Origin of the sequence: Gallibacterium trehalosifermentans, assembly GCF_042433055.1 — a bacterium.
Taxonomy (GTDB): Bacteria; Pseudomonadota; Gammaproteobacteria; order Enterobacterales; family Pasteurellaceae; genus Gallibacterium; species Gallibacterium trehalosifermentans.
This window is the reverse complement of the sequence record NZ_JBHLWB010000001.1, coordinates 332,619-390,289: the sequence shown is the minus strand read 5'-3', so window position 1 is coordinate 390,289 and position 57,671 is coordinate 332,619. Positions and strand designations below refer to the sequence as shown.

The window sequence follows — 57,671 nt, the reverse complement described above, 5'->3', positions numbered from 1 at the left end:
ACTCTCCGCAAGATGATTAGCGAAATGTTTCCATTCTGGATTTTGCACCATATTATTTAGATGCCCACGATCGTGAAATGGAATAAAAATTGCTGCATTTGCATTTATTCCCGATAACGGACATAACGATATTAAAGCGATATTTAATAATGTTTTGAGTTTTTTCATGGGTTAAATTTCCATAATTTGTTTTTATGCAGAGGGAATTTCACCTAATAAACCATTCTTAACGTATTGAGAAACTTGTGCAATATTACTACTTGCATCTTTTAATAAGTTGCCTTGTTCATCAATAATTGGGGTATCAATGAGAGTTTTCATTGCTTGAACAACCTTAATATTTTTCATTACAACTTCTTTGGCATTATCATCATACATAGCATAATCACAACCTTGTGTTTCAAACACTTTTTGTAATTCTGCCAACTGACACTGACTTTGTGCATTTAATGTTGATAAAAGATCAATCATAGATTTCGCCACATTATCAATACCTTTCAATATAGAAATACCAGTATTAATGTCCTCACAATATTTACGTGCTTTAGCCAGATTACTGCGTGCATTTTCTAAATTCTGCTTAGCTTTATTGTCTATATAAAATCCAGCTATCACTAGACCTGTTCCTAGCGTTAAAGTACCTAAAACTAGGGTTCCTGCTGCAATACCACCACCGCCAGCCGCGATAGGACCTCCACCTAACCATGCAAGCGTTGCATTAGTCGCAGCAGCTCCATGAAGTGTACCAATCGCTGTACCTGTAGATGCTTTACCTAATAACATTACACCACTATACGCGCCATATGCAGTAAGCACTCCACCTGTCGCTCCACCAGCAACCCCCAATCCTGCAGATGTTATAAAATTAATTTGTTTTTGCAGCTCTTCTATCACAACATGACTAAACTCATTTACTGTCAACGCTGAATGTACTGGAGAAGATAAGTCAATATTTTTGATTTTTTGAAATTCTTGAATAAAAGGTTCAATATGATGCCGTAAACTATCCGCTTTTTTCTCTCCTAGTCCTGAAAGTGCTTGTTGTACAATCAATCTATTCTGTTCTAAATTATGTTCAGCAGCAGGAACGATATCTTTTATATACTTTTCTATCTCTTTCGCTTCTTTATTATTATTAAACGCTTTTACACCTTTATATACCCCTGTTGCTGCCATAATAGCTGGTCCAATTAAGCGACTGAGAACTTTTGAATTGATTACCATAATATTTACTTCTCCTTAAATGATAATTGGTTTATCTGATTGCATGGCTTCATCAAGTTCCGCCATATTATTAATAGTAAGTTTTTTGCCAAAAACTAACGCAAAATGATTCATTCCTGCACAATAATCATCTGCAGAAATCTCTTTTTGAGAAAAAAGATTTTGTAATATTGCTCGTTCTTCCTCTAATTGAGTTAATTTACTTGCAAATAAAGATTCAAGTGCAATACGGTATTGACGAGAAAGTTCTTTCGCTGCTTCACATTGCATTTCAATGATAATGCGATCTTCTTTTGCAGTGTTCGCATCGTTAAGGGCTTGCAGAAAACCATCATAAAATGTATTCACAATTATTCCGCCAACCATACTACCAATAACGCCACCTAAAACAGGAATTGGTATTAGACCTTGACCAACCACGGTAAATAATGAAGTAGATACTGCACCAACAGCGATATTCCCCACCTCCTGTATCAGTTCCAACTCATCAATTTCACCTTTGGTATAACAATAAATGGATTTACTACTCGCCATGCAGACATTCATAATCGCCCCAGGTAAACCTGTTTTAGCTACAACGCGCAAGGTAGCAGATGGCGATTGTTGCATTAATGATTTAACAGTTGAACCAACAAAAGCAGTACCATACCCCACACCAGCTGCTTTGAGTGTATCGGTTACACTATCTATCATCGCTTCTGAAAACGCTTTATCTCCTGAATGTACCGCAATCAAATTGGTAACGACAGAAATTGAGCCTCCAATAGCTGCACCAAGCTTTGCCCCCTCAATACCTGCTCGGTGAGCGACACTTATCATATCTTTAACTGTTTCTCTAGTAGGGTGAAGACGATACTGAATAGCTTGTTCGATTGTTAAACCTGAATCAGTGATTTTGTCATGCAACTTATCGTAATTATCTGCTTGTTTAAGAAGCTTATTTGCCTCCTCTTTATTTTTTTCAGCTAACCTTTTAGCCTGTTTCCGTAGTTTATCGGCTTGTTCGCGACAAATTTTTTTTGCTAACGCCACTTGTTCTGTTGGAACTTCTAATTTATCTACCTCCATATAACGCGATAGATCATTTTTGTTTCCAGAACCATCACCTCGTGCTATTTTTTTTAACAAATCTCCTAATTTATTTTCTCCAATAAATTTCATTTGTGAGGTGGATAATTCTTTGCCGTCTAAAAGTTCAATAATATCAACAGTATTATTATTAGAACCATAACCAGCTACATCTTCGCTACGTGCATAACGTTTGTGAGACTTTTTAATTATTTCTTCTGCATTTTTTTTCGCAACACTAACCACTTCAGCAGCAAACCCAGCTTGTTGCTTAATATTATTTTCGGCATACTCTGGATTAATTTTATATTCTGAAATTTGTATTAATCCTCGATTAAATACTTGTCCAGTCTGATTATCTACCCCTCTTAAGCCTTTAAGAAATTCTGCACCTGCATCACCATAGCGAGAGTTAACCTCGAATAATCCTCCAGCAATCGCTGTATTAATCACCGAAAGTTTATGTTTTTTCCCCATTTTGGCTTACTCCTTTTTCATCGTTTTATGACAATCCAGACATTCCTTTATACCAAAAGCTTCAATCCAATTATGATCTTCTCTACCTATTTTTTGACCACCACATCTAAAACAGCGCTCAACAATTCTACAGTTGCTATCTTTTCTTACTATTACATAATTATGGCGCTCTTCCTGTTCAACTTTTCCACAATACTCACAAAATCTTACTGCATTACATGAATCATACTTCGTATATTCCCATTCCGTATAAAAGTGTTTATATATAACAACATGTTCCCCACAATCTGGGCAATCCTTTTCTAATTTACATTCTGGTCCAGCGATAGCTGGTTTAAATTGTCCTGCATGCCAACCAGCACTACATTTTGCAGCAGTAGCAATCTCTTTAGCTGCCTTTCCGATAAATTTTGCTGATGTTGCCGTAGCTTCTACTGCTTTCATAGCTACTAATGTAGAATCTGGAAGAAGGGCATTCATTGTTACTTCCTTTCGTAATGTATCTAACTTTTTTTGTTCTTTATCTGTTAATTGATCTTCTTTTGCTTTTTTTGATAGTTTTGCAATTTTTTTTAATCGTGATCCCTGTGTTAACAATTTAAACATTTCCTGCTCCTTATTTTTCTTTAATCACTAGCTAATCTTAGCTAGTGATTAATATTATTTTTACTGATTGTTAGATTGATTCATTTGATATTGAAGTCGTAAAGCTGCAATACAAATAACTGCTGGCACAGTAACACGATAAGCAGGGCTAGCAATATCAAATAAAGTCCAAATGCCTGTCGCTACCCAACCAACTGGTCCAGTTGCAACAGCAAGCATTCGTGCTAATGTAGCATTCCCTCCAATAGTTAAGCCTCTTCCAATTAGCGCTTTCATTATTGTATTCACTAGCCATAATGATATTTGATAGGATTTAAAACCACCTGTTCTAAAAATAGTAATAAAAGTCGTTGTCATTACTTCAGGCGTTAAAGTTGCCGAATTTGGCACATCTAATTCCTTTAATAATGCTCTTAATTCTTCAGATGTCATTTTAGCTGTCATATCCTCAAATAATTTCATAAATAAATTTTGCTCAATTCGTTCAACAGAACTATCTTTATTAAAATTTACTTTTAGTTTATTTGCGACATCAATTAAAATTTCCCGATATAAAACACCTTTGCCTCCTCTAAATAATGAGACAATAGTATTCCCACCAAATAATTGAACTTCTTCCGCAATTTCTTGCCAATATTTACTATGTTGCGGATAATAATGTTTATATACATCAGATGTCGTTAATGTTTCTGTCCAACGAGAATCACCATCTTTATCCTTAGTAATAATATCCACTAATGGCTCTAATTCTGCATCAGTTAATTGACTTAAAAACTCCAAGTCTGTATCAAAGCGATATGCCATGTTTTACTCCTTATTTAATTGTTTAGGTTAATAATTAACTATTTATATTTTTTGCACGTTGCAGACGCAATGAAGCAATATAAATAACAGCTGGAATGATGACCCTATATGCAGGGGACGCTAAACTATTAGCCAGCCAACCTGCAGTAATTGCCCAACCCAATGGACCTAATATTGGATTAGCTGTTGGTACAGGTGGCATAAGAGCATATATAGGTGGGTAAGGGCGATAAATTGATGACATCAAAATCATTCTACTTACCTGATAACAAAGCGTTGCACTTGCCATTGTCTTCAAATAAGGTAATGATAAATCTAACTCAGGTAATAAAGCTTGTAACCCATTTGGAGATTTCTCATAAAAATCTTCAAAAAGTTTTATTAATAAATTCTGCTCAATTCTTTCCACAGAACTTTTTGGATTAAAATTTACTTTTAGTTTATTTGCCACATCAATTAAAAACTCCCGATATAAAACACCTTTGCCCCCTCTAAATAATGAAGCAATAGTATTCCCACCAAATAATTGAAGCTCGGCAGCAATTTCTTTCCAATATTTACTATGTTGCGGGTGATAATGTTTATAAACATCAGAGGAAGTTAACTCTTCTGTCAACCGAGAATCACCATCTTTATCCTTAGTGATAATCTCTACTAATGGACTTAATTCTTCATCAGTTAATTGCCCTAAGAATTCCAAGTCTTTATCAAAGCGATATGCCATATTTTTTCCTTATGTTTAATAAAAAATTAACCTTTATAAACCACTTCCACGCGTCCATTTGCTAAATCTCTAGCGATTTCATAATCTGGATTGCGGGTAATAAAATTATGGGCTGCAATAGAGGCTATCGATAACACGCCCCAAGCAGGATTTAATAAATACGATAACCCTAATACCATTCTATTTTTGGTATAAACGCGGCAGGTTAAATGGTGTTTTTCAATATAGTCTTCCAACCAATCGCTCACCTCCAACATTTCACTTATACCAACATCACAAACCACAAAGCTGCTTTTTAATGGAATAAGTTCTATTGCTGCGTTTTTATAATTATGAATACTCGTTAATATCATCTTCCCTCTCCGCTTTGGTTAATTAAGTAATCATTTAATTTTTCTAACATTCTTTTTTGTAATTCATTTGGGCTAACAATCGTTAAATGCGGAATCCAATATTGCACAATCGGTAAAATATCTAATTCATTCACCTCTTTGCAGGAGAGTAATAATTCCCCTGACTCTAATTTGTGTAATAATGTTTGATTCGGTAATAAATTACGGCGTAAAAAGAAATTGGCAGCAAAGTCTGATACTCGAATCACCACTTCAGGAAGTTGATTGCCATAAGAGAGGGAGTCATTCTGTTTTATTTCGTCAATAAATTTTTGGTTTGGAATATAGGTTTCTGTTAATACACGTAAATGACTGATTTGCGAGAAACAGAATGTTTTTTGTTTATGATTATCGAGTTGGTCGGTTGCAATTAAATACCAAATGCCATTTTTATTTGTTAGGGAATAAGGTGATACTTGATAAAATTTGGGGTGTGCTGAATGCACTTTTTTATATTTAAATGAAATATTTCTTCGTTGGTTAATCGCTTCTTTTAATTGCTCAAATTGTTCCGTTAGACCACTAATATTTTCATATTGTATGCCTTTAACTTGTACCGATTGGGTGAGTTTTTCTTGATAAAACGCTTTATCGACTGATGGGAATAAATCAGAAATGCTGGCAAAAAGTGCAAAACGTTGAATATCTTCTTCAGTTAAAACATCTATTTTGTTTTGGCTTAATTTATAAAAGCGAGGACCTTTTTCTTCCCAAGGAAGAAAGGCTAAGCGTTGGTTAATATCTCGTTGGATAGTTCTGCTGGAAACGCCGAACTCTTCTGCCAACTGGACAGAATCAATTCTCCCCCCCCCCCCTCATGGTTCAGGAGAGATAAAATAGCACTTAAGCGTTGTGCGAGCGGAATATGTTTTTTCATGGTATTTGTCGCTGTTGAATTAAAAATGTAGCGTTAGTTTACTCTAATTCATCAAAAACTGTGCGACAGGTTGTGTCGCCTAGCAAAAAAATTTTAATTTTTTATTAATCATCACTTTTTGCGACTAATGTGCTGATATTTTGCTTATTTCGCTTGATAAATCAATCGTTTTTTGCGCTCTGGGGGGGGGGATTTTTTTAAATTTTATGTAAAGCGTGAGGATTTCACGCTTTTTTTAGCAGAAAAATTTACTTCTCAGCAATAATCACTGCTCGTTTCGGGGCTGGATAGCCTTCAATGGTTTTGCTTAAATCTTGTGGGTCGAGAAAATCAATTAAACTTTCATTCTCTAACCACTCAGTTTTACGCTGTTCGGCTAATGAGGTTACTGCTACATCAACACAACGGATATTATTAAACCCTGTTTTACCAAGCCAATTTATTAACGCTGCAACAGAAGGAATAAAATAGACGTTTTTCATTTTTGCATAACGTTCACCTGGGACAAGAACAGTGTGTTCATCGCCATCAACAACTAAGGTTTCTAACACTAATTCACCGCCCTTTTTGAGCTGAACCTTCAGTTGTGAGAGATGATCCAATGGCGATTTGCGATGATATAACACGCCCATCGAAAACACCGTATCAAACGCGGCTAATGGCTGCATTTGCTCTATTCCTAATGGAATTAAATTCGCACGACGATCATTATTGAGCAATTTACGGACCGCCTCAAACTGGCAGAGGAATAATTCTGTTGGATCAATTCCTACCACCATTTTTGCACCCTCGCCAACCATGCGCCACATATGATAACCACTGCCACAGCCCACATCTAACACAAGGCGATCTTGTAATGGGGAAATATGCGGTAGCAGGCGATCCCATTTGAAATCAGAACGCCATTCACAATCAATATGCACGCCAAAGAGATGATAAGGTCCTTTGCGCCATGGCATGAGCTGTTTGAGGTGATGTACCATTCGCTGACGCTCACCATCAGTTAATGGTGTATGTAAACTTGCGGTAACACTATGTTGTAAATCAATCTGATCAGCAACACGTTCAGGGAGAAAATCCACCACCTTTGCCCATTTGGCATATTCACCATGGGCATTGGTTTGCCAGTATTTGAGCTGTGCTGGCAAGGTCTCTAGCCAGTCTGACAGCTCAGTAGTAGCAATTTGTTGAAAGAATGGTCGAAAATCAAACATAGCTTCGTACAATATTGCTTAGCAAATGACGTCTAATCCATTCATATATGGACGCAAGACGTCTGGAATAACAATCGTTCCATCGGCTTGTTGATAATTTTCCAATACAGCTACTAAGGTGCGCCCAACCGCTAAACCAGAACCGTTTAAGGTATGCACTAAACGAGGTTTTTTATCCCCTTTCACACGATAACGTGCCATCATGCGACGCGCTTGGAAATCCCACATATTTGAACAAGAAGAGATTTCACGATAGGTATTTTGTGCTGGTACCCACACCTCTAAATCATAGGTTTTGCATGAACCAAATCCCATATCCCCTGTACACAACAACACTTTACGATATGGTAAGCCTAGCAGTTGTAATACTTTTTCGGCGTGTCCAGTCAACTCTTCTAACGCTGCCATCGATTTTTCTGGTTCAACAATTTGCACTAATTCCACTTTATCAAATTGGTGCATACGGATAAGTCCGCGTGTATCACGTCCATAAGACCCTGCTTCAGAACGGAAACATGGGGTATGCGCAGTCATTTTTAATGGTAAATCGTCTGCCTCTAAAATTTCACCACGCACCATATTGGTTACAGGCACCTCCGCCGTTGGAATTAATGCGTAAGATTGCTCCCCCTCTAATGGCTTGGTATGGAATAGATCTTCGCCAAATTTTGGTAATTGCCCTGTCCCATAAAGGCTTTCATGATTGACTAAATAAGGTACATATGTTTCTAAATAGCCGTGTTGTTCGGTATGCAAATCCAACATAAATTGCGCTAAAGCACGGTGTAAACGCGCGATTTTGCCTTTTAACACCACAAATCTTGAGCCAGTTAATTTCACCGCTGTTGGGAAATCAATGCCGCCACTGAGTTCGCCTAAATCAACGTGATCTTTGATTGGGAAATCGTATTGTTTCGGTTCGCCCCAACGGAAAACTTCAAGGTTTTCACTATCATCTTTCCCGTGTGGTACTTCATCGGCAGGAATATTTGGAATGGTTAAGGCAATTTGTCTTAATTCTTCTTGAACCTGATCTAAAGCTACTTTCGCCTGTTCTAATTCAGATCCCATATTATCCACTTCAGCTAATAAGGGTTGAATATCTTCACCACGTGCTTTTGCTGCACCAATTAATTTTGAACGTGCATTGCGCTCTGCTTGTAAACTTTCGGTTTTAACTTGTAATACTTTACGTTGTTCTTCTAATTGCTCAATTTTTTGTACATCTAAGACAAAATTTCTTTTTTCTAGTAATTTTGCAGCCGTACCCGCTAAATCATTGCGTAATAGATTAGGATCAATCATCTTGGTTTCCTTTTTTGATTCTATGATTTATTGAAAGAAAAAAACGGCGTTATTCTAACACGGAAAAGCATTCTACTCGTGGAAAATTTATAGATTAAATGCATATTTCATCATCTCTTGCTCTTGCCTAGAAATACCCAAATTTGTTGCAAACTTTTGCCATTTATTTACAACAACCATCACTTCATCATAAATTTATTTGGCTTGGTTAGGCGTTAATTGAAAAAATTCAGCCACTTCAAAAGCTAATTGGAAATCTAGACTATTATTACTATCTGTAATATTGAGATGTAACCCTTGAGATAAGGGGCTGGGATTGAGATCATAAGCTGGTGATAACGCCCAACCTGAATTTTGATAGATAAATCCATGATTGCGTAAATGGTCGTCAGTATTTGATACCGCTATATTAAAAACAATTCTTCGCCATAATTGCATAAGATCTGCTTTAGCTTGAGAACCATTTTCTGTTATAAATTGCGCCATTTCTAAATAACTCGCTTCGTAATCGCCATCATAGTAACCTAATTGAGTTAAGGCTGACGTAAAATGGCGACGTTGTTCACCTACTCGATCAAACCTTTTCGTCAAAAAAGTATGATACGCCTGATTAAATTTTTCTATTCGACACGTTGCCATTTCAATGCCCGCCTGAATGGCTAAGCAATATACTAAATATTCCCATAACCCAACATTATACTCATCATATTTGCTAGGAAATTTCGCTATCCATAACTGTTTATTTTCATCAATTACGGAGGCTTTAGGTCTTGCGCCCCCTAAAGATGAACCAGGGGAAATTAACATATAAAGCCATTTTAAATAATCAGGATCATCAATATTGCTATTTTCTAGCTGAAAGGCGGCAAACTCTAATTCTTTTAAAGAGGAAATTGGTGGGGCGGCTAAATAATCGTTATTATCTAAAAATTCGCCATTCAGATCAGTTTTAAATCTTAATGCTCCCATACGATTCATATCATGCACACCTAACAGATAATCACTTTCTAACAACATTTTAGGTTTACGATTTTGTTGATTCGCTAACGCAATCTCTCGCCGTTTCATCAATAAACGTCCCCAACGATCAGGACAAGAATCAAGAAAAATTCGAAAATTTTGTGCATTTAAACTATATTGTTCGCCTGAATAAAGCTGAAGATCTGGATCAATCTGCTGTACAAAAGGTGATTTTAGCCAGTTATTATCATAACGAAAACGAAATGTTTCTTTTCCTCTCACCACATCAGAAGATAACATGCCAATTAATTCTGGCTTGCTAAAAGCTTCCCAGTCAGCAAATACATAAATATCTTTACTCATTTGATTTCCTTAATAGTGCAATATCTTGTAATTTGCGTCCTAGTTCATCATCTTTACCAACCTTGCTAAAATCTTGTTCTAATCCTAATACTCCTAGCACCATGACATAATAGCCAATAGCAACATTGGGATTACCTTGGATTATTTTACGGATTGTCATTCGACTCAGCCCCGTTCGTTCTGCAAGCAATGTTTGGGTAAATTTTCTACGTTTAATAGCAAGTTTGATATTTTCTCCAAGTTGAATCAAAACATTTTCATACTTAGGAAATAATTTAGGTGATTTTGTTTTGTTGAACATTATAACAACCATTTTTCATTTATTTTGGTCATTATAATGTTCAAAATAACTCTTTTCAACTCCCCGAAATTTTGGCAATCAGATCCATGACAAAGCCTAATCGCTGTTGGGTATCGCTAAAATCTTGGGTAAATCTAAATTTTAATGGACCATCAAAACGATAAACGTTTGGTTGTTGTTGAATCAGTCTTAAAAATAGCATTGGATCTAATTCTGTTTGTGGTGAAAATTCAATAAATCCCCCTGTTGCCATAGCTTCAATTTTTTGAATACCTAATGGTTTCGCTTGTAAACGTAACAAGGCAATCTCAAACAGATTTTTTGTTGCTTGTGGCAATAAACCGAAGCGATCGATTAACTCTACTTTTAACTCCGATAACTCTTCTTCATTTTTTGCCCCTGCAATCCGTTTATAGAAAGACAAACGTAAATTGACATCGCCCAAATAATCTTCTGGTAACAAGGCTGGAATACGTAAATCAATTTCCACTTGTGCCTGTGTCAACTCATCTAACGTTGGCTCTTTGCCTTCTTTTAAGGCTTGCATTGCATTCTCTAATAGTTCCATATACAACGAGAAACCAATGCTTTCAATTTGTCCGCTCTGTTCATCACCTAGCAACTCACCTGCTCCACGAATTTCTAAATCGTGCGTAGCTAACACAAATCCAGCCCCTAAATTATCCAAACTACTCAAAGCTTCTAACCGTTTACGTGCATCTTTGGTCATTAATTTTTCTGGTGGCGCTAAAAGATACGCATAGGCTTGATGGTGCGAACGTCCAACTCGTCCACGCAGTTGGTGTAATTGTGCTAAGCCGAAGTGATCGGCGCGCTCAATAATAATGGTATTAGCACTCGGAATATCGATACCAGTTTCAATAATGGTAGTACAAACCAGTACATTAAAACGTTGATGATAAAAATCGCTCATCACCCGTTCAAGCTCCCGCTCTCGCATTTGTCCATGTCCAATCCCAATGCGGGCTTCTGGCACAAATTCCGCTAATTTCTCGGCACAATTTTGAATGGTCTCTACATCGTTGTGCAAATAATAGACTTGCCCACCACGCAAAATTTCTCGCAAAATGGCTTCACGAATAATACGTTCATCGTGTTGGCGCACAAAAGTCTTAATCACCAAGCGGCGAGCTGGTGGTGTTGAAATAATGGAGAGATCACGAATACCATTCATCGCCATATTTAAAGTACGAGGGATTGGCGTGGCAGTTAACGTTAAAATATCAATATTGCTCCGCAGTTGTTTAATTTTCTCTTTTTGGCGCACGCCAAAGCGATGTTCTTCATCAATGATTAATAAACCAAGATCATGGAAATCAACATCACCCTGTAACAATTTGTGTGTACCAATTAAAATATCGACTTTTCCCTCTTGCACTAAGGTCAAAATATTTTTCTGTTCTTTCGTGGTTTTAAAACGGGATAACACTTCCACATTCACGGGTAAATTAGCAAACCGATCACGGAAATTATCATAATGTTGCTGTGCTAAAAGCGTGGTAGGAACTAATACCGCCACCTGCTTTTGGTTCATTACCGCTAAAAAAGCAGCGCGCATAGCGACTTCAGTTTTTCCAAATCCAACATCACCACAAACTAAACGATCCATTGGTTTAGCTTGGCACATATCGCTAATTACTGCATTAATTGCCATTTGCTGATCATAGGTTTCCTCAAATGGGAACGTGGCAACAAATTGTTGAAACTCTTCTCGATCATATTGAAAGGCAAAACCAGGGCGAGATTCACGTTTCGCATAGACATCTAATAATTCTGCCGCTACATCACGAATTTTTTCGGCTGCTTTTTGCCGTGATTTAATCCACGCCTCACTGCCTAATTTATGTAATGGAGCATTCTCTTCCCCACCACCCACATAGCGGCTAATTAAATGTAATGAGGAAACAGGCACATATAATTTGGCATCATCGGCATAACGTAATACCAAATATTCCGCGATCATGCCGCCTGTTTCTAATGTAGTTAACCCATCATAACGCCCCACACCGTGCTCTAAATGCACCACAGGCTGCCCGATTTTTAACTCGGCTAAATTACGAATTAACGCATCTGGGTTTACATTTTTCTGTTGCTGGCGTTGACGTGTTTGCACTTTCTCGCCGAGAAGATCCGTTTCGCAAATAAAGGCAAATTGCGCTTCGGCAATAAACCCTTTTTCCATTGATCCAATCATTAAACTAAAGCGTTGTTGCTTCGCTTCTGCCAATGCAGTAATTGCTGTTGGTTTAATTTTTAATGGTTTTAAGAGTGAAAGTAAGGTTTCTCGTCTTCCCTCACTTTCAACGGAAAACACGATTGGCTCGTTTATGCTTTCAATAAATTGACGTAATAGTTTTAATGGCTCTTTTTGTTGCGCATTAATGGTTAATTCTGGTAAGGCACGCACCGCTAAATTTTGATTGCGAGCTTGCTCTGCTAATGATTTTTCGCACAGCGTAATACGAGGATAATCTTTTAGATATTGGTTCAAATTTTCGATACGCAACCATAATGCACTTGGCGGTAATAGTGGGCGCATTGGATCGACTTTTTGATTTTCATAGCGTAATGTCGCATCACGGAAAAAGTTTTCACCACTTTGCTGAATATTTTCATCAGTAATAAATAAGGTATTAATTGGCACATAATCAAAGAATGTTGCCATTTGACTAAAAAAGAGTGGCTGCCAATATTCAATCCCCGCAAATAAAGTCCCTTTACTGATTTGTTGATAAATATGTTCTGGATCACGACGAATCTCGCCAAAGGTTTCACGAAAATTACTTCGAAAAAATTCAATCCCTTTTTCATCAATCGGAAATTCGTGTGCTGGTAATAAATTGATCTGCTGAATCTGTTCGATTGTCCGTTGAGTATCGACATCAAAAGTGCGGATAGAATCAATTTCATCATCAAAAAAATCTAAACGATAAGGTAAGCTACTCCCCATTGGATAGAGATCCAGTAACGCACCACGCACGGAATACTCACCATGTTCATACACTTGATCTACCGCGCGATACCCAGCCTTATTGAGCTGCAAACGCAACTGTTCTAAATCACATTGTTGCCCTTGTTTAATTAACAATACGTTTTGTGCTAAATAATCAGGTGGGCAAACTCGTTGCATTAAAGTACTAATCGGCAAAATAAAGATGCCTTGTTTTACTTGTTGTAAATGAAATAAGGTACTTAAACGAGTAGAAATAATCTCTTGATGTGGCGAAAACGTATCATAAGGCAGCGTTTCCCAGTCAGAAAAAATCGCAGCGGAGAGGGAAAATTGCGCGAGACTTTCGGCTAAATGATTGGCTTGCCGCATATCTGAGGTAACCACAACAGTTACCCCTTGATGTTGCTGTGCTAACTCTGCGATTGCTAGAACACGACTATCTGCAATAGCATTGCCTAAATATTTATGATCGTTCGCTTTTTTTGCCAAATTTAGATTGAAAAAGTGCATAGTTTTTATGTTGTTGTTTAGGGTTCTATTACGGGTAAAATTTCTTTTTTCTTATTTTTCGTGCAAGCTAACTTTTGTTTTCTTTATAAATTAGTGCGAGCACGCCCTAGTGCCTTGCTATTTATTTAAAGGTAATTCGCCAACAATTATGAATGTGTGGGTTACGTTGGAAATCAAGTGGCAACGTTTGTGCAGAAATATTTTCCGCCTGTAACCCGAGCTGTTCTAATCCTGTTAAATCCATTTTAAAACCGCGTTTATTATTCGAGAAAATCACCACACCATTTCGGCGTAATAATTTACTTAATTTCTGTAATAAAGTGAGGTGATCTCGCTGTACGTCCCAACTATTTTCCATTCGTTTCGAGTTGGAGAATGTCGGTGGATCAACAAAAATTAAATCATATTGCCCTTTCGCATTATCCAACCACTGCAAACAATCAGCTTGGATCAATTTATGTTGCTTACCTTTTATCTCATTCAAAATAAAATTTTGTTCTGCCCAGTTTAGATAAGTATTTGACATATCGACAGTTGTTGTTGACTTTGCGCCACCTAAAATTGCGTGTACCGTACAAGAACCTGTGTAAGCAAACAGATTGAGGAAATCTTTACCTTTCGCTAATTCTCCTACCATTTTGCGGGTTAAGCGGTGATCTAAAAATAGCCCCGTATCTAAATAATCGGTCAAATTGACCCACAATTTTGCCCCATATTCTTGCACAAAAAAGTAATCGCCTTTATTGGCTAGTTTTTCGTATTGGTTTGCACCTTTTTGTTTTTGGCGTACTTTTAACACTAACTTATCGGTTGCCACGCCAGTAACATTTAATGTTGCGGTTACGGCATCAAGTAAGCGTTGGCGAGCCTTTTGTGGATCGATATTTTTTGGTGCAGCATATTCTTGTACCACAATATGATCAGCATAACGATCAACAGCAAGATTATATTCGGGTAAATCAGCATCATATAGACGATATGCCTCTAGCCCTTGTTGAACCGCCCATTTTTCAATTTTCTTGATATTTTTGCTTAAGCGATTTGCAAAATCTGGTGCGACGACACCTTGTGTTTTAAATTGTAACGCTGCTTCATCTTCGCTGGAGGCTGGATTATCTGTTTGTACTGCACTAATCAGATAATTTTTCTGTATACAATCTAAAGGTCCATTTTTGGCTTTAAATTGACGAGCAGAACGTAAACGCAAACAATCTAATAGACTGATTTCACTACTAAAAATAGAAGCCTGCCAATCAGGGAAAGATTGTTTTAAGCGTCTGCCAAATACAGAATATAACGCAATCAGGGTTGGCGTTGCACCTAACCGTTCACCATAAGGTGGGTTACACACCACCGTTCCCACCTCATCAGTCGGTGGTGTTAGTGTCGCAATATCTGCTGCGGTAAACTGGATTAAATGCCCAACGCCTGCATTTTCAGCATTTTGTCTCGCTTTTTCTAACACACGATGATCACGATCCAAGCCAAAAAAATGGGCTGTACACGCTTTTTTACCTTGTTCTGCCTGTGCTAAGGCTTGTTCTTTAATCGTCAACCACACCTGTTGTTGATGTTTTTTCCAACGATTAAATCCCCAATGTAAACGCTGTAATTGTGGCGCAATTTGTGCTTCCATTTGTGCCGCTTCAATCAATAATGTCCCCGAACCACACATTGGATCGACTAATGGCGTTCCCTGTTTCCAGCCAGAACGAATAATGATTGCCGCCGCTAATGTTTCTCGCAATGGCGCTGCCCCAGTATCACTACGATAACCTCGCATATGTAGTGCTTCACCGCTTAAATCGAGCGAAACATTTAACGTATCACGATTGAGATAGACATTTATCCGCATATCAGGATACTCTTTGTCCACTTGCGGACGAGGATTGCCCTGACGAGTAAAGTAATCCACAATCCCATCTTTCACCCGCATTGCGCCATATTGTGTATGGCGAATAGCATCATTTGTACCGCTAAAATCCACGACAAAACTATCCTCCGCAGAGAAATGTTGTTGCCAAGCAAAACTGACGACTGCTGAATATAAATCGGCATCATCATAAACTTTACTGGTAAAAAGTGGATATAAAATACGAGAACTTAAACGACTCCATAATAAGGTACGATAAAGGGTTTCATCATCGGCGGCATAGTGAACACCTCCTTGCACCACTTTACATTGGCTCGCTCCTAACTTTTCCAATTCTGTTTTTAATAATTCTTCAAAACCACGTGCTGTGGTGGCAAATAGTTGATTCATCTTCGTTTTCTTCTTGAGTCAAAATTGTCGCCGATTATAACAAATTAGCTTGCCGATTTTTGCAATAATTTTTCCACTACTCGTGCCGCAGCAAAAAAACCAAAGGTCGCGGTTACCATCGTTGCAGCCCCAAAACCATTACTACAATTCATCGTTGCCGATGTTGAGCATTCCCCTGACATTTTTGGGAAAATGAGTGGCTGGGTCGAAAAGACACAATCAATACCAAATTTACGTTGTGGATTATCAGTAAAACCATATTGTTTGCGTAACAAATAGCGCACTTTTGCCGCTAATGGGTCTTGAATAGTTTTACTCAAATCTTTAATTTGAATTTGACTTGGAGCGGTTTGTCCGCCCGCGCCACCCGTGGTAATCACTTTAATTTTATTACGCTTACAAAATGCTAATAATGCTGCTTTTACTTTCACACTATCAATCGCATCGACCACATAATCGTAACCGCGTAACAAATAATCGGCGAGATTTTCTGTTGTCAAAAAATCATCAATAATCTCAACCTGTGCTTCTGGATTAATACTCAAAACACGTTGTTGCATCACTTCTGTTTTTAGTGCGCCAATATTTTCTGTAACCGCATGAATTTGGCGATTGACATTCGTTACACAAATATCGTCCATATCAATTAAGGTTAATTTACCAACCCCTGAGCGTGCCAATGCTTCAACCACCCAAGAACCTACGCCACCAATGCCAATCACACAAACGTGTGTTTTGCGTAAACGTTGTAAAGCCTCTTCACCATACAAACGTCCAATTCCAGCAAAACGTTGTGCAAAATTATCTACTCGAGCCATTGCTTAATTTAATACCCAAACGCGTCCATAATGTTTTAACAAGCCTGCAACGTGCCCTGCTTGCTCGCCAATCCCTTGATATAAATCGAAATGTTGCCCTTTTACAGCACCACCGACATCTAATGCCACCATTAAACGCAACTGATGGGTGCCTTTCCACTTCCCTTCATCATCAATTTCTGGCATTTCCACCAATAATACGGTTCCTGATGGTATTAAACTGCGATCAGATGCGACTGAAGCTAATGGGACTAACGGTACCCCTGCTGAACCTTTTACCTTGCCATTTGGTACATTCTTGAAAAAGACATAAGATTCATTACGTTCTAATAACCCTTGTAAGCGGTGTGGATTATTCGTCGCCCATTCTTTAATCGCTTGTATCGACATTTTCTCTTTCGGAATTTCGCCATCTTCGACTAACAAGCGTCCAACGCTAGTATAAGGAAAACCATTTTGTCCTGCATAGGCAAAATAGGTTAACTCATTGTTTCCAAAGTCAATATAACCGCTGCCCTGTACGCCTAATAAAAAGTTATCTAGCATGGAATCACTATAAGCAAGTTCCAATCCTTTCCCATTTAATACCCCTGCATAAATTTGCGCACGAGAAAAACGTTTCGCGCGTGGCATGGCATAAATTGGGTGTTGATACTTCCCTTGTGGTGTACGGCGAGCATGAATAACAGGAGAATAGTAACCCGTCATTAAGACATTTTGGAAACCATCTTCGCCTGCCATTTTTTGAATCCCAATGCCAAAATAATTTAATTGAGAAATCTCTGCTCCCGCTAATACCCAACTGGTAATTTTATCGTATGTATCTCGATATGCTGCAGTTAAGCGTGGTGAAACACTACTGATCATACTTAGCTGTGTGAGAAAATCGCCTTGATTCACGACTGCACTATGATTTTCCACCATGCCAACTGGCGTTAAAGGCGCTCTCATATAACTACGCCCTTGATAAACTGCCCCTAATTGTTCATATAATGAACGTTGCGAAAGATTAGTATCTGAGTGATTTGCTGAGGAACAACCAGCAAGCACGAAAATAGCGGCGACAACCGCAGCAACTTTTTTAAATTTTCCCATAGGATAATAATATAGCCCTTACATTTACTAAAATTTATACTGAAAAAAACGGCAATAATAATAACAAGTTTATGCAGATCTTGCTGAAATTTCTCTGTAATGTTCGTTTTAATTTCGTTTATGATTAAATTTTTATCAAATAAAATTTATTTTTTTAAAAAAACTTGCAAAAACGAAAAAAGAGGGTATAGTAGCGCACATCTGACGCGGGGTGGAGCAGCTTGGTAGCTCGTCGGGCTCATAACCCGAAGGTCGTTGGTTCAAATCCAGCCCCCGCAACCAATCATTTTTTCCTCATTAAATTTATTTTCTTCTTTCTTATCTTTTTTATTCTGTAGCTGTGATAAGCTTTGGTTTACACAATTCACCAAGAAAACATCGCATTTTAGCGACGAACAACTTGTGCAATAGATGTATCAGAAATTAACTGGTAAGAATGTCGGATTGACTTATCCGACAATATTTCTCAATTATTATAATGGCGTGGCAATAGATAAATGTGCCGTATCATTGATACGTTCAATGTTGAACTGTTTTTCCTCACCATTTTGTTGATAATTGACCACACTAATACTGCAATTAATCAAACTCTCGCTGACATCAGGTTGGCGATGAGTTTGCCAAGTATGTCCGCCTAATAAGGCAAGTAATAAACGTAAGGTATGTCCGTGTGAAACAATTAAAATATTTCCTTGTTGATGCACTCGAATCATATCTTGCACGGCTTGCCATGAACGAGCGGCTAATGCACTAAATGGCTCACCTTGATTATATTCAGCAATATGCTGATCATATATCTCAGGTTGTTTGACCAAATGTTGGAATGGCGCTGTATGCCGAATGGTATCAACCTGAATCCCTTCCCATTGACCAAAAAATTGTTCATTTAGCCCTTGATGCTGGAATAAAGGAATATCACGCGAGCCAATCACATGACGCGCGGTAGTAATCGTACGTTGCAAACAGCTAGAATAAGCAGCAATAAATGGAATATCGTTTAATGCCTGCCCTGCTGCCAAAGCACCGTTTACGCCCTCTACAGTCAAAGGGGAATCCCCTTGCCCTTGTAACAGCCCCTTTTCATTCCATTCTGTTCTACCATGGCGTAAAAAATAAAAAGTCAGATTTTTTTGCATCATAACCCTCAAAAAATAGCCCTCATTGTCGAGGGCTGTTTATGATCTATTAAGCTTGTTCTTGATCTGCATATTTTGCGGCAGTTTCTTTTAATAATGGTTGTAATTCACCCTTTTGGAACATCTCCATAATAATATCACACCCACCAATCAACTCCCCCTCTACCCATAACTGTGGAAAAGTTGGCCAATTTGCAAATTTTGGTAATTCCGCTCGAATATCTGGGTGTTGCAAAATATCTACATAACCAAACGGCACTTGGCAATTAATAATGGCTTCTACTGCTCTTGCAGAAAATCCACATGATGGGAATTTTGGTGAGCCTTTCATATAAAGAATAATTGGATTTTCACTTAATTGCTGTTTAATTCTTTCGATAGTTTCCATTTGTTTAACCTCACGCTATACGATAAGACAAAAAGTGTCGAGATTGTAGCATAAGCCTAGAAATAAACCAATCTTGCTTAGGTGATTACTCGCCGCTTTTATGCTTTTTACTCAAACTATCCTCTTTACTGAGATAAGTGTTCTCTTCACTCTTCAATCGTTAAATTTGTGATCTAAATCACGAATTATAACCAGCACCTTATTCCTGAAAAGCGTACAATATCCAAGATTATTAAAATCACTTCAAGGAGAAGACAATGAAAGGCTTAAAATTAACTCTTTTAACTATTTCTGCTGTATTAGCATTATCTGCTTGTAGCAGTCAACAATATACTGAAAAACAGGCTGAGCAACGCCTAGTTGATCAGACCACTTTTGGAGTAAATTGGCTGCAGCAATCTGGTGAATATCAGGCATTGGCTTACCAAGCCTTTAACATCGCTAAAGTCAGTTTTGATCATGCCAAAGTGCAAAAAGGCAAGAAAAAAGCAGTGGTATCTGATTTAGATGAGACGTTATTAGATAACAGTGCCTATGCAGCTTGGCAAGCAAAACATCTCCAACCTTTTAGTGGTGAGACATGGACAAAATGGGTCGATGCACGTCAAACTGCTGCGATTCCTGGCGCCGTAGAATTTGCTAACTATGTGAATAGTCATGGTGGCACAATGTTTTATGTTTCAAATCGTAAAGATAGCAATGAAAAAGCGGGAACGATTGATGATATGAAACGTTTAGGATTCACTGGCGTGAATGAGAAAACATTACTCTTGAAAAAAGATAAATCCGCAAAATCTGCGCGTTTTGCCGAAATTGAAAAGATGGGGTATGAAATTGTCATGTTTGTTGGGGATAATCTTAACGATTATGGTGATGCAACTTACCGTAAATCTAACGCAGAACGTCGCCATTTTGTTAGCGAAAATCAAAATAAGTTTGGCAAACAATATATTATTTTACCAAATCCAAACTATGGTGATTGGGAAGGTGGTTTAGCGCCAAACTACTTTAATAAATCCAATACTGAAAAATTAAAGATCCGTGAAGAAGCGTTAAATGCTTGGGACGGTAAATAGTCTCAACATCTTGCTAAATGAGTAAATTTAGGTAGTGAATAGTACATTCACTATCTTTATTTTTGTTGATGACACTGAGATTAGTAACAAAAATGCCTTAAACAGTGAAACGATTTAAGGCATTTATCTATTCTTAATTTAAATAGGTAAAGACTTTTACAACTTTTTTCACGCCACTAATATTACGTACTGCCTCTACTGCAGCATTCGCTTGTGCTTGCGTCAAACGCCCTAATAAATAAACAATGCCATTTTCAGTGATTACTTTCACATCAGTTGCTTTTACATTGCCATTTACAAAGAGTTTAGATTTTGCTTGTGTTGTAATCCAAGTATCTTGACTTACCTGAGTAAAACTTACTTTTGGTGCAATTTCAATTTGATTATACACATCAGCAATATCTTTTACCCCTCTTGCTAAGCTAGTTGCCACTTCGCGTAAACTTTCATTTGGCGCTTGCCCAACTAATAATACTCTCGCATTGTAAACAATAGCATTAATATGTGCTTGAGAATTAAGTTGTTTGTCTTTACGTAATACATCTGTTACACGTAACTCTAATGTTTGATCATCAATTTGCGTTCCTGTAGTACGCGGATCTGTGATAACTTTTGTTGCGAAAGCGCCGCCACCAACCACTGCAGCGACACACCCTTGTAATAATAAAACAGCCCCTACTGTTGCACTCACTTTTATTAATTTTTTCCATTGACGATTACGCATTATTGCCTCCTTTTTGGGATTAATGAGAAAACAGCGAAAAATCAATTAATTCGCACAAGGTATTAATAATAAAGAGATGTTGTTCTAATACTCGCACTTCTTTTTGTACGGGAACAGCGATATTAATATCATTTTCATCTAATAAACCGTTTAAATGATCGCTTTTATCCCCTGTTAATGCAACTACTAAAATATCTTTTTCTTTTGCATAACGGATCAGAGAAAGTGAAATCTCTTCCGTATCGGGGGTTAATACCACTAAAATATCACCAGACTGTACCATTGCATTAAACTGTTTTTGGTATGCTTCTAGCAAATTATTATCACTCAATAATGCCGCCCCTACCGTTCCCTCTAAACCTAGCGATACCGCTGGAAAACTTGGTCGCGCTAATTGATAGCGATTAATTAAATTCGCTACCAATAATTGCGCATTAGCAGTAGAACGTCCATAACCAAAAACAGCAATTTTATTCCCTCTCAATAAACATTGTGTTAATTCATTAGTGGTTTTTGCTAAGATCTCTGGAATCACTGCAGCTGTTGCAATATGTCCTTTGATACTCTCTTCATATAATGCTTTTATTCTCTCTAACATATTTCTCAATCATTCAGCTCAATAAAATTTTTTAACCAAGTAATTTGATGATCAATACCATCAAATGCAACCACATCAAATCGGCAATCTACGGTATCTAAACTTTGATTATACTGACTCAGCCATAAATTAGCAGCTTTTAACCATTTCTGTTGTTTTGCCCAAGAGATACTTTCTACTGCTGAACCAAAACGCTTACTTTTTCGTTGACGAACCTCAACAAAGACAATGGTCTGCTGCTCGCGCATAACTAAATCAAGTTCTCCACAACGAAAAGTTTGATTGGCAGCAATAAAAATTAATCCTTTTTGTTCTAAAAAATGGCGAGCTTGTTGTTCAAACTCGCCACCTTGTTGTCTTGGTCGAAATAATGACATATCAATTAGTTAATCGTCTTAATATTGCCGTTATCATATTGTAGCCATGTCATTGATCGTTCAATATTACAACCATCACCTGCTTGCAATACTCCCGTTAACCCATTGATGCTATAACCTGGAATTTGACGCATTTCAGCAAATTTACTAATTAAGATCCACGCATCTGCTCCCATCGCATATAAACGAAGTAATGAATAATCACCGTTTGCAAGTTTTAATGCTTGTTGATAACTTGCTGAGTTGAGATCACTTAAGAATGGAATATCACTAAATTTCACCCCATTCATTGTTATACGGTAATCAGGACCATTATTAGCTGAATTACTGCGTGAGGTTGCATAAATCGCTATGCTATGAGCATCTGAATTATCTAATGCTGTTTTGATCTCTTGCAGTTGTTGACTATCTGCGACAACATAAATCGCATTCACCTTACCTGACATTGCGGCATTTTTAATATTCGCCAAAATATCATCAACGAGACTATAGTAATAAGTATTTGCGTCGGTTCCTGCAAGACGCTGCCATTTAGCATTAAATGCTGAAGCACTGCGTTGTCCAAGATCATTTTGTGGTGCGAATACCATTGGATTTGTTTCACCATCATTCCACATTTTTACTGCAGCAGATTGTGCTTCATCTTCTGGCGATAATCCATAATAACAAACACCCTGTAACGGTCGCATACTCGGAGCTGTGTTCAAGGTTAAAACGCTTAATCCCTGCATCACGCTACTATTTAATAATGTTTCCACATTATCTTTTAATAACGGACCAACAACCGCTTGAGCCCCCTCTTGCTTCGCCTGATTTACAAGATCTACTACAGAGATACCACTCATAGTGTCGTAATTTTTCACAATCACAGAAGAACTTCCATGAGCATCATTAAAACCTTGTTGAATAATTTTACCAATCAACTGAGCATTACCACTTAATGGCAATAATAAAGCGACTTGTTTAAGAGTTAATTCTTCAAAGTTAACCACACCACGTAAATCAGTTGGTAGTAAAAAGGCGGCAGAATGGTTTGCATAAGTCATTTTCCAGTTTTGAATCGCAAAGCGCATTTGCTCAGGTTGTGAGAGATGATCGTTATAGACTTTTGCTAAATCAATCCACCCTTTTAAGACAATATCATTTGGCTCAACAATTAAGCTATTTAACGTATTCTTATCTAAACTTCTCAATAAGCTCCAGATAGTATCATTATTCTGTTGCTTACGTTGCATATCAGTAATAAAACGATCCATCTGAATATGTGCATTAATCGCACCGACAAAATCTTTACTATTTTCTGAAACTTGAGCTAACACCCCATAATAGCGAACTTTTTGTGAAGAACTTAGTACGTTGAGATCTATTGTATTTAATAATGTTATCGCACCATGGTTATCTCGCTGTACGGATAATAAATGCGCTTTTAATAAACTTGCATCAAGTTGTTGAGATTTATCAAGATCTTTCAGTGAAGACAATAAACTCTCTGCTTGATTAATTTTGTTTTCACTTAATAAAGCACGCACAGCTAATAATTGATAATTAGTACGCTCGTTATCATTTTGGCTGCTATTGACTTTATCTAAATAAAAATCTGAGCTAGCGTAAGCATCGTTTTGTAACATAGTATTTCCTGAACCTGATAAAACACTACACCCTGCGACACTAAACACAACAAAAAAAATCAGGAAAAGATTTTTTAAATTCACTCGTTGTAATAGAATGTGTAACATATTCTTCCCTATGATAATTTGAACTATCATGACAAAATAAAACCACTCAACCTAAAGTTGAGTACCTGTAAAATCTTACTTATCTATTAGTTTAAAAGCAAATAAAAGACTTAATTATGAGCAATTTATTTGGCACATTGTATATTGTTGCTACCCCAATCGGAAATTTAAATGATATTAGCCAACGTGCGTTGGATATTTTAACCCAAGTTGATCTCATTGCAGCAGAAGACACACGTCATAGTGGTTTACTGCTTAATCATTATGCGATAAAAAAAACATTATTTGCATTGCATGATCATAATGAACAACAAAAAGCCACTTTATTAATCGAAAAATTACAACAAGGTATCAATATTGCCTTAATCTCTGACGCTGGCACCCCATTAATCAGTGATCCTGGTTTTCATCTTGTACGAGCTTGCCGCCAAGCTGATATTAAAGTTGTGCCTATTCCTGGTTGTTGTGCGGCTATTACAGCACTTTCTGCAGCAGGAATTGCTTCTAATCGCTTCTGTTTTGAAGGTTTTTTACCAGCAAAAAGCAAAGCTCGCCAAGATCGTTTATCTGAATTAAATCAAGAACCTCGCACCTTGATTTTCTATGAATCTACACATCGAATTCTCGATACCCTACAAGATATGTTATTGATCTTCGGGGAAGATCGTTACCTTGTCATGGCGAGAGAGTTGACCAAAACCTGGGAAACTCTCTATGGCAGCCGTTTAGTGGAGTTAATTGATTGGCTAAAACAAGATGCTAATCGCTGTAAAGGGGAAATTGTTTTAGTTGTTGAAGGCGCGCCTGAACCCGATAAATCGGATTTTAGCGAACAAGCTCTACGAAGTTTACGTTTAATTAGCCAAGAATTGCCCTTGAAAAAAGCAGCAGCGATTGTAGCTGAAGTTTATGGTTATAAAAAAAATGCCCTCTATCAGTATGGTTTAGACCATTTCGCATCTGATCATTAATCGTAGAGAAAGGAATTATCGTGTATCGTCATCATTACCTTGAAATGCAAGAACATTATCTTTATGTGCCATATTTTGATCATATGCGTCGCGTGCGTATTCTTTTACCCCAAAATTATCACCAACAACAATGGCAACGCTATCCTGTGCTATATATGCACGATGGACAGAATGTTTTTTATAGTAAAGAGTCTTATTCTGGCTATTCATGGAAAATTATTCCTACTCTCAAACACGATAAAGCACTACCACAAATAATTGTCGTAGGCATTGATAATGCTGGCGCAGCTCGTCTAGATGAATACGCCCCTTGGCAAACCGATGTCGGTTCCCCAGAAATGCGAAACATAGGTGGTTTAGGTATGGAGTATGGGAAATGGGTGGTAGAAGTTGTAAAACCTTTTATTGATCAACACTATCGTACCTTACCAGAACGAGAACATACCCTATTAGCTGGCAGTTCGATGGGGGGAATTATCACCGCTTATATGGGATCGGCTTATCCACACATTTTTGGGCATTTAGGCGTTTTTTCCTTAGCATCATGGTTTAGTGAGCCTGCTTTTCTTGACTTTCTCCACCAACACCCCGTTGATCAAGCTAGTAGAGTCTTTATTCACGTTGGTACGAAAGAGGGTGATGATGCTGATGCACAATTTATTTCCAATATGAATCAAGCCTATATTGATTGTACGTTACGCTATTATCAAGCCTTAATCCGTACTGGACACCCACTAGACAATATCTGCCTACGTTTAATGGCAAACGAAATCCACCACGAAAAACATTGGGCAGATCATTTTGTGGAGTTTTTAAGGTTTGCATTTTTTAATGAGTAAATAATGATTTCTTGTATTGTACGTTTATGTTTAGTTTGTTTAACATTATTCTTTGCCTTTTTTAGCTTTATTCCCGTTGCCATGGCTTTCGATGCAGGAATTAAGCTTTGGAATAGTCTTCTCTTTATTGCACATATACTATTCTTCGGTTCAATTTTACTCTTTATTATTCTTCCCAAGGAGATTTTGACCCCAAAATTCTGTCTTAGACTTGGAATTATTGGCATTGTTATCCCGCCGTCTCTATTTTTAGTTTTACTAATAATGCCAACATTATAAAAGATAAATTTATGTGTTAGTTATTCAAAGGAAAGGGAAATATAATTAATTGACAATAATTTATCGTATTGTCCCTTTTACCTTAGCGTTTTACTCTACTCTATTTATTAATGAAATTAATATAAGTATTGTTTGAAATAATTTTATAGAATTAACTTATCTATTCCATGCTCTCACAAACATTACAACAAAGTTCCAATCAATTCCCCACTATAAAGGTATTTTTTTACTATCGCACTGGCTACAACGGCATTATTTTGAGCATAATGCCCTGTGATGATATTAACCTGATGTTGATCGAGTAAGAGATTTTGATTTAATTTGTGTTTTAAGTGTTCAACAAAAATAGCATTTGATCCTAAATAGCTAGAATTGATCATAATTTTGTCTGATGAAAAAATATTTACTAAATTCATTAACACATATGAAATACCATCTGCCACATAGTGCAAAATAGCAATCGCCTGTTCATTACCTTGATCCGCTAAATCGCAAAGATATTGAATTTTTTGTTCATTATCTGCAATATCATTTGGCAAAAGATGATTCACAAGGCGATAAATCGCAGCATAAGTTACATGATGTTGTAATTGCTGAGCATCTTCGGCTAATAAATCTTGACTAATAATGTTAGAGAGTGGATTTAAAGTCGGCAAACAAACACGATCAATATTCATTCGTTGTTGTTTGCTACCTTGGATCATTTTTCCTTTAATTGACACACTCATATTAATCGCTTCATCAATGTGTAAAAAAATGACATTTTCACTACTAATTGCAGCGCCTAACGTTGATTCAGCAAACACCCATGCTGAAAAATATTCCGTTAAAATAATAGGTAAATGAAAGTGTTGATTTAATTCAGTTTGCAGTTCTAGATTGAGGTGATATTGCCCTAAACGCTCAATTCCCGTTTGTTGACGATTAAGTAGACCATCTACTGAAATCGCTATGGCAAAGAGTTGTATTATGTGTTGTCGGTATTCTTGCTGAAAAGCAGTTAAATTATTAATTAATAGGGAATTTAATTCTGTAAGTTGTGTCGTTAAAATAGGATAACATTTGGTTGCAACAACTTTCCCATTCAGTTCACAGAGGAAAAGTGTCATTTCTCTTTCACTTAATACCACACATAATGACTGCCAATAAAAAGGAGAAATCGCTAGCCCTACAGCAGGACGTCCTCGTAAAATCGGCGTTTGTGTGGTGCGTTCGATTACTAATTTTAGATCGATTAATTCTCGCGTAAAATTCGTGATACTGGCGGGGGCTAAGCCTGAAATTTTTGATAAATCAATCCGTGAAATGAGATCAAATTGTTCAATTAAACGATAAATTGTGCCTAAATGCTGTAATTTTTGTGATGAGTTTAATAACTGCTTTGCCATAAGTCCTTTGTCAACAGTTCACACCAAAACTGTTTTACTCCATAAGATAATAATTTTGTTTGTTATACGAATTTTTTACTCCATTCTCAAGCAGTTTCCTGCAAATTTGCGAAAGAGTTCACACTTTATTTTCAACTATTTTTTAATTTTCAAAAAATTGTTGATAAATTCCACTACTTTTGTGTTTCTGCATTTATCCTATTAGCAAACTGTTGTAGAATGGCGTGCTTATAAAAAACAAGAAATTCATTGAGGTTACTATGACACAAGCTAAATCCGTTGCTGAGATTTTAAAAGGCGACGTGGCGATTGGTTCGTCCACCGTGGTACGTGGTTGGGTGCGTACTCGACGTGATTCTAAGGCAGGCGTTTCATTTCTTGCTGTTTATGATGGCTCTGGTTTTTCCCCAATTCAGGTGGTGATTGATCAGTCTATTGAAAATTATCAATCAGAAATTTTACGTTTAACGGCTGGCTGTTCTGTTGTGGTTACAGGGAAAGTAGTAGAATCTCCTGCAGCAGGTCAAGCGGTTGAATTACAAGCGGAAAAAATCGAGGTGTGTGGTTGGGTGGAAGATCCCGATACTTATCCAATGGCAGCAAAACGTCATTCTATTGAGTATTTACGTGAAGTAGCACATTTACGCCCTCGTACTAATTTAATTGGTGCGGTAGCCCGTGTGCGTCATTGCCTTGCTCAAGCCATTCATCGTTTTTTTAATGAACAAGGTTTCTATTGGGTTGCAACTCCACTAATCACAGCATCTGATACAGAAGGTGCTGGCGAGATGTTCCGTGTATCTACATTAGATTTAACCAATTTGCCAAAAACTGAACAAGGCGAAATTGATTTTAGCCAAGATTTCTTTGGCAAAGAATCTTTCTTAACCGTATCAGGTCAACTTAATGGTGAAACTTATGCGTGTGCCTTAAGTAAAATTTATACGTTTGGACCGACGTTCCGAGCAGAAAATTCAAATACGACTCGCCACCTTGCAGAATTTTGGATGGTAGAGCCCGAAGTCGCTTTTGCTACCTTAGCAGATAACGCTAAATTAGCAGAAGATATGTTGAAATATGTCTTTAAAGCCGTTTTAGATGAGCGTATGGACGATATGGAATTTTTTGCCAAACATGTTGATAGTACAGTAATTACTCGTTTGCAAAACTTTATTAACTCTGACTTTGCACAAGTTGACTACACTGATGCGATTGAAATTTTAAAACAATGTGGCAAAACTTTTGAGTTCCCTGTGGAATGGGGTATTGATCTTTCTTCAGAACATGAGCGTTATCTCGCTGAAGAACATTTCAAATCTCCTGTTGTGGTGAAAAACTATCCGAAAGATATTAAAGCGTTCTATATGCGTCTCAACGATGACGGTAAAACGGTAGCTGCAATGGACGTTTTAGCACCAGGAATTGGGGAAATTATTGGTGGTTCACAACGTGAAGAACGTTTAGAGGTGTTAGATAAACGTATGGAAGAGATGGGACTTAATAAAGAAGACTACTGGTGGTATCGCGATTTACGCCGTTATGGTACTGTGCCACATTCAGGCTTTGGTCTGGGTTTTGAGCGCTTAATCGTATATGTAACTGGGGTACAAAATATTCGTGATGTCATTCCATTCCCTCGCTCACCAAGAAACGCTGCATTCTAATCGTTAGTAGCAGATGATTGAGAAAAAGTCAAATGCATTTAAGATCATTTGGCTTTTTTGTACCTTAAAATCTCACTGTTAGAGTACTAAATACAATTTTTTATTATCAATTAGTATGATTTACAATGATAATTTATTTAAGTTGTTGGCTTTTTAGGCATTTAGTTCATTCTTATTTAAAAATATTTTGCAATTCCGTAGTAGCTCATTATAATGGCGAGGTTTTCACAAAGCGACCGTAGCTCAGTTGGTTAGAGCACCACCTTGACATGGTGGGGGTCAGTGGTTCGAGTCCACCCGGTCGCACCATCTAACTTTTCCAAAAACTTAATCTCCAATTCCATTACAACTGTTTTTTAGGTGGCATAGCTAATATATATCCTACAATTAAATGCTACTCAAAAAGCAATCATAAATGCTATTCTTTGCCATCAAAACAGTTTTCTTTAATCCATGTTTGGAAATGTGGGTTATTGATTTTAATTGATTTATTTATATCTCTTGTAATCAGTTCTTTTTTCTCTAATTTTCTTATTTGTCCTTGTATTGAACTTGCACTAAGTTCCTCAACCCCAATTTTAGCGGCTAATCTCTCTCTTGTTGCCTTTTTGTAAGGTGTTGTTTCTCCTTCTGTGATCAGCTTGACTATTTCACGCTCTAACAAGCTTAATTTCGCCCATATTTTGCTCGCATCGCTTAATTCTGCCATTTGAGAAAGCCGATATTCTGCCGCCTGTTCTAACGTTAAATCAGGGTTAATAATCATATCTTGCGTAATTGAGCGCATATATAATGGCGTAAAATGCACTCGCTCAAAGAGCTGATAAAAATATTCTTTATCAATTTGCTTGCCTGTTCGGCTATGGTAAATATCTGCTAAAAAGTCTGTAAATGATTTCGTGAGGTATGGAAAGTCAATAGGGTGTGCAAAATGAAAAAAAGGCGCTTTATTGTCATTGAACATCAACCGCAAGCCATTTGTACTGCTTCCCGTGAATATCACTTTAATTTTATTTTGATTTACATCAAGCCCCGTACGCAAGGATTGAATAAAATCATCATTGCCTTTCTCTCTTGCCAACTCTTGTACTTCATCAAGCAACATTATAATCGGCTTCTTGGATTTCTCTGCTAATTCGTTAAGTAGTCCACTAACAGTAAAAGAAAATCCTTTACTCTCAGTTACTAACTCAATGCCAACCCCTAACACATCAACACTTTTAAGTTGTTTGATTGCTTGAGTAAATTTATTTGTACCACTGGTTACTTCATCTAAAAAATCAAGTAACTGCGCATTAAACACTTTTTTTGCTTCGCTATCCGCTTTCTCCATAAAGCTAAAATAAAATACATTAAACCCCATTTCTTTTGCCATTGGCTTAATATCGTTTAGTAAAAATTGCGTTTTCCCCATACGACGTGGTGCAAATAAGGTTAGGGCGTGCATAATGCCATCTTTTAAACTAATTAAAATACGGCTTGCAAGCTCAGTTCTTGGATAATAAAGTGGATCTTTCATAGACGACCTTTATATATAATTATACAAAATAAGTATAATTATACATTTCTTATATAATTATGTATATCTTTCTGAGTTGACCTCGTTATCTAATGGAACTGATTCGTAAGCAAGTTAAAAATCGTATATATAAAAAAACCTCTAACACAATGGTTAGAGGTTTTTATTTTATAATCTAAAAAGCGTAAATTAATCTACAACTAAAGTACGGCAAGTATTGGTGCCACCAGAGATAAATTCATCACCTTGTGTAAGTAAAACTAAATCGCCAGAAACTAAATAACCTTTTTCTTTTAATAGATTTATGGCAACTTTTGCACCTTCAACTGTACGACTCATTTCTTCAAAATAGACAGGTACAACACCACGATATAAAGCACAAAGGTTTAATGCACTTTGATTACGCGAAAGCGCAAAAATCGGTAAACCAGAACTAATACGAGACATTAAACGAGCGGTACGACCTGTGCTGGTCATCGCAATAATCGCAGCAGTACCTTTCATATGGTTTGCGGCATACATTGCTGACATGGCAACAGACTCTTCGATTGAAGAAAACTCAACGTCCATACGGTGGCGAGACACATTAATGCTCGGCATTTTTTCGGCGCCTAAACAGACTTTCGCCATAGCAGCCACAGTTTCTGCTGGATACTGCCCTGCTGCAGTTTCAGCTGATAACATAACAGCATCTGTTCCGTCCAATACTGCATTTGCTACGTCCATAACTTCTGCACGGGTTGGCATTGGATTACTGATCATTGACTCCATCATTTGCGTTGCAGTAATCACCACTTTATTTAATTGACGTGAGCGGCGGATTAGCTTTTTCTGAACGCCAACAAGTTCAGGATCACCAATTTCAACCCCCAAATCGCCACGTGCAACCATAATGACATCAGACGCTTTAATAATATCGTCAATCGCATCTTGTGTTGCCACTGTTTCCGCACGTTCTACTTTTGCCACGATTTTTGCATTTAATCCAGCTTCTACTGCTAACTTACGTGCATATTCAATATCTGCACCACAACGAGGGAATGAAACCGCTAAATAATCTACACCTATCTTGGCTGCAGTAATAATATCCGCTTTATCTTTTTCAGTTAATGCATCTGCTGATAAGCCACCACCTAATTTATTAATCCCTTTATTATTAGAAAGCGGACCACCAACAGTTACTTCAGTAAATACTTTTTCACCTTCAGTAGAAATTACTTTTAATTGTACACGTCCGTCATCTAAAAGAAGAATATCACCTGGCACAACATCTTTTGGTAAATTTTTATAATCTAAACCAACTGCTTCTTGAGTTCCTTCACCTTTTGGTAATTCAGCATCTAGAATAAATTTATCACCAATATTTAAGAAGATTTTACCGTCTTTAAACGTAGACACGCGGATTTTAGGACCTTGTAAATCACCTAAAATAGCAACTTGTTTACCTAATTTTTTTGCAACTTCACGTACTTTTGCTGCACGATTGATATGATCTTCAGGTGTACCATGAGAGAAGTTCATACGTACTACGTTTGCGCCTGCTGCAATAATTTTTTCTAAATTATTACCTTTATCTGTAGCTGGACCTAAGGTTGTAACAATTTTGGTTCTTCTTAGTCTTCTAGACATTAATTACTCCGTAAGATAACAACAATACTTGAAAATTAAATCATTAAATTTTTTATGAAAAAATGATACCTTGCACTAAAGTATCTATAATAAAACGGTCGGAGATTATACGCTGATTTTTTATGTAATGCGAGAATATCTCCGTTAAATTTTAACGAATCACTTAATTGAGGTAGGCAAATGAATATTTTTATTATGCGACACGGTGAAGCGAGCTTTACAACATTTATAGATAAAGATCGTCCATTAACCGCAAGAGGCGAAGATCAGGCATCAGAACAAGGTTCATGGTTAGTAAAACACGCTATCCCAGAACAAGTTTTAGTAAGCCCTTATCTTAGAGCGCAACAAACATATCAATATATGCAACAACATTTTAAAAAGGCAATTTCCGTAGAAACATGGGAAAATTTGACTCCCTATGGTCATGCTGAACTGGTTGTCGATTATTTAGATACGTTACAACAAGATGGTATTAAAAATATATTAATTGTCTCACATCTACCTTTGGTTGATGAAATTATGCGTGCTTTAGGCGTTAAAGAAGAGGTCATTTTCCACCCAGCAACGATTGTTCACTTAGAGAAACTAGCGCAATCTGTAAAATTAGTTGAATATAAAGTGCCTGTTGTATGATGCGTTGAACTAAGCTTAGTATAAACTAAGCCCAGTTAAAAAATAGTAGAAATACCAATGATATCCGATCAAAACAATAAATAATAGGTTATTTCCCATCTCCTAATAAATACGCATATTTTTTAGTTTTTTCGCTGGATTCTAAAGCAATTTTTACTGCCATTGTGAGAGGAACCGAGAGCAACATTCCGACAGAACCTAATAGCCAGCCCCAGAAAATTAAAGAGATGAAAACCACCAGCGTGGATAATCCGAGCGTTCTGCCCATCATACGCGGTTCAATAATGTTGCCCATTACCGTATTGATGACTAAAAAGGCTATCGCCACAAAAAGGCTTTCACTATAGCCATTTAAAATTAATGCTTGAACGATAACTGGGATCGCCGCTAGGACAGAACCGATATTAGGAATATAGTTGAGTAAAAACGCAACGGTTCCCCATAATACTGCATATTGAACATCTAATATCACCAATACTGTCCATACTAAGATGCCCGTTACTAAACTAACAAAGGTTTTAATTGCCAGATAGCTAATCACACTATTTAACACACGTTGAATATTTTCTAACTCTTTACGCTCTTGTTTATTAGCAAAAAAAACCGCTAGCTTTTGTTTCATACTCGGCGCTTCAAACAGCATAAACACAACAATCAACAACAAGACAAATCCATTAGTAATTACGCCTGAAATACCTGCTAATAAACGGCGAATTAAGCTCATAATAATATTTGGATCAAGGTGCTCTTGCACAATATTGGTCGGAATAAAACGATAAAGATCAAAGCGTTCCATAAATGGCGCTAAGCTCGCAATCCGTTGTGCTAATAATTGTTTATAAGTCGGAATAGAAGCAGAAAATTCATTCACCGCATTCCCGACTAAACCTGCAAATGACGTAAGCGTAATCACAATTAATCCCAATAAAGCAATTACCGCAAGCCATAATGGCACTTTCAGTTTGACTAAAAAATTAATTAATGGCGTACAAATAATGGCAAGAAAAAGGGCTAATAGAAAGGGCACGATAATTTCAACAGCAGATTTAATTCCTGCTAGGATAATCACTAAACAAGCCAACACAATCATCACATTCTTGATATTTTGCTTGGCACTCGGGTTTTCCATACTGTTTCCTATTCAATCTCATTTTTAATCTGAGCTATAATAACAAAAAACCTATCTAATAAGGAGTTGTTATGCCAATTATTCCATCTGCGATCATTACAATTAGCGACTTACGCTTACGCACATTTATCGGCATTAAAGAAGAAGAAATTAATAATAAACAAGATGTTGTACTGCAAATTCAACTTGGTTATAACTGCGAAAAAGCGAGTTTAAGCGACAATGTTGAAGATGCGCTCAATTACCGCACTATCACCAAAAAAGTGATTCAATATGTTGAAACACATGAGTTTGCGTTGTTAGAAAGAATGGTGCGTGAAGTATTGGAAATTGTAGCAGAACCTGAAGCAGTAGAATGGGCAGAAGTGGAAATTGCTAAACCTTTTGCTTTACGTTATGCGGATTCTGTGTCGTTACGTTTGCGGTATGAAAGAAATTAATACCTTATAAAAACAAAGGCTTAACATTTTTTGTTAAGCCTTTTTGTTATACTATTAGCGAATTAACGCAAAATTAAAATAGGTTTTTCACTAAAACGAGCTACTTTGACAGTATTAGAACTTAAACCTGGTTTGCCTGGTTTTGTTGCCATCATAATGATTAAATCAACATCTTTCTCTTGTGCCAAAGTATTAATTTCCTCATACACAGTACCATGCGCCACAATATGTTGCACTTTACACGCTTTCGGGAAATTCTCTTCGGTAAAAGCGTGTAGGCGTTTATGAGCCTCAGCCAACACATCTTTATCAAAATTGCGTGGTAATAAAGAAGAAACAAAGCTATTTCCTAATGGCGGTATAATACTAACAACACGCAATACTGCATCAGGATTACCTTCTGTCATCGCTAAGGCGGTTTTCACCGCCTTTTTTGCTCCCTCTAAATAACTTAAATCAACTGCAATTAAAATTTTATTAAATAACGTCATCTTTTATTTTCCCTCTTTTCTAGCTCGGCGACGTTGATGCCCAATTAAACCTGCTAAAATCAACAATGCAGGAATAAATATCCACTCTTTGCTTAATGCGCCTTTCATTGGAATAGAAACATCAAGAATCACTTGATCCCAATTTAGATTTGCTTTTGCTGCTGGTGAATCAATTTCAACATTATCAATAATAATTTTATTAATTTCTTCACCATTAACATCTACTTTTTCACCAGTCGCTAATAACGTTAAGCCCATTTTTTGTAAACGTTCTTCCCCTGTTTGCCCCTCTGGTACTTTTAACTCTGCATAAAATTCTACTGGTTTTCCATAAGGGTTAATACCAGATACTTTTAGCATTAATGGTTCACCGACTGGTGAATGTGCCACCTGCTCCACTAAATGATCTGGTTGGATATGACGTTGACTTGGTGAAACATATTCCATAAAGAAACCAGGTCTAAATAGCATAAAGGCAACCAATAATAAAACAATAGTTTCCCACCATTTATTTTTGGTCATAAACCAGCCCATTGTGGCTGCTGTAAAGGCAAACATTGCGATGACTGCCACAAAGAAAATTAACACTGCATGGAAGAAATTGACATTCAGCAATAAAAGATCAGTATTAAAAATAAATAAGAATGGCAACAATGCAGTCCGCATGCTATAAAAGAATGCAACTAACCCTGTTCTAATTGGATTTCCTCCTGATACCGCCGCAGCTGCAAAAGAGGCCAATCCTACTGGTGGCGTTACATCAGCCATAATACCAAAGTAGAAGACAAATAAATGCACCGCAATTAATGGCACGATTAAGCCATTTTGACGACCTACTTCAACTATCACTCCAGCCATTAATGAAGAGACTACAATATAGTTTGCCGTGGTTGGCAAGCCCATGCCTAAGATTAGGCTAAAGCCTGCTACGAGGATTAGCATTAATAAGATATTACCCATTGATAATAATTCAATAATGCCTGATAGCTGTACACCAAATCCTGTTAACGCAACAACACCAACAATGATACCTGCTGTTGCCGTGGCAATACCGATACCGATCATATTTCTGGCGCCTGTTTCCAAACCGTTGACTAATTCTTGCCAACCTTGTTTAACATGTTGCCCTAAATTGCCTTGTTTACGGAAATAGGCTAATAATGGACGTTGGGTTAATAGAATAATGGTTAATGCGATTGTTCCCCAGAAAGCAGATAATCCTGGTGATAAGCGTTCAACCATTAAGCACCAGATCAAAATCACCACTGGCAATAAGAAATGTAATCCTGCATTTACCGTTGGTTTTGTTTTTGGTAACACCACTACTTCTTGGTTCGGATCGTCAATTTCTAAATCTGGGAAAGTGGAAACACGATATAACAACAAGAGATAAATAATCGCAAGTAATACACAAACAATAGTAAAGGCAAAATCAGGTGTCAGGATTTTTAGCCAACCTAAGCCAAATTCAACAGCAAAATATAATACGCAAATAGTAATAAACGTAGAAAGTGCTCGCAACACGGTAACGACCCAAGGTTTTGCCACGTCTTGGCGAGGTAACCCTTGCAAATTCAATTTACATGCTTCTAAATGCACAATATAGACTAAGGCAATATAAGAGATAATCGCAGGTAAAAAAGCATGAGTAATCAATTCGTTATACGGCATATTGATATACTCGATCATTAAAAATGCGGCTGCGCCCATTACTGGTGGCATAATTTGCCCATTTACTGAAGAAGCCACTTCAACCGCGCCTGCTTTTTCCGCTGAGAAACCAACCCGTTTCATCATTGGAATAGTAAAGGTTCCTGTTGTTACTACATTGGCAATCGATGAGCCAGAAATTAGACCAGTTAAACCTGATGCCACAACAGCTGCTTTTGCTGGACCGCCTCGCAAATGTCCTAAATAAGCAAAAGCTGTTTTGATAAAGTAATTCCCTGCACCTGCTTTATCCAATAATGCGCCAAACAATACAAACAGGAAAACATATTTGGTTGATACACCTAATGCAACGCCAAATACCCCCTCAGTGGTTACCCATTGTTGATTAATAATATGTGATAAGGTTCCAGTACGATGGCTTACTAACCAACTGCTCGGGAAGAATTGTCCAAAATAGTTATACAGCAAAAATACCACTGCAATCACAACTAATGGTAAGCCTAAACTACGTCTTGTCCCTTCTAATAACAATAGAATCCCAATCACCCCAACAATAATATCTTGTAAATTTGGTGCGCCAACACGTGTTACCAATTCACTATAAAAGATAATTGGATATAAACAGAAGACTGCCCCCACAACCGCAAAAATCCAATCAATCACGGGGATATGTTGTTTTGGTGATCGTTTAAATGCAGGATAAGATAAATATGCTAAAAAAATTGCAAATGCTAAATGAATTGAGCGTGCTTTAGTATCATCAACGACTACATTAAAGTTTAGTCCAAGACTTTTAACCACTTCTTGTAGCCAAAATGGTAATGGTGAAGCATAATAAATTTGGAATAACGACCACACAATCGCTGTCCAAATAATCACATATTTAGACAACCCATGAGGATTTCGACCACCGCTATCATTTGAGGCGACCATATCCTGAAGATCTTCAAGATCCACAGTGTTTTTCTTTATTTCTGAGGTCATTTCTGCTCTCCTAAAATCAAAATCCAAAAACTGAAAAAAGGCAGGAAAACCTGCCTTAAAATATTTTCTTTATTATCAATAAAATTACAGCCAGCCACGTTCTTTATAATAACGAACCGCGCCTTCATGTAATGGTGCGGATAACGCATTTTTGATCATTTCTGATTCTTTCAAGTTTGCAAATGCTGGGTGTAAACGTTTAAAACGGTCGAAATTATCAAATACCGCTTTCACTACCTGATAAACAACATCTGGAGAAACATCAGTTGAAGAAACTAAAGTCGCATACACCCCAAATGTATCAACTGGTTGATCAGAACCTTTATAAAGTCCACCTGGAATCACTGCTTTTGCATAATATGGATTATCAGCTACTAATTGATCTATTGCAGGACCAGTAACCGATACTAAATGCGCATCACAAGAAGCCGCAGCTTCTTTTAACGCCCCATTTGGGTGTCCAACATTATAAGTAATCGCATCTAAATTATTATCACACATTGCAGATGCCATTTCCGCAGGTTTTAACTCAGATGCAATTTTAAAAATAGCATCATTCCAACCTTTCGCTTTTAAGATAACATTCATCGTTGCGCGCGTACCTGAACCTGGGTCGCCCACATTCACTCGCTTGCCTTTTAAGTCATCAAAAGAAGTAATGCCTGAGTCATTACGAGCCATCACGGTGAACGGTTCTGGGTGAATTGAAAACACAGCTCTTAATTTTTCATTTTTCTTGCCTTCAAAAGAGCTTGTACCGTGGTATGCGTGATATTGCCAGTCCGATTGTGCAATTCCCATATCTAACTGTTTATTTGCAATACCATTTAAATTGGCAACTGAAGCCCCTGTTGATGGAGCATTACATTTCAAACCCGTTTTCGCTGTATCACGATTAACTAATTGGCAAACTGATTGCCCTACCACATAGTAAACACCTGTTTGACCGCCAGTACCAATGGTTACAAACTTATCTTCCGCCATTACTGAGGCTGAAGTCAAAATTAAGCCTGTCACCATACCTAATTTAAATAATTTTTTCATTGTAGTTCCTCTCAAATAAAGGTGAGATATTATGTCTGCATAATCAAGCTAAATAGCTGACGCAATAATAAGATATACAAGACAACCGTAGAATTTGCAACAATCAAGCCGATTTTTTTCTAAAAAGTTGAAGAATTATCACAAAAAACGCACCTTTTCTTAGCAAAAAATTTATAGTTTTGTATAAAAAATGTTCTTAATTTTTAGAAAGTTTTGATCTAATGGTGCAACAATTTCTAACTTTTGCTGGGTAACTGGGTGAAATAAGCGTAAAGTTTCAGAATGTAACATTAATCGAGAAACGGAAAAATATTCTGCAAACGCTCGATTTTGATGTAAATCACCATACTGCGTATCGCCAATAATCGGGTGAAAAATATGCTTTAAATGGCGGCGAAGCTGGTGTTTACGCCCTGTCTGCGGCGTTAAACGCACTAAGCTATAACGTGCTGTTGAATAACGTCCAACCGCAATCGGTAATTCTATCGTAGCTAAACCTTGATAATCAGAAATCGCAGGTTGTGCAGCTTTATTTGGATCAGTAAATTTATCCGCAATTTTATCTAATTTAGGTTTTAATGCGTAATCAATCCGATCACTCCCCGTTAAATAGCCGCGCACAACCGCCAGATAATGTTTTTCAACCTGTTTGCTTTCAAATTGTAAACAAACTTGAGCAGCCACTTCACTACTCAACGCAAACAATAATACTCCTGATGTTGGGCGATCTAGCCGATGAATCGGAAAAACATACTGCCCAATTTGATCACGTAATGTTTGCATCACAAATTCTGTTTCGTGTTTATCTAACCAACTACGGTGCACTAACATTCCCGCAGGTTTATTCACTGCAATAAGGAACTCATCTTGATATAAAATTTCTAATGGCTGCTTATCCATTGGTCAACAGCACCTCAATTTTTTGCACTGGTAATAATAATTTTGGCAAATGTGGGTGCTCTTTTAAGGCTTCTTCTAAATAAGGAGAAATAGCAATCGCAGTAGGTAATGGCGCATTTGCTTCAATTAATGCCAGCATTCGTGGGATAAAAATCCATTGTAGCCATTCTGTCGCTTCCATGGTATCGACGGCAAATGGTTGTTGACTGGTAAAGGCTGCCTCTGATGGTGGTTGCTGTTGCCATAATTCATATTGTTGCATCATTTGTTGTAGTTCATTTAAATAATCAACCAACAGGGTAGTTTTTTGCATAATAACTCTCTTTTTCTGAATAAAATGATTTAGATTCTTGCTAGAAAAGCATAGTATATGCTCTTTGTGAATCTTACGGGAATATTTAATGTTTTTAACTAAAGTAACCTTTGTTACCGAAAAAAGGCAAACTTACGATATTAATCAAGCGCTCGCCTATTGTAATCAATTAATTGATGCTTGGCGTTATAATGGGCAAATTATCGGTCGAGAAATTCCTGTAACCTATCAATTTTCAACAGATGATTTGCTGACATTTACAATTAATGTAAATTGTCCTGAAAAGACCTCATTAGATCTGATTCATAATAGTACGCTTGTAACTAAAGCACTGAACAATTTACAATCGCTTGGGATAACGCTTGATCATTATGAAATTTATGCTATCGATCTAAATTCTGATGAGGCAATTTCTACACTCTCTAAAACGACAGAATTGGTACTTTATACAAATTACTTAAAAAGCAGTTCACCTATTTGTGAATTAACTTCCCTTGCTCCCGTACCACTTTATCAGCTTTGTCATGATAAGCCTCAATTAGGCATAGATTGCATTAAATGGGAAGAAAATTGGCAAGCTTGCGATCAGCTACAAATGAACGGTAATTGTCTGGTTGCAGAAAGCCTTACTCAAATTAGTGAATTAACTAGCCCATTAGCCAAACAAGGTTATGTGTTACGCCAACAACTGGAAGCACAGTTACAACGTCCCGTTTACTATTATCTTTATCGGGTAAATGGGCAAGATTATCAAACAGAAACAGAACATTGTTGCCCTCGTTGTGGTCAGGAATGATTTTTACAGAATCCAATCAATATATTTGATTTTAAATGCGATGATTGCCGTTTAGTTTCAAATATCGCTTGGGAATTACAAGAATAAAGAAGAGATATTTTTATGACACACTACCAAGATAAAAGCTTAGATAGCCTCACATTAGGCAAAAAAACAACTTATGCCGATCATTATCAACCAACCTTATTACAAGCCGTACCGCGCCACCTAAATCGGCAACAACTAGGCATTACACAACAACAACCGTTCTCACAAGGCGCCGATATTTGGACATTGTATGAATTGTCGTGGTTAAATCAAAAAGGTGTGCCACAAGTAGCGATTGCCGATGTTTTTCTTGATTTTCGTAGTGAAAATTTAATCGAATCAAAAAGTTTTAAACTCTATTTAAATAGTTTTAATCAAACAAAATTTGATAATATTGAAACTGTTCGTGCCACTATTGAACAAGATTTACGCCAATGTGCCAACGGCGATGTCAAGGTTATCATTCATACACTCGATCACTATCAACAACAATCTATTGCCCACTTTTCGGGACACTGTATTGATCAACAAGAGATTGAAATTGATGATTACCAATTTAATCCTGATTTACTTGCCGATTGTGTTGAAGCAAACAGCGAACTAATCGAAGAAACCTTAGTCAGTCATCTATTAAAATCAAACTGCTTAATCACCCAACAACCTGATTGGGGAAGCGTACAAATTCATTATGTTGGACGTAAAATTAATCAAGAAAAATTACTACGTTATCTCATCTCATTCCGTCAACATAACGAGTTTCATGAGCAATGCGTTGAGCGTATTTTCTGTGATCTAATGCGTTATGCTCAACCTGAAAAACTAACCGTTTACGCACGTTATACACGGCGAGGAGGTCTGGATATTAATCCATTCCGTTCAAATTTTGCACCATTGCCCCCTAACGTCCGTTTAGCACGCCAATAAATTTAGGAGGAATTGATGAGCGTTTATTATATTAACCCTCGAGGGAGTATGGATCAGCTTTCTCATCTTGAGGTAGCCCGTTTAAAACAAGGCGCAGAAGGCGATCTTTACCCACTCTATCGAAACTGTTCACTTGCTGTTTTAAACTCGGGTTCGATTACTGATAATAGCCGAGAATTACTGGGACAATATCCCGATTTCGCCATTAATCTTTGCGCACGTGAACGAGGCATTGCGTTAGAGTTACACAATCCTCCACCGAGTGCATTCGTTGATGATCGCATTATCCGTAATATCCAATACCACCTCTTTGCGGTATTGCGTGATATTATTTTTGCTCACATTAATCAGGAGCGTTTTCGTGGTGCTTATTTACCCCAAGCCGAACCAAGCGAGCGCATTACCAATCAAGTCTTCTCTATTCTTCGCAATGCTAAAGCCTTACCTTTAGGGGAAGATCCTAACTTAGTCGTCTGTTGGGGCGGACATTCAATTAATGAGATCGAGTACCAATATTGCCGTGCTGTTGGTTTAGAGTTGGGCTATCGTGAACTAAATATTGTTACAGGCTGCGGACCTGGTGTGATGGAAGCACCAATGAAAGGGGCGGCAATCGGTCATGCTAATCAGCGTTTTAAAAATAGCCGTTTTATTGGTATTACTGAGCCATCTATTATTGCCTCAGAACCCCCAAACCCAATCGTAAATGAACTGATTATTATGCCAGATATTGAAAAACGCTTAGAGGCATTTACTCGCTTGGGGCACGTTTTCCTTATTTTCCCAGGTGGTCCAGGGACATTTGAAGAGTTTCTATTCTTATTAGGCATTAAATTACACCCAGATAATCAGGCTCAAGAAATGCCACTGATTTTAACAGGACCTGCTGCTTGTGCGGATTATTTCAATGCGATAGATCGTTTTGTCGAAAAAGTGTTAGGTGAAAAAGCACGTCAACAATATGAAATTATTATTGATAACCCTGTGTTGGTTGCGCGTAAAGCAAAACAAGCAATGGAGTTAATCAAGCAACAACGCTACCAACGTAATGACTCTTATAGCTTTAATTGGGCGGTAAAAATTGATCCTGTGCTACAAGCCCCTTTTGTACCAACTCATCAAGCCATGGCAGAATTGGATCTGCATCTCAATCAACCATTAATGGCGCTCGTTTCTAATTTACGCCGTGCCTTTTCTGGCATTGTGGCGGGGAATATCAAACCTGATACGATTGATGCCGTAGAGCAATACGGAGTATTCAAATTGCACGGTGATCCAATGGTGTTAGAACAGATGGAAATTTTATTAAAATCTTTTGTTGCTCAACATCGTATGAAATTACCGAGTGCGGAAGCCTATATCCCCTGTTATGAAATTATAAGAGAGTAAAAATGAAAGCCTCACAATGTGAGGCTCTAGATTACAGAAAAACTTAACTTTAGGCACAAATCGCTATAAATTTTGAGAGATTCCCTTGTGCCTTGCCCGAATGGCGGAAAGATTTTTAGGCAAAAAACGTCTAATTTTAGTTAAAAATATATTAAGCCGCCTAATAATTAAACGGCTTACAATCCCCCTAAACAAAAATTAGAATTGATAACTTACATTTGCCACATAACGATTAGCTTTTACATGACGCCCTTTTTGATACTCATAACCTAAGCTATAAACAAATTGCCCTTGTTTAGCATCAAAACCAACTTTACTCACAAAATTACCTTTATCAACAATATTGTAGTTAAAGCTGTTAGTAACGCCTTGATAGGCAACTGTTTGTTTAGCTTGGCGATCACCGCTATTCCAAGTATAGCCTAATTCAACTGATGGCTTAAATAGCCAATCACCTGATGTAAATGCCGCTTGATATTTCACCCCTACAGGTAATAACCACAAATCCTGCTGGTCTTGACGATAGTTTAAGCCAAGATTATTGCGATAGTTACTACTATCAAGATGCAAATAACGTACGCCAACATATGGTGTCAGTGTGTGATCATTAGCAAATGCAACCGTTTTTTCCACGGTAGCCCCTAAGCTAATGGCTGCTGTCCGCTGTGTTCCAGTTAAACGTTCACCTGAATTATATTGGTTTAATGAGTTCTTCCCATTAAAATAAGAAGCATCAGCTAAAAGCGCTAAGCCAGCTATCTCAGTACGACCATACGCACTCAAGCCAATATATTTAGCTTTATTCTTGGTATGGCTTGCTAATGTTAAGCTGTCATATTTACTATGCAGATAACTCAAGGCTACACCAGCGCTATTTTTTGCGTGGCGATAGAGATCTGCGCCCAGTACTAAACCATGATGAGTTGCTTGGCTGTTTTCAGCAATCACGCTATTTACATTGTTAATATCTTCGTTGCTATGCAAATAACGTAGCCAAACATTGTTACCATACTCACGATCATCAACACGTAAATGCTCAACCACTGAATCATTGATTAAAGTGGCTGCTTTATAGGTGCCATAACTGCTTTTACCTAATACACTCATCGCTGCTGCACTATTAAAGGCATCAATTTGCGCTGCTTGAGTCGCATTAATTTGACTATTCATTGCCTTATCAAAGAACCCTTTCAGAGGCGTATCCGTGTGATTTGCTAACGTATTATCAATGACATCTGGCATTAATAAACTATTGCCATATATCGCATTTGCCTTTTGCAATTTCGCCACTAATGAGAGTTTAGTTGCATTATTTCCTGTTGCGCCGACTAATTTATATAACGCTTGATAAGTGGAAATATTAGCGGGTGCATCGCTCTCTTCTGCCACATACCAACTGTTATTTGTCTCAACCTGTGTACCACTCATAATATGATAGGTTTCACCATCATTAACATTAGCTAAATACAGGTGCGCATTCGCCGCTACCTCTGCACTGCTCACATTCGTCAACGCTGCAGTCTGAGAACCATTAACTTTTGCCCCATCAATCATAAGCAAGCTATTATCTGCCAGTTTTAGGGTGCCATAGTTTGCGCCACTGGTACTTTGTGCTGTTGGATCAATAACTAAGCTATTTGCCGCTAAATCTAAACTTCCGCTCAAATAAGCTGCAGACAAAGTCGCATTATCGCCCCAAGTTAACCCAGTTTGATTAAAGGTATTATAGGCTGTCTGCGTATCTGTACCGTATACAAATACTGCGTTATTTCCCACAACCACTTTCGTGTTATTTACACTATTTGTCGCAAACGCAGTGCCATCAGCAATCGTTTGTCCATTTTGCCAGATCGGGTCAAGGAATAAGATACCACCATTGAGATCAACATTTTTTGCCGTTACTTTCCCTGCTTTTCCAGCTGCACCTGTTGAACCAATATTGATAATAGCCGCTGTATCTTGTTGATCCACTTTCAAATTATCTGTATGAATATTCCCTGTAAACGTACTGGTTCCTTTTGTGGTTAAGGTTTTGTTCTCAGCCAATGTTAACGTCCCATTAGCCACCGCAATACTTGAATTATCAACGACTACATCACCATTAATCGTTGTTTTACCACGTGATGTTAATTGGCTGTCCGAAGTTAAGATTACATTCGCGGTTAATGTCAAAGCGGTTGTTTCATCAACGCTAGTATTACCAACATTAAGCCCCCCTTTATTTTGATTGCCACTCCCCACAAAAACTTGTAAGTCTGTATTGGCTTGATTATTCACCACTAATACTTCGCCACCCTCACTACCGCCAAGGGTAACTTCCTGAAGATTATTAATTGCGACTAACGTGGAATCCGCTGCTAAGTTAAGCTTACCAACATTAAAGCCATTATTGACATTCTCCGCACTCTCTTGCACTGCAGAAACTTCTGTCGCAGCATTTGATCCCACAATTAAATTTGCTTTACTGGTATTGGCAGTAGCACTATCTAACGCCATCTCATTGCCCAGTTCAGCCGCTTGACTAACTTGCAAGGCTTTATCGGTTAATTCACCCGTAAAGGTTAAGGTTGATTGTCTGCTATTGCCTGCGGAAAAAACTTCTTTTGCTTTTTTCGCATAATTGAAAGCATATTTACTGTCTTCCAATTTCACTGTTCCGCCAGCAAAGTTAATTTTATTATTTACCTCATCTTTTACCGCTAATGTATCCAGATTTTCTGCTTTTGTTGCTTCACCATCATTAAACAACTGGTTTGCTAGCGTTTTAATGACGCCATTTTCTTTAAGCACTAATTTACCATTTTTGCCTGCCGTAATAATTAAATCGTTGGCAAGATCTTGGCTAGTATAGGTCGCTCCCGTTAAATTGACATTACTATCACCATCAATTTTTAGCACACCGCTCAACTCGCCTTTGGTTAAATTAAATTGCCCTGCAGCAGTCCCTTTAAACGTCAAATTATCAAGACGCATGGCTTGATCATTGGCAAGGTTAATCGTACCTTGCTGGTGTTCTCCTAGCCTTCCTACGGTAAGGCTCTGTTTTTTACTAAAGTTAACGTTATTGATTGTTAATGTTGCATTATCAATAGCAGATAGATCCCCATTTAAGGTATGTTGATTCCCCTGAATCGTTACATTTGATTGCGCATCTGCTAAAACATCACTGGTTAAATCTGCATATAAATTGATGGTTGCATTTTCAGCAATCGCATCTATTCCACTCTCTACGCCCTCTGCAGTATCTGAAATAGTTGGGCGTGTAATCTCACCACCATAATAATTTAATACCGCTTGTTTAACTGGGGCAGCTAATACACTATCTTGATTGACACCACCTAATAAAATGCCGCCCACTTTACCGCCACGCAGATTTAGCGTAACGTTTTCTACCGTAGACTTCCCTAAGTTATCTTGCGCCGTATCGGTTACACACTCGCTCTCACATTCACCGCCTGCGACGATGCTTCCATTAATTTCACCGTTATTGATAGTGATGGTGCTTTTTTTCACATTCGCGATACCAGCGTCCTCAACATAACTTCCCGCAAAAACATTTCCATAAAACATTCCGCCATTAATGGTTAAATTTGCCTCGTCAATGGTTGACGTCGTATTTAACCCTAATGCTGCACCACCTGCATAGATATCTTGAGCGCTCTCATCTTCTGGGTTAAAGCTTTTAAATGTGCCACCATTAATCACAACATTTGTTTTTTTATCGATAACGGAAACTTGCGCATTGGTAAAACCTTCGAGTATCTCGCCGTCCTGCCGTTCATGGAAATTATGTGCAACGGAACCGCCCACCACAGGATCGGTTATCATACCGCCATTAATGGTAAGTGAGGTTTCTTCTGTGGTGATACTACTACTGAAATTTTGATCAGCTTGCATGTTGTCTTTTTTCGCAATTTCCACCATATTACCACCGAGAATCACGCGATTATCATAATGGCGATCCATTCCCTCTTCAGGTGATTCTTGATCGACTTCAAGCGCTCTTTCATATTGATAACCATTGATGGTTAACGCTGTTTTTTTGGCAACTGCGCTACCATTAACATTGACAAGTTTGCTACCACCAGCAATTACATCATCTTCATATGGCATTGGTTTTAAGATAATACCGCTTCCTAACGTCAGGGAGGAGTTACCTAATTGAATCGGTTGAGTAAATGTCAGGAGATTTTCCCCATCTTCAGCGGCAACATAACTATTGGCAATCACTTCAGCATATAAACCAGATTGGAGAGTAACATTGGTATTGGCATTTTGATGGTCAATAGGGTCTGTGATTTCATCTATCCACCAACCGCCAGCAACGGAAACGGATTTACCTTGAGGAATATGGGCAGAGGTATAAGTTTTGCTTTCACCTTGTGCAAGAAAATCTAGTTCATCTTCTGTTGAGAGCGCGTCATCAGCGACCGCAATTCCCCCCCCCCAGACTCATTGAACCAGCAAAGAGCGCAAGAGAAATCTGCTTACTCAGTTGGCTTAAAGTAAACGTCGTTTTGCTTTTCATGTAATTCTCCTTATTAGATGCTTAAATAAAAGACGTTTTAGCTATCGTACAAAATCGTTCACCAAAAGAGGCATATCTTGATAAACCGCGCCATTATCAAAATTGTTATTTTTTATACAAATAGCAAACGATTGCTAAGTTTAATCGTATTGCATGAAATAGACAATATACTTTAAGAATTACTTTCTAATCATTATTGAAAATCAACTAGATAAATTAAATAATACGTGGAAAAAAAATGAAACATTGCCACAAAAGATAAATTAATGCTCACCTTTCGCAAAGTGAGCATTAATAGATAATGTATTCTCTAGACTATAACCGTCTAACTTGCCAAAAATGCTTACGCCAATAAGGATTTTTCAGCGATGAATAAATCACGCCACCAGATGTAGACGCATGTAAGAACTGATTATTTTTGACATAAATGCCAACGTGATAACCATTCGGTCCTCGCCCTGTTTTGAAAAAAACCAGATCGCCCGTTTGAATATCCTCTAAAGGCACTTTAATACCGACTTGCGATTGTGCAGTGGTGGTACGTGGTAATTGAATGGCAAAGCGATCAGCAAACGTCCGCATCACAAACCCCGAACAATCGACCCCACTGCGAGTATTGCCACCAATGCGATATGGCGTGCGATACCACTCTTGCTGTTGTTCACTTAATTGCGCCATCGTATAGATAGGATCTGGCATTCGGCTATGATAATTGTGCTGAGGGCTTGAACACGCCACTAAACCAAATATGCACGTTGCAGCTAATCCTGCTTTTAAAGAAGAAGTTATTTTGACTAACACATTAATTTCCCGTGCTTTAGCTAAACTCATGCTGAAAATAAAAAAGTATTCCTACACAAGATAGGAATACTTTTCATGAATTAGCTTTTTGGCTTAGATTTCTCTACTCTCGCTCGCAATTTTTGCCCTGCTTTAAATACCACGACACGGCGTGCTGTAATAGGTACATATTCTCCTGTTTTTGGATTACGACCTGGGCGAGGCGTTTTATCACGCAATTCAAAATTACCAAAACCCGATAACTTAACATCTTCGCCAGATTCTAGTGCAATACGGATTTCTTCAAAGAATGACTCCACTAATGCTTTTGCATCATTTTTATTTAAATCAAACTTGGTAATTAAGTTTTCAGCAAGTTCTACTTTTGTTAACGTCATAGATTAATCTCTCAAATAAGCATTTAACTTCTCTTTCAATGCAGACAACACGGCATTCACCACTGCTGAAATATCTTCTTCACTTAATGTTTTCTCTTTATCTTGTAACACTAAGCTAATCGCCAAACTTTTTGTGCCTGCAGCAATACCCGCACCTTGATAAACATCAAATAAATTAATTTGCGTTAATTGTGCCCCTGCTGCTTCTCGACATACTGTTAATACACTCTCTGCAGTTACCTCTTCCGCAACGATTATCGCTAAATCACGGCGATTTGCTGGGAAACGAGAAACTTCTTTGGCTTGAATGACATCTTTCTGTGCAATCTTATCCCACAACACTTCAAAAACAATAACTTTGCCAGTTAAATCAAGTTGTTGAGCAATACGAGGGTGGATTGTGCCAATAAACCCAATCTCTTCATCATTAAGCATAATGGCTGCAGATTGTCCTGGGTGCAATGCCGAATAAGATTTTGCAACAAATTTAATATTTTTTCCAGCATTAGTCAGATCAAAAATACTTTCTAGATCCCCTTTTAAATCAAAAAAATCAACAGTTTCTGATTTAATTGCCCAATGCTCAGGCTGACGAGTTCCAGTAATCACTCCACCAAGCACAAATTCTTGACGCACACCCGCTTCTGCGTTGCTATCTGGCACAAAACGTAAGCCTGCTTCAAATAAACGAATACGTGATTGTTGGCGATTTTGGTTATATGCTACCGCACCTAACAAACCACTGAGTAAAGAAACTCGCATTGCAGACATCTCAACTGAAATTGGATTTGGCAACACCAGCGCGTCCTGTTGTGGGTGTAATAATGCTTGGATTTTCGGATCAACAAAGCTATAAGTAATCGCTTCTTGATAATCGTGTTCCACAAACGCCGTTTTAATCCGACTTAATGAAACCTCAGATTCTTTATGTTCACGCATCATTAAATGTGCTAATGGTGCATTATTTGGAATGGTGTTATAACCATAAATACGAGCAACCTCTTCAACTAAATCTTCTTCGATTTCAATATCAAAGCGCCAGCTCGTTGGAATCACTGACCAAACATCATTTGCAAAACTCACCTCAAAACCTAAACGTTGGAAAATATCCGTTACGGTTTCGCTTGGAATGACATGCCCTAATAAACTATCTAGTTTTTCACGACGTAAGGTAACGGGTTTTACTTTTGGTAAAAATGCTTCGCTAGCAACTTCACAGATTTCACCAGCCTCCCCACCACAAATTTCAACTAATAACGCGGTAGCACGTTCCATCGCATAGCGTTGTAACGCAAAATCAACACCACGCTCAAAGCGATGTGAAGCATCTGTATGTAAACCATACTGTCTAGCACGTCCCGTAATGGCTAATGGTGCAAAGAAAGCCGCCTCTAAAATCACATCTTTCGTCGCTTCATTTACGCCACTGGCTTGCCCCCCGAAAATCCCTGCCATCGCTAACGGACCATTTTGGTCGGCAATTAATAAGGTATTTTCTTTTAATTCTGCAGTTGAACCATCTAATAAAACTAATGTTTCGCCTGCTTTTGCCATTCTGACCTGCACAGGTTGCGCCACTTTTGCCGCATCAAACGCGTGCATTGGCTGCCCTAATTCAAGCAAAATATAGTTAGTAATATCCACCACAGGATCGATTGAACGGATACCACAACGGCGTAACTTCTCTTTTAACCAAACTGGCGTATCCGCTTGAACATTAACATTTTTTACAACACGCAATAAGTAACGTGGGCAAGCCTCTGGTGCTTGTAAATCAATTTCTACTTTGTCGCTAATTGTGGTGTTGACTGGGGTAAACTGCAATGGATTAAGTGCTGTTTTATTCACCACAGCTACTTCGCGAGCAATACCACGAATACTTAAACAGTCTGCACGATTTGGTGTTAAGCTAATCTCGATTGTTTGATCATTTAAATTCAAATACTCACGCAAATCCATACCAACAGGCGCATCTGCAGGTAGCTCAATAATCCCCTCGCCATCGGTTGAAATTGCTAATTCAGCATAAGAGCAAAGCATTCCTTCTGATGGTTGACCACGTAATTTTGCTTTTTTAATTTTAAAATCACCTGGTAACACTGCGCCGACTGTTGCACAAGCGACTTTTAAGCCTTTACGGCAATTTGGCGCGCCACAAACAATATCTAATAATTCCCCTGTGCCAACATCAACTTTGGTAACCCGTAATTTATCGGCATCTGGGTGTTGCGCACACTCAACAACTTCGCCAACCACGACATTGGTAAACTCGCCAGCAACCGCGTCAACACCGTCGACTTCTAAACCAAGCATGGTAATTTGATCGCATAATTGTTCTGTCGTAATCGCAGGATTAACCCATTCTCTCAGCCAAGATTCATTGAATTTCATTTAAGTTATCTCCCCTGCAAATTAATTAAATTGTTTTAAGAAACGTAGATCATTTTCAAAGAAAGCACGCAAATCTGTTACATTATAGCGAAGCATGGTTAAGCGCTCGACGCCCATACCTACCGCAAAGCCAGAATATTCATTTGGATCAATCCCAACGTTACGTAGCACATTTGGGTGTACCATACCGCAACCTAATACTTCCAACCATTTCCCATTTTTACGCATCACATCAACTTCCGCAGACGGCTCAGTAAATGGGAAATATGATGGACGGAAACGCACTTGTAAATCCTCTTCAAAGAAGTTACGCAAGAAATCGTGCAATAATCCTTTTAACTCGGTAAAGTTTGCTTTTTTATCAACAAACAATAACTCAATTTGGTGGAACATTGGGGTATGGGTTTGGTCATAATCATTACGATAAACACGACCAGGGGCAATAATGCGGATCGGTGGACGTTGTTTTTCCATTGTACGAATTTGTACCCCTGAGGTTTGCGTACGTAATAAACGCTCGGCGTCAAACCAGAATGTATCATGATCTGCACGTGCTGGGTGATGGGCTGGAATATTTAACGCATCAAAATTATAGTAATCCGTTTCAATTTCTGGACCTGTTTCTACCGCAAAACCTAATTCAGAGAAAAATTTCACGACCCGCTCAATCGTTAATGAAACGGGGTGCAAACCACCATTTTCTAATTTACGCCCTGGTAAGCTTACATCAATCCGTTCTTGCGCTAATTTGACATTTAATTCTGCTTCTTCTAACTCAGCTTTTCTGGCATTTAATGCTGCTTGTGCCGTTTGTTTCGCTTCATTAATTTTAGCCCCCATTGCTGGACGCTCTTCTGCAGAAACATCTCTTAATCCTTGCATTAGCAAGGTGTAAGGACCTTTTTTACCAAAGTATTCAACACGGATCGCTTCAAGTGCTTTACCGTCCTGAGCTTCAGCGATTGCCGCTAAGGCGTCTTGTGTAATCTGTTCTAGGTTTTGCATACCTTTCCTCTATAAATTTAACGTTAGCTAACTTGATAAGTCTTAAAAATAGTCATAAAAAAAGCCTCCATATTGAGGGAGGCTTGTCAGTTTAATTTGGCAAGAATTTAGTTAAACCAATCGCCTCTTAACATCTAAGCGCTAAAAAATCGGAAACTAAAAACAACTGTCAACATAATTAAACTGCATGAAATTGGGTTAAAAGTTGAATAATGATAATACTAAAGACTTAAAAAATCACGTTTTATTCATTAATTTTTGTTATTTCTTCTCATCTTTTGTACTCGCTAGCACAATATTATTGATAAGAAAATGTAAATGTTGCCGTAGCATTGACGGTACCAGGTGTTACATCGCCAATTTTGGCATATTTCACAATAAAACGTTGCGCAACATCTCGGGTAGTTGGATTATAATTTAAGCCTTTTTGTGAATCATTGATTCTTGCGGTATCTGGACCAAATTTTATCCACCAATCTTGATATTGCCAAAATGGACCATCAACAGGATAAATTCTAATGCCAACGCCTTTAGCCGTAGAATTTTTGGTTAAATTTAAATAACTCCCCTCATTACTTGGATCGGTTGCATCAGTAAAGGTAATACGCACACTGGTAATATCATTTCTTAAAAATGCCCCATTATTATCAAATACCCCACACTGATTCACGCTCACATCAAAGAACCCCGCAAAAACTTCTGGCAATCCACGATGAACAGGCGCGTTATCAAGCGATCTTTTACTAATTGTTGGCATTTTTACCGTAATGGTTTCTGGCGATGTCATGGTACAGCTACTAATCGTATAGTTGATATTATAAGGTTTTAGATAAATCGGAATCTCTTTACTGATACCGTTTCTAACCCCATTTGTGCCAGCATTTGCATAAATCGCCTGAGAACGCACATAACCCACTAATAAATCATTGGTTAACGCAGGCACCACAGTCTGCCCTGGTATTCTTTCTTGAGGTATGTCATACATCACACTTCTAAAAAAAACATTCATACCCTGATATCTTGATGAATTTCCCCCATATGAAAAAACACGTTGCCAAGTTTTATTGGTATTAGTAAAGCCTGTTTCTTTCCTTGTATCACCAATATATACCACAATCCCAATATAATCATTCCCAGGTATTTTAAAAATCGGGAGTCCATTAAAGGTATAGCCCGTTGGTTCTAATAAGATTTGTGCTTCAATAGTGGAAGTAGGTCTGAGTGCCGGCGACTCATGCGCTCCCCAAAAGTTCGGATTTTGATTTACCCCATTTCCCCTTGCGCTTGGTAATGGCGTCCAATTATCTCTCGCCTTAGTGATAGTATGCCCGCTAGGCAGCGTTAAATTAATTTGAGTCTGCGCACTGCCAATCAGGTACTCATCAGCCGCATTGGCATAATTAACCGTTAACAACGTAACGATCAGCATCATTATTCTGTATAATTTCATTTTCTATTCCTTACACACTACTGGAACAATCAGTAAATTTTCATCTTGTTTTTCCGTTGAAAGCTGATAATCAATGCGACACGTTTTATCCGCCCAAGATAACGTTAAGGTACCTTTATTTGATAAGCCTCGCGTATAGATGCGCCCACCTTGTGCGACGACGCCAACTGACTGCAAGTTTTCATCAAAAGCTTCTGTGCCAATCGGTGGCAGTTCTGGCATATCGTTTAGTTCTAAAAAGGCAACTCGCCCTACTTGTGTGGCAAAATCCACCAACATGGCGCTATTGGCTCGCGGAATGACTTGCTGCTCTGTTGCTGATAACTCCACACTATCTGGAATATCGGTCGTATCAATCCCCACATAATTCACACTATAAGGTTCCAAATACGGCACAATCCCATTCCCAAAATAGTCAAGGCGATTAGCAATAGCATTATTAATTTTTGCCCCAGCCGCCCCTTTCGCATGAATAATCGCAAAAGTATCATCTAAAGTATTGGTTAACGTAACCCCTTTTGGGTGGATAACCATGGCGCCAGAAGCACTCAATGAATATTGTTGATTGCGTCTATTATCACGCCCCCATGACGCATTTACATTTACCAATGACCCCGTATAGTTGCCGCTTAGCGCATAATACTGTTGCTTAGTCTGATTACGGCTAAATGAAGCATTGTAGCTATAATTGCTTTCTTCACCGAATGCGCCCGATACTGCGGTACTCGTTGAGTATTGCTGCTGACGATAAAGATTAATTGATTGCGTAATATAAGTAGATGACTTCTCACCAAGTGGTAACGAAAGGTTCACATAAAAACGGTTATCTTTTTCGTTATAGTGATTTTTCGCTTGTGAAAATGACACGCTATAATTTAACTTCTTATAGTAATTACTGTAACCTACTTGATATTCATACTGTTTTTTCTGCGTATCCCAATAGGTGCTGGTTGAGCCAGTCAGATATAAATATCCCCATCGCCCTTGCAATGCCTGACTGATAGAGACATTAAATTGATTTTTCGTACGATAAGCACGATAAGCCCCGTAGTCATACGCCACATCATCTAAAAATTGGCTATTATTCGCCGTTAACACATCTTGCAGGCTAAAATAATCTCTAGATAAATAACGATATGCCGCTAAAGTAACGCTCGTATTGGTTGGCTCAATCCGTGTGTTATAGCTGGCATATAGACTATACCCTTTTCGTGTATTTTCGGAATTGGTAAAGGTTGCGGTGGAAAATGTTGCATTTGCTGCAAAAGCACCAATTAACGTGTTCACAGCCAAGCCGACTTGTTCGGCATGGTAATTTTTCGTTAACGTTGCGCCAAGATTGAAAGTAATATTATTACTTAAGCCATATTGCCAAGTCGCTTGTGCAATCTTTTCAGGATAAACGCCCTCATTATGTCGATAACGCCCAATCGCGAGTTGATAACGGCTATAACCAGGGCGGATTAATTGCGCCGTCGCCGTATAAGGAATACGGAACGTACGGATTTCGCCATTTGCCTCTAATATTTCTACCTCAATATCGCCACCGTATCCCGTTGGATATAAATCTTCTATCGAGAAAGGTCCCGCTGGTGTTGTGATCTCTTTAATCACCCGCCCATTTTGCCGAATAGTTACTTTCGCATTGGAATTGGCTACACCTTGGATACGTGGTGCATAACCACGCACAGAACTGGCTAACATTCTATCATCAGAGGTTAATTGTGCACCACGCAGCGGTAAACTATCCATTAATAACCCACTGGTATAAAAATCCCCTATGGTAAATTGTCCACGTAGCGCTGCAATATCACGTTGCGCATAGGTTAATATCGTTTGATAAGGTGAACGCACGCCGTCTTGCCAACTCTGTGAACCACGATGACGCAACGCCCAGCCAAACACATTCACGCCTGCATCTACCCCTAAATAGCTCAATTCTGATTGCGTATTGCCATAACGGTATTGGTAACGTGAAGCATCATAACGCACAAACGCAACTGGCACGCCATCTTGCCATTGCGCAGGCGAAATATAGCCCGAAGGACGTTGATAAAGATAAGCTTGTGGCACATTCACATCTAATCGTAAGGTTGCAATATCAAAATGAATGTTTGCCTCAGGGACTTTATCGTGCAAAAACGCACATTGCCCCCCTTGATGCTCTAAGCTATTTGCAAAGGCGTAATCGGAAAAATCTAATATCGCAAGCAAGGTATCGGTGGCACATAATGCCGTTGTATTTTTATTTGGCACTTCAGCAAAACTGAGTTGTACGCGCCCTCTGAATTGCTCATTCACATACACATCAGCAACATATTTACCCGCAGCGATTGGGTTAGTATAGCGGAAACGATTAACATCAATCGTAACGCCAGACATTCCTTGCAAGAAAATCGGATTAAACTCTACACCGTCATCGATCTCATCTGCCACTGCCACAGATGATATGCCAGCAATACCAGACAATATTGCCGAACAAAGCGTCGTTAAATGAAAACTTTTACGGATACCTGTTTTTTGCATAACCTTTCCTTCATTCTTGCATTCCATTAAAAAACAAGGCTATTGGCTCACCCTATTTTAGATGCACTTGATACGATAAAACCCTTTACTGCAACTGACTACTACCTGTTTGCAACGCACCATAATCATTAACCACAATCCAATTTACTTCGCCTTTATTGCTCATTGCACTTGACAGGACATAATGCGCTTTTGAATATGGCGCGACCATATCGCTATTTTTCGCTTCAACGACTTTGCTGCCCTGTTTTACCGAAATACGGTTATAGGTAATAAAATACGGCGTTGGGTTATCCACTTCGATAACGCTTTTTCCTTGTTCCTGTTTCACTGACCAGCGCACTTTGTCATACGCTTCATGCGACAGCATGGCTAATTTTTCTGGGCGGAAAAAGAGTTTAATCCGCGAACGGATTGCAATTTGTAAGTAATTTTGATTTTCCTCGGCATTCATCTTTGGCTTCGGCGGAATATCTAACACATTCAAATAAAAAATGGACTCTCTATCCTGTGGTAAGGGTTCGCCTGTATAGGTAATGCGTAATGATTGCCCTTTTTTTGCATCAATGCGTGAAATAGGCGGGGTAATTAAAAAAGGCGTTTTAATCTGTTCAGGGGAAGCATTGGCATCACCATCATCAATCCAAGTTTGCATTAATGAAGGTCTATCGCCCGCATTTGTAAGCTGTACATTCACATTTTTTTGTGTTGAAGGATAAATCACTCGGGTACCCGTAATCACGATACTGGCTTGGCTTGCTGAAACCCATAACGCCATCAACACCACGATACTTTTTTTCCACATTTGGCTAACCTTTTATGCTATTTCGTTTTGTGAGATAAGAACTGAATGCCATATAAATTAAGGGCAGCTGAACTGCCCTTAATGATTGATTTATTGATAAGGTTTATTGATATGCAATGGTGTAATCAACGCTACCAGAAACTAAACCTGGACTTGTTACTCCTGTTGCATAATATTGCGCATAGTAGCGTAATTTTACTGTTCCATTACTTAAAGTTGTTGCAGCCGAATTTTCAACACTATTGCTATCACTAGTTACGGCTGAAATATCAATGACTTTATCCGCAGAATCTAAAATTTGAATATCAACATTAGCGGCTTTCGTCTTACTATTTGCCTCAGTATATGTATTTATCACACGACCATTAGCATTAATTTTGCTTGTATCATAATGGAAATAAGCTTTCACTTTATCTAATGACGTTTTGTCGCCCTGAGAGGTTACAGTTGCAGGACAGCTTTCTAATGTAATCTCAAATGGAACTTTCCCTGCTACCTGACCATCTGCTGTTAATGCCTTTTTATCAATTCTTGGTAAAGTAACGGTTAAGTTTTGTGATTCTGTTTTCACAACACAACTTGAATCAACAATTTCACCAGTAAAATTTACCGTACCATCTTTTGCACTTGCTCCTTGTGAGATAGCAAATGCTGCACCGACTAATGCCACTAATGCTAATTTTTTCATAAATATTTCCTTAATAAAATTGAAATAAAAGCATTGGGAGAATAGCAAAACTCAACG

50 protein-coding genes and 2 tRNA genes (1 of these 52 only partly in view) are annotated in these 57,671 nt (G+C 38.0%); 12 read left to right on the top strand and 40 right to left on the bottom strand.

Going from position 1 to position 57,671, the window contains the following annotated elements:
• The 16 genes from ACFFHK_RS01710 to mltA form a co-directional block, all read right to left on the bottom strand.
• Window positions 1-168: the beginning of a hypothetical protein gene (locus ACFFHK_RS01710; protein ID WP_382368347.1), read on the bottom strand. 303 nt of this gene lie to the left of the window's left edge; 168 of the gene's 471 nt are visible here — the first part of the coding sequence; it begins with the start codon at window positions 166-168; its stop codon lies beyond the left edge, outside the window.
• Between the two features lie 24 nt (window positions 169-192).
• Window positions 193-1,224 (bottom strand): hypothetical protein, encoded by a 1,032-nt coding sequence (locus ACFFHK_RS01705; RefSeq protein ID WP_382368344.1) that lies wholly within the window; start codon window positions 1,222-1,224, stop codon window positions 193-195.
• 15 nt (window positions 1,225-1,239) lie between these two features.
• Window positions 1,240-2,769, bottom strand: coding sequence for a hypothetical protein (locus tag ACFFHK_RS01700; protein WP_382368341.1), 1,530 nt, complete (start codon window positions 2,767-2,769; stop codon window positions 1,240-1,242).
• A 6-nt stretch (window positions 2,770-2,775) separates the two neighbouring features.
• Window positions 2,776-3,375, bottom strand: coding sequence for a DUF896 domain-containing protein (locus ACFFHK_RS01695; protein ID WP_382368339.1), 600 nt, complete (start codon window positions 3,373-3,375; stop codon window positions 2,776-2,778).
• Window positions 3,376-3,435: 60 nt separating this feature from the next.
• Entirely contained in the window at window positions 3,436-4,179 is a 744-nt protein-coding gene (locus ACFFHK_RS01690; protein ID WP_382368336.1) for a YaaW family protein, read from the bottom strand.
• Between the two features lie 34 nt (window positions 4,180-4,213).
• Complete coding sequence (locus ACFFHK_RS01685; protein ID WP_382368333.1) at window positions 4,214-4,903, bottom strand: YaaW family protein; 690 nt, start codon at window positions 4,901-4,903, stop codon at window positions 4,214-4,216.
• Between the two features lie 26 nt (window positions 4,904-4,929).
• The gene (locus ACFFHK_RS01680; RefSeq protein ID WP_382368330.1) at window positions 4,930-5,256 is read right to left on the bottom strand and encodes a hypothetical protein; all 327 of its coding nucleotides are present in this window, start codon (window positions 5,254-5,256) and stop codon (window positions 4,930-4,932) included.
• On the bottom strand, window positions 5,253-6,080 hold the full coding sequence (locus ACFFHK_RS01675) for a helix-turn-helix transcriptional regulator (protein ID WP_382368327.1): 828 nt from the start codon (window positions 6,078-6,080) through the stop codon (window positions 5,253-5,255). The genes ACFFHK_RS01680 and ACFFHK_RS01675 overlap by 4 nt, the downstream gene beginning before the upstream one ends.
• Window positions 6,081-6,420: 340 nt before the next feature.
• Complete coding sequence (cmoB, locus tag ACFFHK_RS01670; protein WP_382368324.1) at window positions 6,421-7,386, bottom strand: tRNA 5-methoxyuridine(34)/uridine 5-oxyacetic acid(34) synthase CmoB; 966 nt, start codon at window positions 7,384-7,386, stop codon at window positions 6,421-6,423.
• A gap of 18 nt (window positions 7,387-7,404) precedes the next feature.
• Window positions 7,405-8,691, bottom strand: coding sequence for a serine--tRNA ligase (serS, locus tag ACFFHK_RS01665; RefSeq protein WP_382368321.1), 1,287 nt, complete (start codon window positions 8,689-8,691; stop codon window positions 7,405-7,407).
• 195 nt (window positions 8,692-8,886) lie between these two features.
• Window positions 8,887-10,014 (bottom strand): type II toxin-antitoxin system HipA family toxin, encoded by a 1,128-nt coding sequence (locus tag ACFFHK_RS01660; protein ID WP_382368318.1) that lies wholly within the window; start codon window positions 10,012-10,014, stop codon window positions 8,887-8,889.
• Window positions 10,007-10,315: a helix-turn-helix domain-containing protein gene (locus ACFFHK_RS01655; RefSeq protein WP_382368315.1), complete on the bottom strand. Its 309-nt coding sequence runs from the start codon at window positions 10,313-10,315 to the stop codon at window positions 10,007-10,009. Before ACFFHK_RS01655 ends, ACFFHK_RS01660 begins: the two co-directional genes overlap by 8 nt.
• Before the next feature lie 55 nt (window positions 10,316-10,370).
• On the bottom strand, window positions 10,371-13,799 hold the full coding sequence (gene mfd, locus ACFFHK_RS01650; protein ID WP_382368312.1) for a transcription-repair coupling factor: 3,429 nt from the start codon (window positions 13,797-13,799) through the stop codon (window positions 10,371-10,373).
• 121 nt (window positions 13,800-13,920) lie between these two features.
• Entirely contained in the window at window positions 13,921-16,062 is a 2,142-nt protein-coding gene (gene rlmKL / locus ACFFHK_RS01645; protein WP_382368310.1) for a bifunctional 23S rRNA (guanine(2069)-N(7))-methyltransferase RlmK/23S rRNA (guanine(2445)-N(2))-methyltransferase RlmL, read from the bottom strand.
• Between the two features lie 44 nt (window positions 16,063-16,106).
• Entirely contained in the window at window positions 16,107-16,880 is a 774-nt protein-coding gene (gene tcdA / locus ACFFHK_RS01640) for a tRNA cyclic N6-threonylcarbamoyladenosine(37) synthase TcdA (protein WP_382368308.1), read from the bottom strand.
• 3 nt (window positions 16,881-16,883) lie between these two features.
• A complete protein-coding gene (gene mltA / locus ACFFHK_RS01635) occupies window positions 16,884-17,975 on the bottom strand; it encodes a murein transglycosylase A (protein WP_382368305.1) in 1,092 nt (363 codons plus the stop codon).
• Window positions 17,976-18,180: 205 nt separating this feature from the next.
• Here mltA and ACFFHK_RS01630 point away from each other — a divergent pair.
• Window positions 18,181-18,257, top strand: a tRNA-Met gene (locus tag ACFFHK_RS01630).
• A gap of 191 nt (window positions 18,258-18,448) precedes the next feature.
• Here ACFFHK_RS01630 and ACFFHK_RS01625 read toward each other — a convergent pair.
• On the bottom strand, window positions 18,449-19,111 hold the full coding sequence (locus ACFFHK_RS01625; protein WP_382368934.1) for a histidine phosphatase family protein: 663 nt from the start codon (window positions 19,109-19,111) through the stop codon (window positions 18,449-18,451).
• Between the two features lie 49 nt (window positions 19,112-19,160).
• Window positions 19,161-19,499 carry a Grx4 family monothiol glutaredoxin gene (gene grxD, locus ACFFHK_RS01620; RefSeq protein ID WP_382368302.1) on the bottom strand — a complete coding sequence of 113 codons (339 nt, stop codon included), beginning with the start codon at window positions 19,497-19,499 and terminating at the stop codon, window positions 19,161-19,163.
• Between the two features lie 257 nt (window positions 19,500-19,756).
• On the opposite strand from grxD, the gene ACFFHK_RS01615 reads away from it, so the two are divergent.
• On the top strand, window positions 19,757-20,575 hold the full coding sequence (locus ACFFHK_RS01615) for a 5'-nucleotidase, lipoprotein e(P4) family (RefSeq protein WP_382368299.1): 819 nt from the start codon (window positions 19,757-19,759) through the stop codon (window positions 20,573-20,575).
• 133 nt (window positions 20,576-20,708) lie between these two features.
• Here ACFFHK_RS01615 and dolP read toward each other — a convergent pair whose 3' ends face one another.
• The 4 genes from dolP to ACFFHK_RS01595 are packed head-to-tail and all read right to left on the bottom strand — an operon-like array spanning window position 20,709 to window position 24,010.
• On the bottom strand, window positions 20,709-21,299 hold the full coding sequence (gene dolP, locus ACFFHK_RS01610) for a division/outer membrane stress-associated lipid-binding lipoprotein (protein ID WP_382368296.1): 591 nt from the start codon (window positions 21,297-21,299) through the stop codon (window positions 20,709-20,711).
• A 19-nt stretch (window positions 21,300-21,318) separates the two neighbouring features.
• Window positions 21,319-21,897, bottom strand: coding sequence for a D-sedoheptulose-7-phosphate isomerase (locus tag ACFFHK_RS01605; RefSeq protein ID WP_382368293.1), 579 nt, complete (start codon window positions 21,895-21,897; stop codon window positions 21,319-21,321).
• Window positions 21,898-21,902: 5 nt separating this feature from the next.
• Window positions 21,903-22,274, bottom strand: a complete 372-nt coding sequence (locus ACFFHK_RS01600; RefSeq protein WP_382368290.1) for a YraN family protein — start codon at window positions 22,272-22,274, stop codon at window positions 21,903-21,905.
• Between the two features lie 5 nt (window positions 22,275-22,279).
• Entirely contained in the window at window positions 22,280-24,010 is a 1,731-nt protein-coding gene (locus ACFFHK_RS01595; RefSeq protein WP_382368287.1) for a penicillin-binding protein activator, read from the bottom strand.
• A 116-nt stretch (window positions 24,011-24,126) separates the two neighbouring features.
• Between ACFFHK_RS01595 and rsmI the strand changes: the two genes are divergently transcribed.
• Window positions 24,127-24,981: a 16S rRNA (cytidine(1402)-2'-O)-methyltransferase gene (gene rsmI, locus ACFFHK_RS01590; RefSeq protein WP_382368284.1), complete on the top strand. Its 855-nt coding sequence runs from the start codon at window positions 24,127-24,129 to the stop codon at window positions 24,979-24,981.
• Window positions 24,982-25,025: 44 nt separating this feature from the next.
• A complete protein-coding gene (locus tag ACFFHK_RS01585) occupies window positions 25,026-25,820 on the top strand; it encodes an alpha/beta hydrolase (RefSeq protein ID WP_382368931.1) in 795 nt (264 codons plus the stop codon).
• A gap of 461 nt (window positions 25,821-26,281) precedes the next feature.
• Here ACFFHK_RS01585 and ACFFHK_RS01580 read toward each other — a convergent pair whose 3' ends face one another.
• Entirely contained in the window at window positions 26,282-27,487 is a 1,206-nt protein-coding gene (locus tag ACFFHK_RS01580) for an ROK family protein (RefSeq protein WP_382368281.1), read from the bottom strand.
• A 260-nt stretch (window positions 27,488-27,747) separates the two neighbouring features.
• On the opposite strand from ACFFHK_RS01580, the gene asnS reads away from it, so the two are divergent.
• Together asnS and ACFFHK_RS01570 are read left to right on the top strand one after the other, a co-directional pair.
• Window positions 27,748-29,151 (top strand): asparagine--tRNA ligase, encoded by a 1,404-nt coding sequence (gene asnS, locus ACFFHK_RS01575; RefSeq protein WP_382368278.1) that lies wholly within the window; start codon window positions 27,748-27,750, stop codon window positions 29,149-29,151.
• Between the two features lie 232 nt (window positions 29,152-29,383).
• Window positions 29,384-29,460 (top strand) — tRNA-Val (locus ACFFHK_RS01570).
• Window positions 29,461-29,569: 109 nt separating this feature from the next.
• Here the strand turns inward: ACFFHK_RS01570 and ACFFHK_RS01565 are convergent.
• Window positions 29,570-30,670 carry an ATP-binding protein gene (locus ACFFHK_RS01565; RefSeq protein ID WP_382368275.1) on the bottom strand — a complete coding sequence of 367 codons (1,101 nt, stop codon included), beginning with the start codon at window positions 30,668-30,670 and terminating at the stop codon, window positions 29,570-29,572.
• Between the two features lie 189 nt (window positions 30,671-30,859).
• Window positions 30,860-32,299: a pyruvate kinase gene (pyk, locus tag ACFFHK_RS01560; protein WP_382368272.1), complete on the bottom strand. Its 1,440-nt coding sequence runs from the start codon at window positions 32,297-32,299 to the stop codon at window positions 30,860-30,862.
• Window positions 32,300-32,479: 180 nt separating this feature from the next.
• On the opposite strand from pyk, the gene sixA reads away from it, so the two are divergent.
• Window positions 32,480-32,935, top strand: coding sequence for a phosphohistidine phosphatase SixA (gene sixA / locus ACFFHK_RS01555; protein ID WP_382368269.1), 456 nt, complete (start codon window positions 32,480-32,482; stop codon window positions 32,933-32,935).
• Window positions 32,936-33,023: 88 nt separating this feature from the next.
• Here sixA and ACFFHK_RS01550 read toward each other — a convergent pair whose 3' ends face one another.
• Window positions 33,024-34,064 (bottom strand): AI-2E family transporter, encoded by a 1,041-nt coding sequence (locus tag ACFFHK_RS01550; protein WP_382368266.1) that lies wholly within the window; start codon window positions 34,062-34,064, stop codon window positions 33,024-33,026.
• Between the two features lie 71 nt (window positions 34,065-34,135).
• On the opposite strand from ACFFHK_RS01550, the gene folX reads away from it, so the two are divergent.
• The gene (gene folX / locus ACFFHK_RS01545; RefSeq protein WP_382368263.1) at window positions 34,136-34,504 is read left to right on the top strand and encodes a dihydroneopterin triphosphate 2'-epimerase; all 369 of its coding nucleotides are present in this window, start codon (window positions 34,136-34,138) and stop codon (window positions 34,502-34,504) included.
• A gap of 62 nt (window positions 34,505-34,566) precedes the next feature.
• Here folX and ACFFHK_RS01540 read toward each other — a convergent pair whose 3' ends face one another.
• The 5 genes from ACFFHK_RS01540 to ACFFHK_RS01520 all read right to left on the bottom strand — a co-directional run bounded on the left by ACFFHK_RS01540 (window position 34,567) and on the right by ACFFHK_RS01520 (window position 39,907).
• Window positions 34,567-34,995: a universal stress protein gene (locus ACFFHK_RS01540; protein WP_382368260.1), complete on the bottom strand. Its 429-nt coding sequence runs from the start codon at window positions 34,993-34,995 to the stop codon at window positions 34,567-34,569.
• Between the two features lie 3 nt (window positions 34,996-34,998).
• Entirely contained in the window at window positions 34,999-37,650 is a 2,652-nt protein-coding gene (locus ACFFHK_RS01535) for a TRAP transporter permease (protein WP_382368257.1), read from the bottom strand.
• Window positions 37,651-37,734: 84 nt separating this feature from the next.
• A complete protein-coding gene (locus ACFFHK_RS01530) occupies window positions 37,735-38,694 on the bottom strand; it encodes a TAXI family TRAP transporter solute-binding subunit (protein ID WP_382368254.1) in 960 nt (319 codons plus the stop codon).
• A gap of 171 nt (window positions 38,695-38,865) precedes the next feature.
• Entirely contained in the window at window positions 38,866-39,594 is a 729-nt protein-coding gene (truC, locus tag ACFFHK_RS01525) for a tRNA pseudouridine(65) synthase TruC (RefSeq protein WP_382368251.1), read from the bottom strand.
• Entirely contained in the window at window positions 39,587-39,907 is a 321-nt protein-coding gene (locus tag ACFFHK_RS01520) for a YqcC family protein (protein ID WP_382368248.1), read from the bottom strand. Before ACFFHK_RS01520 ends, truC begins: the two co-directional genes overlap by 8 nt.
• A gap of 88 nt (window positions 39,908-39,995) precedes the next feature.
• Between ACFFHK_RS01520 and ACFFHK_RS01515 the strand changes: the two genes are divergently transcribed.
• From ACFFHK_RS01515 to ppnN, 4 genes are read left to right on the top strand one after another with little or no spacing between them, the layout of a single operon-like run.
• A complete protein-coding gene (locus ACFFHK_RS01515) occupies window positions 39,996-40,703 on the top strand; it encodes a DUF2310 family Zn-ribbon-containing protein (protein WP_512700273.1) in 708 nt (235 codons plus the stop codon).
• Window positions 40,704-40,718: 15 nt separating this feature from the next.
• A complete protein-coding gene (locus ACFFHK_RS09805) occupies window positions 40,719-40,790 on the top strand; it encodes a DUF8594 domain-containing protein (RefSeq protein ID WP_512700282.1) in 72 nt (23 codons plus the stop codon).
• A gap of 15 nt (window positions 40,791-40,805) precedes the next feature.
• Window positions 40,806-41,654, top strand: coding sequence for an NADPH-dependent 7-cyano-7-deazaguanine reductase QueF (gene queF / locus ACFFHK_RS01510; RefSeq protein ID WP_382368245.1), 849 nt, complete (start codon window positions 40,806-40,808; stop codon window positions 41,652-41,654).
• A 15-nt stretch (window positions 41,655-41,669) separates the two neighbouring features.
• Entirely contained in the window at window positions 41,670-43,043 is a 1,374-nt protein-coding gene (gene ppnN, locus ACFFHK_RS01505) for a nucleotide 5'-monophosphate nucleosidase PpnN (RefSeq protein WP_382368242.1), read from the top strand.
• A gap of 198 nt (window positions 43,044-43,241) precedes the next feature.
• On the opposite strand, the gene ACFFHK_RS01500 is transcribed toward ppnN, so the two are convergent.
• The 9 genes from ACFFHK_RS01500 to ACFFHK_RS01460 all read right to left on the bottom strand — a co-directional run bounded on the left by ACFFHK_RS01500 (window position 43,242) and on the right by ACFFHK_RS01460 (window position 57,614).
• Entirely contained in the window at window positions 43,242-47,273 is a 4,032-nt protein-coding gene (locus tag ACFFHK_RS01500) for an autotransporter family protein (RefSeq protein ID WP_382368239.1), read from the bottom strand.
• Between the two features lie 613 nt (window positions 47,274-47,886).
• The gene (locus ACFFHK_RS01495; protein WP_382368236.1) at window positions 47,887-48,402 is read right to left on the bottom strand and encodes a C40 family peptidase; all 516 of its coding nucleotides are present in this window, start codon (window positions 48,400-48,402) and stop codon (window positions 47,887-47,889) included.
• A gap of 50 nt (window positions 48,403-48,452) precedes the next feature.
• Window positions 48,453-48,749: an integration host factor subunit alpha gene (locus ACFFHK_RS01490; protein ID WP_382368233.1), complete on the bottom strand. Its 297-nt coding sequence runs from the start codon at window positions 48,747-48,749 to the stop codon at window positions 48,453-48,455.
• Window positions 48,750-48,752: 3 nt separating this feature from the next.
• Window positions 48,753-51,140 carry a phenylalanine--tRNA ligase subunit beta gene (pheT, locus tag ACFFHK_RS01485; RefSeq protein WP_382368230.1) on the bottom strand — a complete coding sequence of 796 codons (2,388 nt, stop codon included), beginning with the start codon at window positions 51,138-51,140 and terminating at the stop codon, window positions 48,753-48,755.
• A 21-nt stretch (window positions 51,141-51,161) separates the two neighbouring features.
• Window positions 51,162-52,145: a phenylalanine--tRNA ligase subunit alpha gene (gene pheS / locus ACFFHK_RS01480; RefSeq protein WP_382368227.1), complete on the bottom strand. Its 984-nt coding sequence runs from the start codon at window positions 52,143-52,145 to the stop codon at window positions 51,162-51,164.
• Window positions 52,146-52,443: 298 nt separating this feature from the next.
• Complete coding sequence (locus tag ACFFHK_RS01475; protein WP_382368224.1) at window positions 52,444-53,595, bottom strand: fimbrial protein; 1,152 nt, start codon at window positions 53,593-53,595, stop codon at window positions 52,444-52,446.
• A 3-nt stretch (window positions 53,596-53,598) separates the two neighbouring features.
• Window positions 53,599-56,121, bottom strand: a complete 2,523-nt coding sequence (locus tag ACFFHK_RS01470; RefSeq protein ID WP_382368221.1) for a fimbria/pilus outer membrane usher protein — start codon at window positions 56,119-56,121, stop codon at window positions 53,599-53,601.
• 85 nt (window positions 56,122-56,206) lie between these two features.
• Window positions 56,207-56,926, bottom strand: coding sequence for a fimbria/pilus periplasmic chaperone (locus tag ACFFHK_RS01465; protein WP_382368218.1), 720 nt, complete (start codon window positions 56,924-56,926; stop codon window positions 56,207-56,209).
• Between the two features lie 103 nt (window positions 56,927-57,029).
• Window positions 57,030-57,614, bottom strand: a complete 585-nt coding sequence (locus tag ACFFHK_RS01460; protein ID WP_382368215.1) for a fimbrial protein — start codon at window positions 57,612-57,614, stop codon at window positions 57,030-57,032.
• Window positions 57,615-57,671 lie beyond the last annotated feature (57 nt).

What these genes read in the sequence shown, in the direction of transcription:
- ACFFHK_RS01705 (WP_382368344.1), bottom strand. Translation starts at nt 1,224, where the DNA reads ATGGTAATCAATTCAAAAGTTCTCAGTCGCTTAATTGGACCAGCTATT.
- ACFFHK_RS01700 (WP_382368341.1), bottom strand. Translation starts at nt 2,769, where the DNA reads ATGGGGAAAAAACATAAACTTTCGGTGATTAATACAGCGATTGCTGGA.
- ACFFHK_RS01695 (WP_382368339.1), bottom strand. Translation starts at nt 3,375, where the DNA reads ATGTTTAAATTGTTAACACAGGGATCACGATTAAAAAAAATTGCAAAA.
- ACFFHK_RS01690 (WP_382368336.1), bottom strand. Translation starts at nt 4,179, where the DNA reads ATGGCATATCGCTTTGATACAGACTTGGAGTTTTTAAGTCAATTAACT.
- ACFFHK_RS01685 (WP_382368333.1), bottom strand. Translation starts at nt 4,903, where the DNA reads ATGGCATATCGCTTTGATAAAGACTTGGAATTCTTAGGGCAATTAACT.
- ACFFHK_RS01680 (WP_382368330.1), bottom strand. Translation starts at nt 5,256, where the DNA reads ATGATATTAACGAGTATTCATAATTATAAAAACGCAGCAATAGAACTT.
- cmoB (WP_382368324.1), bottom strand. Translation starts at nt 7,386, where the DNA reads ATGTTTGATTTTCGACCATTCTTTCAACAAATTGCTACTACTGAGCTG.
- serS (WP_382368321.1), bottom strand. Translation starts at nt 8,691, where the DNA reads ATGATTGATCCTAATCTATTACGCAATGATTTAGCGGGTACGGCTGCA.
- ACFFHK_RS01660 (WP_382368318.1), bottom strand. Translation starts at nt 10,014, where the DNA reads ATGAGTAAAGATATTTATGTATTTGCTGACTGGGAAGCTTTTAGCAAG.
- ACFFHK_RS01655 (WP_382368315.1), bottom strand. Translation starts at nt 10,315, where the DNA reads ATGTTCAACAAAACAAAATCACCTAAATTATTTCCTAAGTATGAAAAT.
- mfd (WP_382368312.1), bottom strand. Translation starts at nt 13,799, where the DNA reads ATGCACTTTTTCAATCTAAATTTGGCAAAAAAAGCGAACGATCATAAA.
- rlmKL (WP_382368310.1), bottom strand. Translation starts at nt 16,062, where the DNA reads ATGAATCAACTATTTGCCACCACAGCACGTGGTTTTGAAGAATTATTA.
- tcdA (WP_382368308.1), bottom strand. Translation starts at nt 16,880, where the DNA reads ATGGCTCGAGTAGATAATTTTGCACAACGTTTTGCTGGAATTGGACGT.
- mltA (WP_382368305.1), bottom strand. Translation starts at nt 17,975, where the DNA reads ATGGGAAAATTTAAAAAAGTTGCTGCGGTTGTCGCCGCTATTTTCGTG.
- ACFFHK_RS01625 (WP_382368934.1), bottom strand. Translation starts at nt 19,111, where the DNA reads ATGCAAAAAAATCTGACTTTTTATTTTTTACGCCATGGTAGAACAGAA.
- grxD (WP_382368302.1), bottom strand. Translation starts at nt 19,499, where the DNA reads ATGGAAACTATCGAAAGAATTAAACAGCAATTAAGTGAAAATCCAATT.
- ACFFHK_RS01615 (WP_382368299.1), top strand. Translation starts at nt 19,757, where the DNA reads ATGAAAGGCTTAAAATTAACTCTTTTAACTATTTCTGCTGTATTAGCA.
- dolP (WP_382368296.1), bottom strand. Translation starts at nt 21,299, where the DNA reads ATGCGTAATCGTCAATGGAAAAAATTAATAAAAGTGAGTGCAACAGTA.
- ACFFHK_RS01605 (WP_382368293.1), bottom strand. Translation starts at nt 21,897, where the DNA reads ATGTTAGAGAGAATAAAAGCATTATATGAAGAGAGTATCAAAGGACAT.
- ACFFHK_RS01600 (WP_382368290.1), bottom strand. Translation starts at nt 22,274, where the DNA reads ATGTCATTATTTCGACCAAGACAACAAGGTGGCGAGTTTGAACAACAA.
- ACFFHK_RS01595 (WP_382368287.1), bottom strand. Translation starts at nt 24,010, where the DNA reads ATGTTACACATTCTATTACAACGAGTGAATTTAAAAAATCTTTTCCTG.
- rsmI (WP_382368284.1), top strand. Translation starts at nt 24,127, where the DNA reads ATGAGCAATTTATTTGGCACATTGTATATTGTTGCTACCCCAATCGGA.
- ACFFHK_RS01585 (WP_382368931.1), top strand. Translation starts at nt 25,026, where the DNA reads ATGCAAGAACATTATCTTTATGTGCCATATTTTGATCATATGCGTCGC.
- ACFFHK_RS01580 (WP_382368281.1), bottom strand. Translation starts at nt 27,487, where the DNA reads ATGGCAAAGCAGTTATTAAACTCATCACAAAAATTACAGCATTTAGGC.
- asnS (WP_382368278.1), top strand. Translation starts at nt 27,748, where the DNA reads ATGACACAAGCTAAATCCGTTGCTGAGATTTTAAAAGGCGACGTGGCG.
- ACFFHK_RS01565 (WP_382368275.1), bottom strand. Translation starts at nt 30,670, where the DNA reads ATGAAAGATCCACTTTATTATCCAAGAACTGAGCTTGCAAGCCGTATT.
- pyk (WP_382368272.1), bottom strand. Translation starts at nt 32,299, where the DNA reads ATGTCTAGAAGACTAAGAAGAACCAAAATTGTTACAACCTTAGGTCCA.
- sixA (WP_382368269.1), top strand. Translation starts at nt 32,480, where the DNA reads ATGAATATTTTTATTATGCGACACGGTGAAGCGAGCTTTACAACATTT.
- ACFFHK_RS01550 (WP_382368266.1), bottom strand. Translation starts at nt 34,064, where the DNA reads ATGGAAAACCCGAGTGCCAAGCAAAATATCAAGAATGTGATGATTGTG.
- folX (WP_382368263.1), top strand. Translation starts at nt 34,136, where the DNA reads ATGCCAATTATTCCATCTGCGATCATTACAATTAGCGACTTACGCTTA.
- ACFFHK_RS01540 (WP_382368260.1), bottom strand. Translation starts at nt 34,995, where the DNA reads ATGACGTTATTTAATAAAATTTTAATTGCAGTTGATTTAAGTTATTTA.
- ACFFHK_RS01535 (WP_382368257.1), bottom strand. Translation starts at nt 37,650, where the DNA reads ATGACCTCAGAAATAAAGAAAAACACTGTGGATCTTGAAGATCTTCAG.
- ACFFHK_RS01530 (WP_382368254.1), bottom strand. Translation starts at nt 38,694, where the DNA reads ATGAAAAAATTATTTAAATTAGGTATGGTGACAGGCTTAATTTTGACT.
- truC (WP_382368251.1), bottom strand. Translation starts at nt 39,594, where the DNA reads ATGGATAAGCAGCCATTAGAAATTTTATATCAAGATGAGTTCCTTATT.
- ACFFHK_RS01520 (WP_382368248.1), bottom strand. Translation starts at nt 39,907, where the DNA reads ATGCAAAAAACTACCCTGTTGGTTGATTATTTAAATGAACTACAACAA.
- ACFFHK_RS01515 (WP_512700273.1), top strand. Translation starts at nt 39,996, where the DNA reads ATGTTTTTAACTAAAGTAACCTTTGTTACCGAAAAAAGGCAAACTTAC.
- queF (WP_382368245.1), top strand. Translation starts at nt 40,806, where the DNA reads ATGACACACTACCAAGATAAAAGCTTAGATAGCCTCACATTAGGCAAA.
- ppnN (WP_382368242.1), top strand. Translation starts at nt 41,670, where the DNA reads ATGAGCGTTTATTATATTAACCCTCGAGGGAGTATGGATCAGCTTTCT.
- ACFFHK_RS01495 (WP_382368236.1), bottom strand. Translation starts at nt 48,402, where the DNA reads ATGAGTTTAGCTAAAGCACGGGAAATTAATGTGTTAGTCAAAATAACT.
- ACFFHK_RS01490 (WP_382368233.1), bottom strand. Translation starts at nt 48,749, where the DNA reads ATGACGTTAACAAAAGTAGAACTTGCTGAAAACTTAATTACCAAGTTT.
- pheT (WP_382368230.1), bottom strand. Translation starts at nt 51,140, where the DNA reads ATGAAATTCAATGAATCTTGGCTGAGAGAATGGGTTAATCCTGCGATT.
- pheS (WP_382368227.1), bottom strand. Translation starts at nt 52,145, where the DNA reads ATGCAAAACCTAGAACAGATTACACAAGACGCCTTAGCGGCAATCGCT.
- ACFFHK_RS01475 (WP_382368224.1), bottom strand. Translation starts at nt 53,595, where the DNA reads ATGAAATTATACAGAATAATGATGCTGATCGTTACGTTGTTAACGGTT.
- ACFFHK_RS01470 (WP_382368221.1), bottom strand. Translation starts at nt 56,121, where the DNA reads ATGCAAAAAACAGGTATCCGTAAAAGTTTTCATTTAACGACGCTTTGT.
- ACFFHK_RS01465 (WP_382368218.1), bottom strand. Translation starts at nt 56,926, where the DNA reads ATGTGGAAAAAAAGTATCGTGGTGTTGATGGCGTTATGGGTTTCAGCA.
- ACFFHK_RS01460 (WP_382368215.1), bottom strand. Translation starts at nt 57,614, where the DNA reads ATGAAAAAATTAGCATTAGTGGCATTAGTCGGTGCAGCATTTGCTATC.